At 68.9% G+C, this 57,671-nt stretch carries 50 protein-coding genes and 4 tRNA genes (2 of these 54 cut by a window edge); 23 read left to right on the top strand and 31 right to left on the bottom strand.

From position 1 onward, the window contains the following. Positions 1-22 carry the beginning of a 3-oxoacid CoA-transferase subunit B gene (locus K3888_RS13765; RefSeq protein WP_230930844.1) on the bottom strand. The gene continues 608 nt to the left of window position 1, outside the view, so only the first 22 of its 630 coding nucleotides appear in the window; it begins with the start codon at positions 20-22; the stop codon falls past the left edge of the window. Next, entirely contained in the window at positions 19-786 is a 768-nt protein-coding gene (locus K3888_RS13760; RefSeq protein WP_230930843.1) for a CoA transferase subunit A, read from the bottom strand. Before K3888_RS13760 ends, K3888_RS13765 begins: the two co-directional genes overlap by 4 nt. Before the next feature lie 106 nt (positions 787-892). Between K3888_RS13760 and pcaD the strand changes: the two genes are divergently transcribed. The 3 genes from pcaD to K3888_RS13745 all read left to right on the top strand — a co-directional run bounded on the left by pcaD (position 893) and on the right by K3888_RS13745 (position 3,848). Next, positions 893-1,684, top strand: a complete 792-nt coding sequence (gene pcaD / locus K3888_RS13755; protein ID WP_230930842.1) for a 3-oxoadipate enol-lactonase — start codon at positions 893-895, stop codon at positions 1,682-1,684. Between the two features lie 113 nt (positions 1,685-1,797). After that, positions 1,798-2,538, top strand: a complete 741-nt coding sequence (locus K3888_RS13750) for an IclR family transcriptional regulator (RefSeq protein ID WP_230930855.1) — start codon at positions 1,798-1,800, stop codon at positions 2,536-2,538. A 98-nt stretch (positions 2,539-2,636) separates the two neighbouring features. Then, positions 2,637-3,848 carry an acetyl-CoA C-acetyltransferase gene (locus tag K3888_RS13745; protein ID WP_230930841.1) on the top strand — a complete coding sequence of 404 codons (1,212 nt, stop codon included), beginning with the start codon at positions 2,637-2,639 and terminating at the stop codon, positions 3,846-3,848. Between the two features lie 72 nt (positions 3,849-3,920). On the opposite strand, the gene K3888_RS13740 is transcribed toward K3888_RS13745, so the two are convergent. Further along, positions 3,921-4,385 carry a winged helix-turn-helix transcriptional regulator gene (locus K3888_RS13740; protein ID WP_230930840.1) on the bottom strand — a complete coding sequence of 155 codons (465 nt, stop codon included), beginning with the start codon at positions 4,383-4,385 and terminating at the stop codon, positions 3,921-3,923. A 156-nt stretch (positions 4,386-4,541) separates the two neighbouring features. Between K3888_RS13740 and K3888_RS13735 the strand changes: the two genes are divergently transcribed. Both K3888_RS13735 and K3888_RS13730 read left to right on the top strand, forming a co-directional pair. After that, positions 4,542-4,961: a PaaI family thioesterase gene (locus tag K3888_RS13735; RefSeq protein ID WP_230930839.1), complete on the top strand. Its 420-nt coding sequence runs from the start codon at positions 4,542-4,544 to the stop codon at positions 4,959-4,961. Beyond that, positions 4,958-5,524, top strand: a complete 567-nt coding sequence (locus tag K3888_RS13730; RefSeq protein WP_230930838.1) for a PaaI family thioesterase — start codon at positions 4,958-4,960, stop codon at positions 5,522-5,524. The genes K3888_RS13735 and K3888_RS13730 overlap by 4 nt, the downstream gene beginning before the upstream one ends. Here the strand turns inward: K3888_RS13730 and catC are convergent. The 3 genes from catC to catA all read right to left on the bottom strand — a co-directional run bounded on the left by catC (position 5,521) and on the right by catA (position 7,973). Further along, positions 5,521-5,802 carry a muconolactone Delta-isomerase gene (gene catC, locus K3888_RS13725; protein WP_230930837.1) on the bottom strand — a complete coding sequence of 94 codons (282 nt, stop codon included), beginning with the start codon at positions 5,800-5,802 and terminating at the stop codon, positions 5,521-5,523. The two genes, K3888_RS13730 and catC, sit on opposite strands and share 4 nt — an antisense overlap. 73 nt (positions 5,803-5,875) lie before the next feature. Beyond that, positions 5,876-6,997 (bottom strand): muconate/chloromuconate family cycloisomerase, encoded by a 1,122-nt coding sequence (locus K3888_RS13720; RefSeq protein ID WP_230930836.1) that lies wholly within the window; start codon positions 6,995-6,997, stop codon positions 5,876-5,878. A 109-nt stretch (positions 6,998-7,106) separates the two neighbouring features. Continuing rightward, positions 7,107-7,973, bottom strand: a complete 867-nt coding sequence (catA, locus tag K3888_RS13715; protein WP_230930835.1) for a catechol 1,2-dioxygenase — start codon at positions 7,971-7,973, stop codon at positions 7,107-7,109. A 345-nt stretch (positions 7,974-8,318) separates the two neighbouring features. Here catA and benA point away from each other — a divergent pair, with 345 nt between their 5' ends. From benA to K3888_RS13680, 7 genes are all read left to right on the top strand, one after another. After that, entirely contained in the window at positions 8,319-9,734 is a 1,416-nt protein-coding gene (gene benA / locus K3888_RS13710; RefSeq protein ID WP_230930834.1) for a benzoate 1,2-dioxygenase large subunit, read from the top strand. Positions 9,735-9,766: 32 nt separating this feature from the next. Continuing rightward, positions 9,767-10,276 (top strand): benzoate 1,2-dioxygenase small subunit, encoded by a 510-nt coding sequence (gene benB, locus K3888_RS13705; RefSeq protein WP_230930833.1) that lies wholly within the window; start codon positions 9,767-9,769, stop codon positions 10,274-10,276. A 96-nt stretch (positions 10,277-10,372) separates the two neighbouring features. Next, complete coding sequence (gene benC / locus K3888_RS13700; RefSeq protein ID WP_230930832.1) at positions 10,373-12,358, top strand: benzoate 1,2-dioxygenase electron transfer component BenC; 1,986 nt, start codon at positions 10,373-10,375, stop codon at positions 12,356-12,358. Continuing rightward, positions 12,355-13,188 carry a 1,6-dihydroxycyclohexa-2,4-diene-1-carboxylate dehydrogenase gene (locus K3888_RS13695; protein WP_230930831.1) on the top strand — a complete coding sequence of 278 codons (834 nt, stop codon included), beginning with the start codon at positions 12,355-12,357 and terminating at the stop codon, positions 13,186-13,188. Before benC ends, K3888_RS13695 begins: the two co-directional genes overlap by 4 nt. A 72-nt stretch (positions 13,189-13,260) precedes the next feature. Next, positions 13,261-14,721, top strand: coding sequence for an MFS transporter (locus K3888_RS13690; RefSeq protein WP_230930854.1), 1,461 nt, complete (start codon positions 13,261-13,263; stop codon positions 14,719-14,721). Between the two features lie 4 nt (positions 14,722-14,725). Further along, positions 14,726-17,578: a helix-turn-helix transcriptional regulator gene (locus K3888_RS13685; RefSeq protein WP_230930830.1), complete on the top strand. Its 2,853-nt coding sequence runs from the start codon at positions 14,726-14,728 to the stop codon at positions 17,576-17,578. Continuing rightward, entirely contained in the window at positions 17,575-18,852 is a 1,278-nt protein-coding gene (locus K3888_RS13680; RefSeq protein WP_230930829.1) for a benzoate/H(+) symporter BenE family transporter, read from the top strand. Before K3888_RS13685 ends, K3888_RS13680 begins: the two co-directional genes overlap by 4 nt. Positions 18,853-18,982: 130 nt before the next feature. Here the strand turns inward: K3888_RS13680 and clpX are convergent, their stop codons facing one another. From clpX to K3888_RS13655, 5 genes are all read right to left on the bottom strand, one after another. Next, positions 18,983-20,251 carry an ATP-dependent Clp protease ATP-binding subunit ClpX gene (gene clpX, locus K3888_RS13675; protein WP_230930828.1) on the bottom strand — a complete coding sequence of 423 codons (1,269 nt, stop codon included), beginning with the start codon at positions 20,249-20,251 and terminating at the stop codon, positions 18,983-18,985. 146 nt (positions 20,252-20,397) lie between these two features. Beyond that, positions 20,398-21,033: an ATP-dependent Clp protease proteolytic subunit gene (locus K3888_RS13670; protein WP_230930827.1), complete on the bottom strand. Its 636-nt coding sequence runs from the start codon at positions 21,031-21,033 to the stop codon at positions 20,398-20,400. Between the two features lie 68 nt (positions 21,034-21,101). Beyond that, positions 21,102-21,743 (bottom strand): ATP-dependent Clp protease proteolytic subunit, encoded by a 642-nt coding sequence (locus tag K3888_RS13665; RefSeq protein ID WP_230930826.1) that lies wholly within the window; start codon positions 21,741-21,743, stop codon positions 21,102-21,104. Between the two features lie 261 nt (positions 21,744-22,004). Continuing rightward, entirely contained in the window at positions 22,005-23,393 is a 1,389-nt protein-coding gene (gene tig / locus K3888_RS13660; RefSeq protein ID WP_230930825.1) for a trigger factor, read from the bottom strand. A 49-nt stretch (positions 23,394-23,442) separates the two neighbouring features. Further along, a tRNA-Pro gene (locus tag K3888_RS13655) sits at positions 23,443-23,519 on the bottom strand. Positions 23,520-23,719: 200 nt separating this feature from the next. On the opposite strand from K3888_RS13655, the gene K3888_RS13650 reads away from it, so the two are divergent. Beyond that, positions 23,720-23,793: transfer RNA gene (locus tag K3888_RS13650), tRNA-Gly, on the top strand. Between the two features lie 44 nt (positions 23,794-23,837). Here K3888_RS13650 and K3888_RS13645 read toward each other — a convergent pair. From K3888_RS13645 to K3888_RS13635, 3 genes are all read right to left on the bottom strand, one after another. Beyond that, the gene (locus tag K3888_RS13645; RefSeq protein WP_230930824.1) at positions 23,838-24,689 is read right to left on the bottom strand and encodes an Fpg/Nei family DNA glycosylase; all 852 of its coding nucleotides are present in this window, start codon (positions 24,687-24,689) and stop codon (positions 23,838-23,840) included. A 34-nt stretch (positions 24,690-24,723) separates the two neighbouring features. Beyond that, positions 24,724-25,206, bottom strand: a complete 483-nt coding sequence (locus K3888_RS13640) for a ribose-5-phosphate isomerase (protein ID WP_230930823.1) — start codon at positions 25,204-25,206, stop codon at positions 24,724-24,726. Positions 25,207-25,338: 132 nt separating this feature from the next. Beyond that, positions 25,339-25,965 (bottom strand): mycothiol-dependent nitroreductase Rv2466c family protein, encoded by a 627-nt coding sequence (locus tag K3888_RS13635; protein ID WP_230930822.1) that lies wholly within the window; start codon positions 25,963-25,965, stop codon positions 25,339-25,341. 110 nt (positions 25,966-26,075) lie between these two features. Between K3888_RS13635 and pepN the strand changes: the two genes are divergently transcribed. Further along, positions 26,076-28,673: an aminopeptidase N gene (gene pepN / locus K3888_RS13630; RefSeq protein WP_230930821.1), complete on the top strand. Its 2,598-nt coding sequence runs from the start codon at positions 26,076-26,078 to the stop codon at positions 28,671-28,673. Positions 28,674-28,704: 31 nt separating this feature from the next. On the opposite strand, the gene K3888_RS13625 is transcribed toward pepN, so the two are convergent. Continuing rightward, the gene (locus K3888_RS13625) at positions 28,705-29,343 is read right to left on the bottom strand and encodes an HNH endonuclease (protein ID WP_230930820.1); all 639 of its coding nucleotides are present in this window, start codon (positions 29,341-29,343) and stop codon (positions 28,705-28,707) included. Between the two features lie 204 nt (positions 29,344-29,547). Between K3888_RS13625 and K3888_RS13620 the strand changes: the two genes are divergently transcribed. The 3 genes from K3888_RS13620 to K3888_RS13610 are packed head-to-tail and all read left to right on the top strand — an operon-like array spanning position 29,548 to position 32,293. Further along, entirely contained in the window at positions 29,548-29,943 is a 396-nt protein-coding gene (locus K3888_RS13620; protein WP_230930819.1) for a globin, read from the top strand. Beyond that, positions 29,940-31,529, top strand: a complete 1,590-nt coding sequence (locus K3888_RS13615) for a glycoside hydrolase family 13 protein (RefSeq protein ID WP_372459575.1) — start codon at positions 29,940-29,942, stop codon at positions 31,527-31,529. The genes K3888_RS13620 and K3888_RS13615 overlap by 4 nt, the downstream gene beginning before the upstream one ends. Positions 31,530-31,549: 20 nt before the next feature. After that, a complete protein-coding gene (locus K3888_RS13610; protein ID WP_230930818.1) occupies positions 31,550-32,293 on the top strand; it encodes an SDR family NAD(P)-dependent oxidoreductase in 744 nt (247 codons plus the stop codon). Between the two features lie 6 nt (positions 32,294-32,299). Here K3888_RS13610 and K3888_RS13605 read toward each other — a convergent pair whose 3' ends face one another. From K3888_RS13605 to K3888_RS13570, 8 genes are all read right to left on the bottom strand, one after another. Further along, complete coding sequence (locus K3888_RS13605) at positions 32,300-33,358, bottom strand: site-specific DNA-methyltransferase (protein WP_230930817.1); 1,059 nt, start codon at positions 33,356-33,358, stop codon at positions 32,300-32,302. A gap of 164 nt (positions 33,359-33,522) precedes the next feature. Continuing rightward, a complete protein-coding gene (locus tag K3888_RS13600) occupies positions 33,523-34,206 on the bottom strand; it encodes a DUF8185 domain-containing protein (RefSeq protein WP_230930816.1) in 684 nt (227 codons plus the stop codon). Continuing rightward, positions 34,203-34,688 carry an acyl-CoA thioesterase gene (locus K3888_RS13595; RefSeq protein WP_230930815.1) on the bottom strand — a complete coding sequence of 162 codons (486 nt, stop codon included), beginning with the start codon at positions 34,686-34,688 and terminating at the stop codon, positions 34,203-34,205. Before K3888_RS13595 ends, K3888_RS13600 begins: the two co-directional genes overlap by 4 nt. After that, entirely contained in the window at positions 34,685-35,146 is a 462-nt protein-coding gene (locus K3888_RS13590) for an acyl-CoA thioesterase (RefSeq protein WP_230930814.1), read from the bottom strand. Before K3888_RS13590 ends, K3888_RS13595 begins: the two co-directional genes overlap by 4 nt. Before the next feature lie 9 nt (positions 35,147-35,155). Continuing rightward, entirely contained in the window at positions 35,156-35,623 is a 468-nt protein-coding gene (locus tag K3888_RS13585; protein ID WP_230930813.1) for an acyl-CoA thioesterase, read from the bottom strand. Positions 35,624-35,628: 5 nt separating this feature from the next. Next, positions 35,629-37,302: an energy-dependent translational throttle protein EttA gene (gene ettA / locus K3888_RS13580; RefSeq protein WP_230930812.1), complete on the bottom strand. Its 1,674-nt coding sequence runs from the start codon at positions 37,300-37,302 to the stop codon at positions 35,629-35,631. 102 nt (positions 37,303-37,404) lie between these two features. Further along, complete coding sequence (locus tag K3888_RS13575) at positions 37,405-37,974, bottom strand: single-stranded DNA-binding protein (protein WP_230930811.1); 570 nt, start codon at positions 37,972-37,974, stop codon at positions 37,405-37,407. Positions 37,975-38,142: 168 nt separating this feature from the next. Then, positions 38,143-40,173 (bottom strand): bifunctional copper resistance protein CopD/cytochrome c oxidase assembly protein, encoded by a 2,031-nt coding sequence (locus K3888_RS13570; RefSeq protein ID WP_230930810.1) that lies wholly within the window; start codon positions 40,171-40,173, stop codon positions 38,143-38,145. A 108-nt stretch (positions 40,174-40,281) separates the two neighbouring features. Here K3888_RS13570 and K3888_RS13565 point away from each other — a divergent pair. Beyond that, a tRNA-Arg gene (locus K3888_RS13565) sits at positions 40,282-40,354 on the top strand. Positions 40,355-40,534: 180 nt separating this feature from the next. On the opposite strand, the gene K3888_RS13560 is transcribed toward K3888_RS13565, so the two are convergent. The 4 genes from K3888_RS13560 to K3888_RS13545 form a co-directional block, all read right to left on the bottom strand. After that, positions 40,535-42,334 (bottom strand): acyclic terpene utilization AtuA family protein, encoded by a 1,800-nt coding sequence (locus K3888_RS13560; protein WP_230930809.1) that lies wholly within the window; start codon positions 42,332-42,334, stop codon positions 40,535-40,537. 68 nt (positions 42,335-42,402) lie between these two features. Further along, positions 42,403-43,782 carry a tripartite tricarboxylate transporter permease gene (locus tag K3888_RS13555; protein ID WP_230930808.1) on the bottom strand — a complete coding sequence of 460 codons (1,380 nt, stop codon included), beginning with the start codon at positions 43,780-43,782 and terminating at the stop codon, positions 42,403-42,405. Beyond that, on the bottom strand, positions 43,779-44,312 hold the full coding sequence (locus tag K3888_RS13550) for a hypothetical protein (RefSeq protein ID WP_230930807.1): 534 nt from the start codon (positions 44,310-44,312) through the stop codon (positions 43,779-43,781). Before K3888_RS13550 ends, K3888_RS13555 begins: the two co-directional genes overlap by 4 nt. Then, positions 44,302-45,588: a hydroxymethylglutaryl-CoA reductase, degradative gene (locus K3888_RS13545; protein ID WP_308282000.1), complete on the bottom strand. Its 1,287-nt coding sequence runs from the start codon at positions 45,586-45,588 to the stop codon at positions 44,302-44,304. The genes K3888_RS13550 and K3888_RS13545 overlap by 11 nt, the downstream gene beginning before the upstream one ends. A gap of 192 nt (positions 45,589-45,780) precedes the next feature. On the opposite strand from K3888_RS13545, the gene K3888_RS13540 reads away from it, so the two are divergent. Then, positions 45,781-47,760 carry a helix-turn-helix domain-containing protein gene (locus K3888_RS13540; protein WP_230930805.1) on the top strand — a complete coding sequence of 660 codons (1,980 nt, stop codon included), beginning with the start codon at positions 45,781-45,783 and terminating at the stop codon, positions 47,758-47,760. 94 nt (positions 47,761-47,854) lie between these two features. Here K3888_RS13540 and K3888_RS13535 read toward each other — a convergent pair whose 3' ends face one another. After that, on the bottom strand, positions 47,855-48,847 hold the full coding sequence (locus K3888_RS13535; RefSeq protein WP_230930804.1) for a TIGR03557 family F420-dependent LLM class oxidoreductase: 993 nt from the start codon (positions 48,845-48,847) through the stop codon (positions 47,855-47,857). Between the two features lie 138 nt (positions 48,848-48,985). Here K3888_RS13535 and K3888_RS13530 point away from each other — a divergent pair, with 138 nt between their 5' ends. After that, positions 48,986-49,690, top strand: coding sequence for an HAD family hydrolase (locus K3888_RS13530; RefSeq protein ID WP_230930803.1), 705 nt, complete (start codon positions 48,986-48,988; stop codon positions 49,688-49,690). Between the two features lie 46 nt (positions 49,691-49,736). On the opposite strand, the gene K3888_RS13525 is transcribed toward K3888_RS13530, so the two are convergent. Continuing rightward, positions 49,737-51,047 (bottom strand): MFS transporter, encoded by a 1,311-nt coding sequence (locus K3888_RS13525; RefSeq protein ID WP_230930852.1) that lies wholly within the window; start codon positions 51,045-51,047, stop codon positions 49,737-49,739. 198 nt (positions 51,048-51,245) lie between these two features. Here K3888_RS13525 and cmrA point away from each other — a divergent pair, with 198 nt between their 5' ends. From cmrA to K3888_RS13510, 3 genes are all read left to right on the top strand, one after another. After that, positions 51,246-52,064 carry a mycolate reductase gene (gene cmrA / locus K3888_RS13520; protein WP_230930802.1) on the top strand — a complete coding sequence of 273 codons (819 nt, stop codon included), beginning with the start codon at positions 51,246-51,248 and terminating at the stop codon, positions 52,062-52,064. A gap of 90 nt (positions 52,065-52,154) precedes the next feature. Beyond that, on the top strand, positions 52,155-52,823 hold the full coding sequence (gene orn, locus K3888_RS13515; protein ID WP_269075182.1) for an oligoribonuclease: 669 nt from the start codon (positions 52,155-52,157) through the stop codon (positions 52,821-52,823). A gap of 74 nt (positions 52,824-52,897) precedes the next feature. Beyond that, positions 52,898-52,973: transfer RNA gene (locus K3888_RS13510), tRNA-His, on the top strand. A 169-nt stretch (positions 52,974-53,142) separates the two neighbouring features. Here K3888_RS13510 and K3888_RS13505 read toward each other — a convergent pair. Together K3888_RS13505 and K3888_RS13500 are read right to left on the bottom strand one after the other, a co-directional pair. Next, positions 53,143-55,335 carry a YhgE/Pip domain-containing protein gene (locus K3888_RS13505; protein WP_295649282.1) on the bottom strand — a complete coding sequence of 731 codons (2,193 nt, stop codon included), beginning with the start codon at positions 55,333-55,335 and terminating at the stop codon, positions 53,143-53,145. Next, positions 55,332-57,671: the 3' portion of a YhgE/Pip domain-containing protein gene (locus K3888_RS13500; RefSeq protein ID WP_230930800.1), read on the bottom strand. Its footprint extends 237 nt past the window's final position; 2,340 of the gene's 2,577 nt are visible here — the last part of the coding sequence; its start codon lies off the right edge, out of view — the gene reads right to left on this strand; its stop codon occupies positions 55,332-55,334. The genes K3888_RS13505 and K3888_RS13500 overlap by 4 nt, the downstream gene beginning before the upstream one ends.

The raw sequence follows: 57,671 nt of genomic DNA, 5'->3' as shown, positions 1-57,671 counted from the left end.
TCTGCTCATGGGTCCAGCTCATGACCGGTCCTCTCCCTTACTGCTGAGCTTCTCGATCTCGACACCGGTCTCCTGGCGACCGACCTCGACGAGACGCTGGACGAAGATGCCGGGCAGGTGTACGTCGGCCGGGTTGATCTCGCCGGCGGAGACGATCTCCTCCGCCTGGACGATGGTGACGCGACCCGACATGGCGGCATCCGGGTTGAAGTTGCGGGCGGTGCCGTAGAACTGCACGTTGCCGGCCGTGTCCGCCCTGCGTGCGTGCACCAGTGCGAAGTCGGTGACGATGGAGTGCTCGAGTACGTAGGGCACACCGTCGAACTCGCGGACCTCCTTGGGCTCGGAGGCCACGGCCACCCCGCCCTGGCCGTCGTAGCGCAGCGGAAGGCCACCGTCGGCGACCATCGTGCCGACACCGGCCGGGGTGTAGAAGGCAGGGATCCCGGCGCCGCCGGCACGCATGCGCTCGGCGAGGGTGCCCTGCGGCGTGAGCTCCACTTCGAGCTCGCCGTTCAGGTACTGACGGGCGAACTCCCTGTTGGCGCCCACGTACGAGGCGGTGGTCCGGGAGATACGCCGGGCCTCGAGGAGCTTGCCGAGGCCGAATCCGTCCGTGCCGCAGTTGTTACTGACGGTGCGCAGATCGGTTGCACCCTGCTCGAGGAGCGCGTCGATGAGGACGGCGGGAATGCCGACCAGACCGAAACCTCCCACGGCGAGGGAGGCGCCGTCCGGGATATCCGCGACCGCGTCGGCGGCCGAGGCGAAGATCTTGTTGGTCATGTCACGCACCGTAGTCCGTGTTCGCAGATTGCACAAGCGTTCGCAATTCGCACATATTGGACGTATCGTGGTGCCCATCACCGATCGCCCACGAAAGGACGGATGCATGCCCGCCACCCTGTCGTACGAGGTCAGCGGCCCCCGCTCACCGGAGACTCCCGTCGTGGTACTGCTCGGGTCCCTGGGATCCGACCGGCGCATGTGGGACGCGCAGGTGCGAGACCTGCGGGTCGACCACACCGTCGTGGCCGCCGACCATCGCGGTCATGGCGGCTCGGAGATCGTGCCCGGCCCGGCCACCATCGCCGACCTCGCGGGCGACGTACTCGCACTTCTCGACTCGCTGGAGGTGGACCGATTCCACGTGACCGGCCTGTCGCTGGGCGGCGCCGTGGCCCAGTGGCTCGCCGTCAACACGCCGGAGCGGATCCTCTCGGCGGCGCTGCTGTGCACCGCCGCGCGCTTCGGGGAGCCGTCCGCGTGGATCGAACGCGCCGCGGCCGTCCGCGAGGGCGGGACGGAGGCCGTCGCCGACGCGGTGGTCGCCCGGTGGATCACCCCCGCCCGCGCCGAGGCGGAACCCGAACTGGTGGCGCGACTCCGCGAGATGGTCGTGGGGACCGCGGCCGAGGGTTACGCCGCCGCGTGCGACGCGCTGTCCGGCTGGGACAACCGCGCCGACCTGGGCAGGGTCAGCTGCCCGACGCTGGTCCTGGCCGGGGACGAGGACCCCTCCACCCCGCCCGGCGTGCTCCGCGAGATCGCGGACGGCATCCCGGGGTCGAGCTTCGTGACGCTCTCCCCCGCCGCCCACGTCCCCACCGTCGAGATCCCCGACCGGGTCACGGAGGTGCTGCGTGACCACCTCACCGCCGCCTCCGCCCCGGGCCGGGTATGACCGCCTCCAGCACCGAGAGAGCAGGCGCAGTGAGTACCGAACCCGCCGCGACCTCCGAGCCCGCGGACACGTCGACCGTCGAGCGGTCCGCCTCCCCCGACTTCGTCCAGTCCCTGGCGCGCGGTCTCGCCGTGATCACCGCCTTCGACGCGGACCACCCGAGGCAGACCCTCAGCGAGGTGGCCCGCGCTACCGGACTGACCCGCGCCACGGCCCGTCGGTTCCTGCACACCCTCGTCGAGCTCGGCTACGTCGACACCGCCGGCACCAGCTTCTGGCTGACCCCGCGCGTGCTGGACCTGGGCTACAGCTACCTGTCCTCGATGCCGCTGTCCGAACTGGCACAGCCGCACCTGGAGAAGCTCAGCGCCCGCCTCGACGAGTCCTCGTCCGTGGCCGTGCTCGACGGGTCGGACATCGTCTACGTCGGACGCGTCCAGGTCCGGCGCATCATGAACATCGGCATCACCATCGGCACGCGATTCCCGGCGTTCGCTACCTCGATGGGCCGGGTACTGCTGGCCGCGCTGCCGGACGACGAGCTCGACGCCTACCTGGCGGAAACCGATATGCGCGCAATCACCCCGCATGGTCTCACCGACGAGGCCGCACTGCGGGCCGAGCTCGCCGTCATCTCCGCGCGCGGATGGTCACTGGTCGACCAGGAGCTCGAGCCCGGACTCCGCTCACTGGCCGCGCCGGTACGCGACCGTGACGGGCGGGTCGTCGCCGCACTCAACGTCTCGACCCACGCCGCCCGATACTCCCTGGAGCAGCTCCACGACGACCTGGTTCCCGTCATCCTGGACGCCGCGCGCGCCCTGTCCGCCGATCTCGGCACCGTCAACCGCTAGCTCGCCCCGGCCCGGAAGCTGCCGGCCCCGCCGTACCCCGAGCCCCACCCCCAGACCCCGTCCCCGTCCCCGTCCCCGTCCCGACTTCAGGAGAAACCATGCGTGACGTCGTCATCTGTGAACCCCTACGCACCCCGGTCGGCCGCTTCGGCGGCGTGTTCCGCGACCTCGACGCGGGCGTCCTCGCCACCGGACTGCTCACCGCCCTGGTGGAACGCACCGGGCTGACCGGCGCGGACGTCGACGACGTGATCCTGGGTCAGGGCTCGCCGAGTGGCGAGGGGCCCGCGATCGGCCGGATCGCCGCCCTGGACTCGCCGCTCGGCATCGACGTTCCCGGCATGCAGCTCGACCGCCGCTGCGGCTCCGGCCTGCAGGCCGTGATCACCGGCGCCCTGCAGGTCGCCTCCGGGGGCGTCGACCTGGTGGTGGCCGGCGGCGTCGAGTCCATGAGCCAGGTCGAGTTCTACGCCACCCCGTCCCCCCGCTGGGGCATCAAGGGGGACGGCGTCTCGCTCGTGGACCGTCTCGGCCGCGCCCGCACCACAGTGGGCGGCCGTTCGCACGTCATCGAGGGCGGCATGATCGAGACCGCCGAGAACCTCCGCCGCGAGTACGGCATCGGCCGCGAGGAGCAGGACGAGCTGGCCGTGCAGTCGCACAAGCGCGCTGTCGCCGCCCAGGGGTCCGGCGTGTTCGCCGACGAGATCGTGCCGGTGAGCGTTCCGCAGCGCAGGGGCGACGACGTCGTCGTCGACACCGATGAGCACCCCCGCGCCGACAGCACCGTCGAGGCGCTCGCGAGGCTCCGCCCCATGATGGGACACACCGACCCCGATGCCACGGTGACGGCGGGGAACGCGTCCGGACAGAACGACGGCGCGGCGATGTGCATCGTCACCACCGCCGACAACGCGGCCGCGCTGGGCCTGACCCCGCTCGTCCGGCTCGCCTCGTGGGCCGTCGCGGGCGTGGCGCCGGAGACCATGGGAATCGGGCCCGTCCCGGCCACCGCCAAGGCTCTCGGGCGCCTCGGCCTGACGCTCGCCGACATGGGCGTCATCGAGCTCAACGAGGCGTTCGCGGCGCAGGCGCTGTCCGTGATGCGCGAGTGGGACATCGACCCGACCTCGGAGCACCTCAATCCGCACGGTTCCGGAATCTCGCTCGGCCACCCCGTCGGCGCGACCGGCGCCCGCATACTCGCCACACTGTCGCGAGAGATGGTCCGCCGCGACGCGCAGTGGGGCCTGGAGACCATGTGCATCGGCGGCGGGCAGGGCCTGGCTGCGGTGTTCGAGCGCGTCTGACCCCGGCGGGCGGCGTCGAAGGGCTCGTCGACGCCCGGCCCTCCCGCGTGCCCGACGGCGCTCCGCCGCAGCTCATCTCAGACGCGCCCCCGGCCCGGGTGAGACACGGCTCTCCCGCGCGGAATCCAGGACATGACCTGCGGCACAACGGACCTCGACGCGGGCCGGCTCGCCACAGCCGTCGTGCACCACCTCGAGGGGCGGCCCGTCCGAACCTGCCCGATGCTCGTCGCCCCAGTTCAGCAGCGCGATCATCACCGGATACAGGTCGTGTCCGCGGGAGGTGAGCCGGTACTCGTTGCGCGTGCGGGATCCGGGCTCCTGATACGGGACCGCCTCGAGCACCCCCGCCTCGACGAGGCGTCTCAACCGCGCGGAGAGCACCGCGTCCGACACCCCCAGATGATCACGCATCTGGTCGAAACGCCGCACACCGTTGAACGCCTCTCGCAGGATCAGCAGCGACCACCGCTCACCGACCACATCCAGGGTTCGTCGGATCGAGCAGACCGCGGAGTCATAACTGAGCCAGTCCACGTCGGACCTCCTTGCCTGGCACGTACGCCGTCGACGCCCGGGGCGACGCCATTGACGCGCGCCTCAAGCATAGGCTAACTTCGTTTTTAATAGCCAGAAGCGCGCGTCACTTCACACCGACCGCCGCGCGACCCCGTCCCGGAAGGACCACTGCACATGCCCATCCCGAATCCGGTTCCGGACGTCTCGCTCGAGGCCGCCAGCCGCTTCGTAGCCGCCTCCGGTTTCGTCGTCGACGAGGTCACCGCCACCACCCTGAGCGGCCACGCCGACCTCGGCGAGCACCACCTGACGCCATGGGGGGTGGTCCACGGCGGCGTCTACGCCACGATCGTCGAGAGCGCCGGGAGTATCGCGGCCAGCCATGCCGTGGCCGACCGGGGCGAGTTCGCCGTGGGCATCCACAATGCGACAGATTTCCTACGCCCTTCCACCGGCGCGCGGATCGCAGTCGCCGCATCCGCGCTACATCAGGGCCGCACGCAACAGCTGTGGGAGGTCGTCATCACCGACACCGCGACCTCCAAGGCCCTGTCCCGCGGACAGCTCCGACTTCAGAACGTCCCGCTCCCGTGACCGGCGACGAGAAGCTCCGCCACGACCCCCTCCGCACCGGCGGCGAGGCGAAGATCACGGCCACACGCATGAACGCACGCGAAGCCACCGTGCGATGGGTCGACCCGGCCGTGGGGTTGGCCGAGCTACCGCGTCTCGACGGACTCGACTTCCTCCGCCGCATGGCTGCGGGCGAGGTGCCGCAGGCCCCCATCGCCTCCCACGTCGCCATGGAGCTCATCGCGGCCGACCCCGGCACCGTGACCTTCCGCTGCCACCCCGACGAGTCGCACTACAACCCGATCGGGATGGTCCACGGTGGGCTCGTCTCCACCCTGCTCGACTCCGCCCTGGGCTGCGCAGCGCACACGACGCTGCCGGCGGGGACCGGGTACACCTCGATCGAGTACAAGGTGAACTATCTCCGTCCGGTCCCCGCCGGCAGCGGGCCGATGCTGTGCACCGGCACGGTGGTCAAGCCCGGCCGGCGCGTCGTGTTCGCCGAGGGCGAGGTCATGGATGCGGCCGGGAAGGTCGTCGCTACCGCGTCCGGGAGTCTCCTGGTCTTCCCACTCGAGACCTAGTCGACCCGCGACGGGTGCCGGGTCAGTGCCATGACCTCCATGTCCATGTACGGGAACAGGGGCAGGCCCTGGAGGATCTCGTGCAGTTCGTCGGCCGACTCCACGTCGAAGATGCTGATGTTGGAGTACTGGCCGACGATGCGCCAGAGCTCGCGCCACGTGCCGGAGCGCTGTAGCTCCTGGCTGTAGGCCTTCTCGCGGGCGACGGTCTCGGCGCGGACCTCGGGGTCCAGATCGTGCGGGATGTTGACGTCCATGCGTACGTGGAACAGTGCCATGTCGTTTCTCTCCTGGGGTTGAGTTGTGATGTCCGTCGGGGGTCACGGCCTGCTCGGCCCGCGGCCCGGGTGATCAGCGGCGGGTGAACTTCTCCACGGCGTCGTGGTCGAGCTCCACGCCCAGGCCCGGTCCCTCCGGCAGGTGCACGCGACCGGCCTCGTAGCGGATCGGGGTGGTCACATACGTCTCGGCCAACAGCAGCGGGCCGAACAGCTCCGAGCCGTAGTTGAAGCCGGGCTCGGCGCATGCCAGGTGCAGCGAGGCCATCGTGCCGATGGGGCCCTCGAGCGAGGTCGCCGCGTGGCACGCCACGCCGGCCGTGCGCGCGATGGCCACGACCTCCTTACTCCGGGTCAGGCCGCCGAGCTTCGTGGTCTTCACCGCGATGACGCCGGCGGCATCGCGTCGGACGATCTCGAGCGCGTCGTGCGGCGACTGCACGGACTCGTCGGCCATGAACTGCACCGGCAGCGTCTGGTTGAGTTCTGCCAGGACCTCGACCTGCTCGGTCGGCGTGGGCTGCTCGATGAGCTCGATACCCGCCTCCACCAGCGCCGGAAGGTGCACGTTGGCAGTGAAGCGGTCCCAGCGGGCGTTGATGTCCACCCGAAGGCCGGCGCGGCCGTCGAGACGCTCGGCGAGAGCGGCGATCCGGGCCACGTCCTCGGCCGGGTCGAGGGCACCCATCTTCAGCTTGAAGGTGCGGTGGCGATCGGACGCCAGGAGCTCGTCGATCTCCTCGACCATCTCGTCCAGCGGCATCGCTCCGAGCGCCCAGGTGCATTCGATCGAGTCGCGGACCGCGCCGCCGAGTAGCGACCGGACCGGGACATCGAGCGTGCGGGCCCAGGCGTCGAACATCGCGATCTCGAGAGCCGCCTTGGCGAACCGGCCGCGCGCGACCACGCCCTCCATCGCCTCGAGCACCGCCGGCACCTCGTCGACCCGACGTCCCACCGCGACCGGGGCGAGGTACTTCTCCACCAGCACCTGCATGGTCTCCGCGGACTCGCCACCCCACCACGGCCCGCCGGGGGTGACGCCCTCGCCGTAACCCACCACGCCGTCGTCGGTGGTCACCGACACGAGCAGGATCGACTGCCTGGTCGCGGTGGTGGTGGCGAACTTGTGCGGCCGGATCAGCGGGACGTCGAGAATGCGGGTCTCGACGGAGCGGATGGTCATATCGGGCATGGATCGGTCCTCGTTTCGCTGCTGGCACCGACGCCCCGACCGCGTGTGGCGGCCGGGGCGGACGGTGGGAGACCCCGTCACAGGGTCGTGGGTAGGGCGCGCGCCCTGATCAGGCGACGTACCGGGCGTCGGAGACCGGGTCGAGGACGAAGTCGTAGGTGACCTCGTCGACACCGGCCGCGTTCGGCTTCGGATCCAGGGTGAGCTCGGGCTTGACGGCGCCGGCGACGTCGTCGTCGACCCACTGACCGCCCTGGAAGTAGAGCTGGGTGGTGATCAGGCGCTTGCCCGGGGCCGTGACCTTGAGGTGCAGGTGCGCGGGACGCCACGGGTGGCCGTCGTAGCTGGCGATGAACTCGCCGGTCGGCCCGTCGTGGGGGATCTGGTACGGCGCGGGCTGGATCGTGGTGATCTCGTAGTTGCCCTCGGCGTCGGTCGAGAAGGTGGCGCGCAGGTTCCACTCAGGGATGCCCATGCCGTCGTCGAACTGCGAGTAGTAACCGTCGGAGTCGGCGTGCCAGAGTTCGACCGTCGCGCCCTCGATGCCGGCGCCGTCCAGGTCGCGGACCTGCCCCTTGAACACCAACGCGGTGCCCTTCTCGTCCTCCCGCATGGGCATGGTGCCCTTCGAGCCGAGGTTCGGGGCGTCCGGCACGTAGTACGGGCCCTCGATCGAACCCTTGGTGCCGGTGAAGATCCGACTGTTGGAGTCCTCGATGAAATGCTCCAGGAAGACGTCGAGCCACAGCGGCCACTCGCCGCCTTCGCCGATCTCGATGAGCCACTGCTTGAGGACGCGGTACTCGTCGTAGGTGACCTCGTGCTCGAAGATGACCTCGCCGAGCTTGATCAGCACGTCCTTGTAGATCGCAGCTGCGCGCTCCTTCGAGGTGTCCGAGCTGACGCGGTTGCCCTTGAACTTGTCGGTGGCGGCGCTACCGGAGCCGGCGGCGCTGGGGATTGCGGTGGTGGACATGACGCTCCCTGGTGACGTGGGGATGAGGTGGATCGGACCGGAGGGACCTCGCCTGGCCGGCGCTGTTCTCCGTCTGACCGATGCCCACACTGTGCCCCTGCGCATCTGTGTCGTCAATCACTGAATCTACAAAAGTAGAGCGCTCATTGTGCGCATGTCGAACCGTAAAGGATCGTTTCCGCAGGTGGAAGTACGGAGGTTGCGCGCGTGTTCGCCCACCGAACGCCGGATACCTAGGCACGACTAGGCATTGCCCTAGTGTGACCCGACCCACAATTGGGCACTGTTGTGTGAAACCGGCAACAGGCCACCATCGGCCGGCCCCGACCCCGCGAGGAGAATTCGATGTCGGAGCGACTCGATCACCTGCAGCACACCCTCGACACCGCTCTCGAGGACCGCCCCGAAGAGGGCATCGTCCGCGCCAATCGTCGGATCTTCACCGACGAGGAGATCTTCGAACTCGAGATGAAGCACATCTTCGAGGGCAACTGGGTGTACCTGGCCCACGAGAGCCAGCTACCGGAGGTGGGCGACTACTTCACCACCGACATCGGTCGCCAGTCCGTGGTGATCACGCGCGGCAAGGACGGGGAGCTCAACCTCCTCGTCAATGCCTGCTCGCACCGCGGCGCGATGTTGTGCCGCCGCAAGACCGACAACCGCACGACCCTGACCTGCCCGTTCCACGGCTGGACGTTTTCCAACTCGGGTGAACTGCTCAAGGTCAAGGACCCCCGCGACGCCGGCTACCCGGAGCAGTTCAACTCCGGCGGCTCCCACGACCTGCGGCGCGTCGCCAAGTTCGCCAACTACCGCGGCTTCCTGTTCGGCAGCCTCAACCCGGACGTGCTGCCGATCGAGGAGCACCTGGGAGACAGCCGCACGATCATCGACATGATGGTCGACCAGTCACCCGAGGGCCTGGAGGTGCTCCGCGGCTCGTCCACATACACCTTCGACGGCAACTGGAAGCTCCAGGCCGAGAACGGCGCGGACGGCTACCACGTGTCGGCCACGCACTGGAACTACGCCGCCACCACCGCCCGACGGGGCTCGGGCGAGTCCAAGAACGAGACCAAGGCCATGGACGCCGGGACCTGGGGCAAGCAGGGCGGCGGCTACTGGTCCTTCGACCATGGCCACCTCCTGCTGTGGATGTGGTGGGGCAACCCCGAGGACCGTCCCCTGTGGGAGCGGCGTCAGGAGCTGGCCGACCAGATCGGCACCAAGAAGGCCGAGTTCATGGTGGGCGCCTCGCGCAATCTGTGCCTGTACCCGAACGTCTACCTGATGGACCAGTTCTCCAGCCAGATCCGGCACTTCAAGCCGATCTCCGTGGACAAGACCGAGGTCACGATCTACTGCATCGCCCCCAAGGGCGAGAGCGCCGAGGCCCGCGCCGCGCGCATCCGCCAGTACGAGGACTTCTTCAACGCGACCGGCATGGCGACCCCGGACGACCTGGAGGAGTTCCGCTCCTGCCAGAAGACCTACCTCGCCGAGGCCGCCCCGTGGAACGACATGACCCGCGGCAGTACCCACCAGCTGAACGGCCCGGACGAGACCGCCCGCGGGCTCGGCATGAACAACGTGTTGTCCTCCGGCGCCAAGACCGAGGACGAGGGCCTGTACCCGGTCCAGCACGGCTACTGGCTCGAGACCATGCGTCGCGCCGTCGACGCGGAGGAGAAGCTCTCGGCGAAGGCCCCCTCCGCCAACGGCGTGGCCGACCGCCCCGCAGTCACCGCCGACGCCTGATCCCCGCCCACTACAGCGAGAAAGGACTGACCATGTCCGCACCTGCGACGGCGTCGATCACGGTCGACGAGATCTCCGCCTTCCTGTTCCGTGAAGCCCGGCTGCTCGATGACCGGCAGTTCGAGCAGTGGATCGAGTGCTACCGCGAGGACGCGATGTACTGGATGCCCGCCTGGGACGACGACGGTGAGCTCACCACCGATCCGTACTCCGAGATCAGCCTGATCTTCTACCCCAATCGGGCCGGCATCGAGGACCGCGTGTTCCGGATCCGGACCGAGCGATCCTCGGCCACGTCCCTTCCCGAGCCGAGGACGAATCACCTCATCAGCAACATCGAGGTTCTCGAGCGCCGCCCGGGCGAGGTCGACATCCGCTTCAACTGGCTGTCGGCGTACTTCCGGTACAACACCACGGACCAGTACTTCGGCACCTCCTTCTACACGCTCGACGTGACCGGCGAGTCCCCGCTGATCACGTACAAGAAGGTCGTGCTGAAGAACGACTACATCCATCACATCGTCGACGTCTACATGGTGTGACCCACCCCGGCGCCGGCCCGGTCGTCTTCCGGGCCGGCTCCCCGACCAGGGGCCGCACGTCAGCGGCCGATATCGCCAGTGACCAGGAGTGAAACCATGAGCTTTAAGGTGGCCCTGAGCTTCGAGGACGGAGTGACGCGTTTCGTCAACTGCGGCCCGACGGAGACCGTCGCCGACGCCTCGTACAAGGCGCGGATCAACATCCCGCTCGATTGCCGTGACGGAGCCTGCGGCACCTGCAAGTCCCTCTGCGAGTCCGGCGAGTTCGACGGCGGCGACTACATCGACGACGCCCTCACCGAGGACGAGGCCGCGGCAGGCTACTGCCTGCCGTGTCAGATGGTCCCGACCTCCGACCTGGTGGTGCAGATCCCCACCACCTCGGACGTGGCCAAGACGACGGCCGCCGCGCACCCCGCCACGGTCACGGCCGTGGATCGGCTGGCCGAGGGTGCGTTCGCCCTGACCGTGGAGCTCGATGACCGCGCGGCCCTGGCGTTCCTGCCGGGCCAGTACGTGAACATCTCGGTCCCCGGCACCGACCAGACGCGTTCCTACTCGTTCTCCACCGGCGCCGATGCGGCCCGGCTGTCGTTCCTCATCAAGTACGCCGAGGGCGGCGCGATGTCGGAGTACCTCGCGCAGCGGTGCGCGGTCGGCGACCGGCTGGAGCTGACCGGGCCGATGGGCTCGTTCTTCCTCCGCGAGTCGGCCCGACCCCTGCTGCTTCTCGCGGGCGGCACCGGCCTCGCGCCGGTCCTGTCGATCCTGGAGACCCTCGCGACGGCCGGCACCACCGGCCGCCCGATCCACCTCGTCTACGGCACCTCCTTCGACACCGACGTGGTGTACACGGATCTGCTGGACGAGTACACGACCCGCATCCCGGGCATGACGTGGGACCTCGTCGTGGCCGACCCGGAGACCGTGCACCCCAACTCCGGCTATGTGACGGGCCTGATCACTCCCGATCACCTCCACGGCGGCACCGCCGACATCTACCTCTGTGGTCCTCCCCCGATGGTCGAGGCGGTACGCGGCCACCTGGACGCCGAGGGCCTGGAGGTCACGCACTTCTACTACGAGAAGTTCACCCCGGCCAGCGCGCCGGCCGGTGAGCAGGCCGCTCCGGCGAAGGTCGCCGCTTCCGAGACCGGCGTCGTCCCCGCGGACGAAGCCGAGGTGGACGCCGTTCTCGTCGTCGACACCCCGGTCGGCGGGTCCTCCCCCGCGGCGCCGGCGGCTCCCGCCCCGGCCGCCGCACCTGTCACGCCCCTCCCGTCCGCCGGGGCCAGGCTCGTCTCGCGGCTGCCCGGTGACCCGATCCCCTCGATCGAAGCCCGCCCGCGCGGTTACACCCCGCCCGCCCCGGGAACCCACCCGGCCGCCGCCCACACGCCCGACACGCTCGCCGGGATCGCCGCGCGACCCGACGGCCACACCCCGCCCGCTCCCGGCCTGTTCCCCGCCGCGGGTGCTGTCGCCGAGCCCCGTGCGCCCATCGCCGCGCGTCCCGACGGGTACACCCCGCCGCCGGTCATCCTCCCCACCGCGGCGACACAGGCGGCCCCACGCTCGGAGACCATCACGTCCGGGCCCGGCGTCGTCAGCGGCGAGATCCACCCCGCGATCAGCCACTCGGACGCCCAGTTCGACGCCCGCATGGCGCTCGAGCTCGGTGTGGTCGAGTTGACCATGGGGCGCCTCGACCGGGCGCGGCTGTCCGAGTTCCGGATGCTGGCCGAATCCGCCAACCAGTACATCGACGGCGACCGCTTCCTCGACCCGGAGAAGTTCACCGCCGCCAACTCCCAGTTCCACGAGTTCCTGTTCCGCTGCACCGGCAACGACTCGCTGCTGCAGGCCTACCGACTGTTGGAGGTGACGCAGGTGATGAACAGCGTCCTGCCTGACGCGCGCTGGGTGTCGCAGGACATCGTCCCCGAGCATCTCGAGATCGTCGACGCGTTCGAGACGGGCGACCGTGACGCGGCCCGTTACCTGATCCGGCGGCACAGCGCGCACGCCAAGGCCACCATGCGGACCGCCATGGACCGTCAGGGGCTGGGGGCGGCGTCGTGAGCGCGCCCGTCGGCGAGCACGATGCCGTGCCCCCGGTCCTCTCCCCGGGCCGATTCGCCGGCCGGTCGGTCCTCATCACCGGCGCCGTGCAGGGCATCGGCCGCGCGGTCGCAGACCGGGTCGTCCGCGAGGGCGGCGCCGTCACCGTGGTGGACCGCGCCGACCTCATCGCCTCCGTCGCGGACGAGCTGACCACCGTCTCGCCGGAATCGATCCGTGTTACACCTGTGGAGGCCGACCTCGAGACCTTCGAGGGCGCGCGGGCTGCAGCCGACGCCGCGCTGACGGCGCACGGCCGGATCGACGTGCTCATCAACAACGTGGGCGGGACGATCTGGGCGCGCCCGTACCACGAGTACTCCGCCGACCAGATCGAGGCGGAGGTGCGGCGCTCGCTGTTTCCGACACTGTGGATGTGTCGCGCCGTACTGCCGGCCATGGTCGACCGTGGTGTCGGCACGATCGTCAACGTCTCATCCGTGGCCACACGCGGTGTCAATCGCGTGCCGTACGCGGCGTCCAAGGGGGGTGTCAATGGGCTGACCTCGGCACTCGCGCTCGAGGCCGCGCCCCACGGAGTCCGGGTGGTGGCCACCGCCCCCGGCGGCACGCTCGCGCCCGAGCGTCGGGTCTCCCGCGGCGGTGACGCCCGCACCGAGCAGGAGAAGGCCTGGTATTCGCAGATCGTCGACCAGACCGTCGAGTCCACCGCGCTGGGCCGCTACGGAACGCTGCACGAGCAGGCCGCGCCCATCTGCTTCCTCGCCTCGGACGAGGCCTCGTACATCACCGGATCAGTCCTGCCCGTCGCCGGTGGCGACCAGGGCTGACAACTCCTCACCCCGACCCGGGCCGTCGCCCCGCCCTCCCCGTACCCCACCGAACGGAGCTCTTCCGTGTCCATCGCCCCTGCCCAGACAGTGTGGGAGTCCCCCGCGCATCGGCGCACCGTGTACGGCGTGCTCACCGTCGTGGCGCTGTCCATCCTGTTCGACGGTTACGACCTCGTCGTCTACGGTGCCGTGCTGCCGACCCTGATGAACGACCCTTCGCAGATCGGCGCGCTCGGTGCGGCCCAGGCCGGCGCTCTCGGCTCGTACGCGCTGGTCGGCGTGATGATCGGCGCACTCAGCGCCGGTGCGATCGGTGACCGGATCGGCCGACGCAGGATCATGCTCGGTGCGGTCGCCTGGTTCTCGGTCGGTATGGCCGCCACCGCCCTCGCGCGGGATATCACGACGTTCGGCATCCTGCGCCTGCTCACCGGTATCGGGATCGGTGCGATCGTGGCGACCGCCGGCGCGGTGATCGCCGAGTTCGCGCCCGCCGGGCGACGGAACCTGTTCAACGCCGTGGTCTACAGCGGCATCCCCGCCGGTGGTGTGGTCGCCTCGGCGCTGGCGATGATCCTGCGCGACCACATCGGGTGGCGCGGGCTGTTCCTCATCGGCGCGCTTCCGTTGGTTGCGGTGCTGCCCTACGCGTGGTTCGCGCTGCCGGAGTCGCCGCGGTGGTTGGCCTCCCGTGGCCGTGTCGAGCGCGCCCGCACCGTGTGCGACGCCTACGGTCTGCCGCGGGCGATGGCCCTGGTCGAGGCACCGGGCGCCGTGGAGCCGACCGCACCCGGGAGCGACGACGACAACGCTCCCACCCGGGCCCGTTCACGTACCGGCTTCGCCGCCCTGCTGTCCCCCGACTACCGGTTCGGCACGCTTCTGCTGGGGTTCATGAGCTTCGCCGGCCTGCTGCTGACCTACGGACTCAACACGTGGCTACCCACGATCATGGAGACCTACGGTATCAACGCCACGAGCTCGCTCGGCTTCCTGCTGGTCCTCAACGGCGGTGCGATCATCGGCGGACTGGCCGCCTCGTGGCTCGCTGACCGTCACGGCCCGCGCGTGATCGTGGCCTGTTCGTTCGTCCTGGCCACACTGGCATTGGTCGCGATCACCATCTCCCCGCCGTTCGCGCTCATGGTGCTGCTCGTCGCGGCGGCCGGGATGGGCACGATCGGCACCCAGGTGTTGCTGTACGGCTTCGTCTCCAATTACTACGAGACGGGTGCCCGCGCCGCAGGGGTGGCCTGGTGTGCCGGCTTCGGTCGCCTCGGCGGCATCCTGGGGCCGGTCATCGGCGGGCTGCTCGTCGCCGGTGGTCTCCGGGCGGAGACCTCCTTCCTGGTGTTCGGCGGTATCGCGCTGGTCGGCGCCGGCCTGACCCTGGCCGTCCCGCGCTCGCCGGCCACGGAGGAGCCGGCGGCCCCCGCCGAGCCCGAGGCGCCGCTGGTCTTCGAGCCCGGGACCGCCTCGGTCGACTCTGTCGCGACACCGGACTCGCGGTCGGAGTCGACCCTAGGCTGACGGAATGACCACCTCCCTCCCGCGTCACAGCCGCCACCGCGCCGTGGACCGTCTCCGGGCGATCCACGGCGCGGTGGCGCGCTCGACCTCCTCGATCGTCGTGGTGTCCGCCACCGACGGCGGCGGCAAGAGTCATCTCGTCGACTCGGTGCTCGTCCAGCTGACCGGCATCACCTCTGTGCTGGTCCGGGCTCTGCCGTGGGAGAAGGACGCGCGATGGGTGGTGGCGGCCCGCGTCCTGGACCGGCTGCCACGGCCGGAGGCCGATCTGCCGCGTCGGCCCGAGCCCGGCTCCGATCCCCCTGCCACCGAGCAGCCGGAGTCTGTCGCGCCCGGTGACGCACCCGGTGGCGCGCCTGACGGGTTCGCCGTCCTGGTCGACGCCCTGGCGCGCGCTCTCACCACTGCCGGTGCCGGCACGGTCATCGTGATCGACGATGCCGAGTACTGCGACCCCGACTCCCTACGGGTGCTCACCTCGGCACTGGAGGCGGCCGGCCCGACCCCGGTGCTGCTCGTCCTCACCCTCGGAAGCCCCGCCCGCGGCCCGTCTGCGACGCTGTGCGCACAGCTAGCCCGGGAGACGGTGCGGCTGGGCCCACTCGATCAGTCCGAGATCCGCGAACTGGTGGCCACCCGGACAGGCCGGGAGCCCTCCGCCGCCGCGGCCCGTCAACTGCTCGAGTTCACCGGTGGCGAGGCGGGCGCGGTGGCGACGGTGGTCGACGAGGCCCCCGACTCGTGGTGGGGCTCCCCGTTCTCCGTGCCTCCCCTACCCGCCTCCGTCGAGCGGGAGACCGTCGCGCTGCTCGCCGACATGGACCCCGACCAGCGAGCTGTACTGGAGGCCGCCGCGGTGCTCGCGCCCCCGGTCACGCTCACCACCCTGGCCGCCCTCATCACCGCACGGGCGGGGAACGCCCCTGACGAGACCGTGGTCTCGGCCGCGCTCGACGCCGCCCACGAGGCCGGCCTGATGCGGATGGATCTGTCCCCCGGTGCCGCCGGGATCCTCTTCCGATCGCCCCTCCTGCGCACGTCGGTGCTGCGCAGCCTCGCGCCGAGCCTCCTGCTGGAACTACACACTCTGGCAGCCGGCGTGGCCGAACAGCTCCACGACACAGACGCGGCGCTGGACCACCGGGCGTCGGCGTCGACCGGGCCGGACCCGGACCTGTCCGAGAGGCTGCGCATCCGCGCGCTCGAACACGCCCGCGCCGGCCACTGGAGCGACGCCGGTCGGGCCTTCCTCACCGCTGCGGCGCTCAATCCGGATGCCGATGCCGCACGCGAGTTGCACATCGACGGTATCGACGCGCTCATCAACTCCGGGCGGATCAGCGAGGCCCGCGCCCTGTCCCACGCCCTCGAGCGGGTACGCAAGGACGCCCGGCGCGACGCCGTCCTGGGGTCGCTCGCCCTGCATCTCGGCCACGCACGTGAGGCAGAGGCCCAGCTGGGCCGCGCCCTCACCGCGGGTGCTGACACGGACCAGCACGCACCGGCAGAGCCGTCCGTCGCGCTCGCACTCGCGCAGAAGTACGTCGTCCACTCACTGTGCGAATGGCGTCCCGACCGGATCCGGCACTGGGCGGCGGTGGTCATCTCCAGCCCCGCCCGGGACCGCCCCGAGATCGAGGAGGCCCGCGCCGTCGAACTGCTGGGCAGTGCGATCGACGGCGGGACCTACACCGGCCCCGCGATCGACGACCGGCTGGCCGGGCTCGCCCCCGCCGTGGCCCAGCGCTTCGAGATGGCGACAGGTTGGATCGCCCTTGCCCGCGACGATCTCGAGACCGCCCGCCGGCACCTCGGCTCGGCCGTCCCGACCGCCGACGTCTCCGGGTCGGCCCGCATCTCCCTGTTTGCCCAGGCATGGCTCGCCCGGACGCTCACGATCCGCGGGGAATGGGACGACGCCCTGCGGGTGGTCGACACCGCCGCCCGACGGGTAGACGACCTGGAACTGGATCTGCTCGCCCCGGTCATCCACTGGTCCGGGGCCGTCGTCCGCTCGATGCGCGGCGACCACCTCGGGGCCGCCGCTCACCTGCGCAGCCTCACCACCAGCAGCGACGCCTACCCCATGCAGATCATCCCGTCGGCGATGGCCCGCATGCAGGTGGCCGCCGCGAGCGGCGACTACACGTCCGTCCGGCTGGCCGCCGAGCCGATCGTCTCACTGTCCCATGCGATGGACATCGATCAGCCCGGGTTCTGGCCCTGGCACGACCTGTACGCCCACGCCCTCGTGCTGGGCGGCAGGCTGGACGAGGCCGAGGGGCTCATCGGCCCTTCGGAATCCCGGGCCGAGGCCCAGGGGCACCGCTCCACCCTCGCCCGCCTCGGCGCCGTCCGCGCCCGCATCGCCGCGGTGCGCGGGGACGTCGACGAGTGCAACCGGATCTTCCGGCGCAGCCTCGAGCACCTCGACGGCCTGGCGATGCCGTACTACTCGGCGCGCATGCACTTCGGCTACGGGCAGACCCTGCGCCGGGCGGGACGACGTCGTGAGGCGCACCTGGCACTGGGCACCGCCCGCGACATCTACGAGCAGCTCGGCGCCCGCGCCTACGTGGAGCGGTGCGACCGCGAACGCCGCGCCGGTGGCGTGGACGTCACCCGCACCGGCGGCAACAGCACGCTGACCCCTCAGGAGCGGGCCGTGGCGACGCTCGTGGCGGACGGCCGAACCAACGCCCAGGCCGCCGAGGAACTGTTCCTTTCCGTCAAGACCGTGCAGTACCACCTGACGCGCATCTACTCGAAGCTCGGCATCAGCGGCCGGACCGAACTCGCGGTCTACGTCTCGCGCAACGCTGAGCCCTTCAGACCCGACCCCCCGGGAGACCAATGAGTAACAGCCCCGACCTCCGCGCGCCCGGAAGTCCCACCGGTGCACCCGGCGGGGAGAACGACCCGGTCGCCCGGCCCGGCCGGCCCCGCCGGCCCTCGCCCCGTCAGGTCCTCACCGATCTCGGGCCCCGCGAGTTCGCCAACGCCCTCATCGCGCTCATCTTCTCCGCGACCGGGCCCGTGGCGGTCATCCTCACCGCGGGCGCCCAGGGCGGACTCTCCCCCGCGCAGCTGTCGTCGTGGATCTTCGGCGTGTTCTTCGCCAACGGATTACTCACGATCCTCATGAGCTGGGTCTACCGCACCCCGCTCGCGTTCTTCTGGACCATTCCCGGCACCGTGATCGTCGGGAACTCCCTCGGACACCTCGGCTGGTCCGAGGTCCTCGGCGCGTACGTCGTGACGGGACTGCTGATCGTGGCCGTCGGCCTGTCAGGGCTCGCCCGACGGCTCATGGACTGGATCCCCATTCCGATCATCATGGCGATGGTCGCCGGTGTCTTCCTCCAGTTCGGGCTCGGACTGGTCGACGCCGTGTGGACCTCCCTGGCCGTGGCCCTCCCGATGGCGATGGCCTTCGTCTTCGTCGGCGCCGTACCGCGGCTCGCCCGGGTCTTCCCCCCGATCCTCGCGGCGATGGTCGCCGGGATCATCGCCGTGGTTCTGACCGGCGGCCTGTCCCGCGGGGTACTCGACGGAGGCCTCGTGGCCGCCCCCGTGTTCCAGACACCCGAGTTCACCCTCCGCGCGATCACCGAACTGGTGGTCCCGCTCGCCATCACCGTGCTGGTTGTGCAGAACGGCCAGGGCATCGCGGTCCTGCGCGCCCGCGGCCATCACCCGCCGGTGTCCGCGTGTGCCACCGCCTCCGGCGTGTGGTCGCTGCTGGTCGCCTCCATCGGCGCCGTCTCCACATGTCTGACCGGCCCGACCAACGCGTTGCTCGTGTCCTCCGGCGAGCGCGAGCGCCACTACGCGGCCGCGATCGCGAACGGCGCGCTGGCGCTGGTCGTGGGCATCCTCTCGCCGGCGTTCGTCGGGCTGATCCTGGGCACCCCCGCCGCGTTCATCGCGGCCCTCGGCGGGCTGGCGATGCTCGCCCCGCTCCAGGGCGCGTTCGTCACCGCGTTCCGGACCGACCGCGCGCTCGGCCCCCTGGTCTGCTTCCTGGTGACCGTCGCCGACGTCTCACTGATGGGCATCTCGGCGCCGTTCTGGGGCATCGTCCTGGGAATGCTCGTGACCGCGCTGCTCGAACGCCGTTCGATGTCCTGACGGCCCGTCGCGGGACGGGCCGTTCGGAAATGTCGGCCGCCTGCGCTCCCCGGGAGACAACCCGGAAATGACCCGGGCCGCCCCGCGATGCGGGACGGCCCGGGGTCTGAGGTGCGTGACGCGCGGAAGCCTACGCAGACCGCTCGCGCGGCTCCTCGTCGGAGACCGGCACGATCGTGGGCAGGACGTTGTCCCGGACCGTCTCGCCGCTGACCACGACGCGGGCCACATCGTCACGACCGGGGATGTCGTACATCACGGGGAGGAGGACCTCCTCCATGATCGCGCGCAGGCCGCGGGCACCGGTGCCGCGCAGGATCGCCTGATCGGCCACGGCCTCGAGCGCGTCCTGGGTGAACTCGAGCTCCACGCCGTCCATCTCGAAAAGCCGGGCGTACTGCTTGACCAGCGCGTTCTTGGGCTCGGCAAGGATGTTGACGAGCGCCTCGCGGTCCAGGCTGGTGACGGTGGCGACCACCGGCAACCGGCCGATGAACTCGGGGATGAGCCCGAACTTGACCAGGTCCTCCGGCATGACCTCGGAGAAGTTGGCCGTGGTGTCGAGCTCGTTCTTACTCGCGACCTCGGCGCCGAAACCCAGGCCCTTGCGGCCCACACGGTCGCCGACGATCTTCTCCAGCCCCTGGAACGCACCGGCCACGATGAACAACACGTTGGATGTGTCGATCTGGATGAACTCCTGGTGCGGGTGCTTACGACCACCCTGCGGCGGCACCGAGGCCTGCGTGCCCTCGAGGATCTTCAGCAGCGCCTGCTGGACGCCCTCACCGGACACATCACGGGTGATCGACGGGTTCTCGGCCTTGCGGGCGATCTTGTCGACCTCGTCGATGTAGATGATGCCCATCTCGGCGCGCTTGGTGTCGTAGTCCGCGGCCTGGATGAGCTTGAGGAGAATATTCTCGACATCCTCGCCCACGTAGCCGGCCTCCGTCAGCGCGGTGGCGTCGGCGATCGCGAACGGAACGTTGAGCATCTTGGCCAGCGTCTGCGCGAGGTACGTCTTGCCACAACCCGTGGGGCCCAGCATCAGGATGTTGGACTTGGCCAACTCGACGCTGTCCCCGCGGCCGAGGGTCGCCCCCACGCGGATGCGCTTGTAGTGGTTGTAGACGGCCACGGCCAGGTTCCGCTTGGCGGCGTCCTGTCCCACCACGTACTCGTCGAGGAACGAGTGGATCTCCGCCGGCTTGGGCAGCTCCTCCAGGCCGGACTCCTGCGCGTCCTCGACCTCGGATTCGATGATCTCGTTGCACAGCTCGATGCACTCGTCGCAGATGTAGACCCCGGGACCGGCGATCAGCTTCTTGACCTGCTTCTGACTCTTCCCACAGAAGGAGCACTTCAACAGGTCGCCGCTCTCACCCACACGTGCCATGAGTTCTACGTCCTCGCAATCCAGGGGCGCCGATGCACACCCCCAAGTCGACGGTACGCGCAGCAGATCGAAAAGCCGACCCCTGCGCGGTCAGTTCATTGCACCCGACGGCGCGCCGCTACCCGTAGCGGCGCGCCGCCACCGCCTCAGTTGGTCGCCGACAGCTTGCGGTAGTCGAAGACGGTGTCGATGATCCCGTACTCCTTGGCCTCCTCGGCGGTGAGGATCTTGTCGCGATCGGTGTCCTTGCGGACCTGATCGGCATCACGCCCGGTGTGGCGGGCCAGCGTGGTCTCCATGAGACGACGCATGCGCTCGATCTCGGCGGCCTGGATCTCTAGGTCCGAGACCTGGCCCTGCATGCCGCCGGTGGCGGGCTGGTGGATCAGGATGCGCGCGTTCGGCAGGGCGGCGCGCTTGCCCGGCGTGCCGGCGGCGAGCAGGACGGCGGCGGCGGAGGCCGCCTGGCCCAGGCAGACCGTCACGACGTCCGGGCGGACGTACTGCATCGTGTCGTAGATCGCCATCAACGAGGTGAACGAGCCACCCGGCGAGTTGATGTACATCGTGATGTCACGGTCCGGGTCCTGGCCCTCCAGGACCAGCAGCTGGGCCATGATGTCGTTCGCCGAGGCGTCGTCGACCTGGGTGCCCAGGAAGATGATGCGCTCCTCGAAGAGCTTGTTGTACGGGTTGGACTCCTTGACGCCGTAGCTGGAGTGCTCGACGAAGGACGGAAGGATGTACCGGGAGGTCGGCAGTGAGGACGGCATTGAGGTCATCTGGGACTCCGTGGTCGTGGTCTGGAATGGGCGGTCGGCGGGAACGGACCCGCGGGGAGCGGGATCGATCACGACGGGGAGGTTCCGCCGGACTGCGACGCACGCGCGATGACGTGGTCGACGAAGCCGTACTCCTTGGCCTCCCGCGCTGTGAACCAACGGTCGCGATCGGAGTCCTCGGTGACCTGCTCGAAGGTCTGGCCCGTGTGCTGAGCGATGAGCTCGGCCATCTCCCGCTTGGTGGCGGCGAACTGCTCGGCCTGGATCGCGATGTCGGCCGCGGAGCCACCGACACCGGCGGAGGGCTGGTGCATCATGATCTTGGCGTGCGGCAGCGCGTAGCGCTTGCCCTTGGCGCCGGCGGCGAGCAGGAACTGGCCCATCGAGGCGGCGAGGCCCATGCCGTACGTGGCGACGTCGCACTCGACGAACTGCATCGTGTCGTAGATCGCCATGCCGGCCGTGACCGAGCCACCCGGCGAGTTGATGTACATCGCGATGTCGCGGGTGGGATCCTCGGCGGCCAGCAGGAGGATCTGCGCGCACAGCCGGTTGGCGATGTCGTCATCCACCTGGGAGCCGAGGAAGATGATCCGCTCCTGCAGGAGGCGCTCGTACACCGAGTCGCCGAGGGTGAGCCCGTGCGAACCCGGGGAGTTGAGGGCGGGCTGCGTCGAACTGGGCGTAGCCGCTGAACCGTTCTGTGCCACGGGGAACCTACCTTCGCTCATCGTCTTCGCCGCTACCGCGGCGCCCGGCCGACCGGTGGCCGGGAAACCGTTACGTCAAACACTAACCAACTACACCGACGGAACCGTCCCGCCGGGGCGGGTGTTCGCTCTCAGCGTCGACCCGAACCGGCCACCCTCCCCCGCGGACCCGACCAAATAGCCGACGGCCGGCCACCGTCTCACGGTGGCCGGCCGTCGGCACGGGACGGGCCCCGATCACTCGGGCCCGTCCGGCGGATGTCAGTCCTCGGAGGCCTGCTCGTCGGTGGCCTCGGCGGCAGCCTCGGCCGACTCGCCCTCGGCGTCCTCGCCGGTGCCGAAGAACTCGCTGGTGTCGACGGCGTTGCCCTCGGTGTCCTTGACCGTGACCTTCTCGATCACGTCGGCCAGGGCCTTGGAACGACGCACGTCGGCGAACAGCGAGCCGAGCTGGCCGGCCTGCTGGATCTGCTGGACGAACTGGTTCGGGTCCATGCCGTAGCGCTGCGCCTGGAACAGGATGTGCTGGGTGAGCTCCTCCTGCGAAACCTCGGTCGAGGCCTCCTCGGCCACCGCGTCCAGCAGGAGCTGGCTGCGGATCGCGCGGGCGGCACCCTCGCGGGTCTCGGACTCGAAGGTCTCGCGGTCGGTGCCCTCGGCGGCCAGAGCCTGGTCGAGGATCGCGGTGTCGCCACCGAACTGGTCGACGAGCTGGTGCATCTGGGCGTGGGCCTCGGCGTCGACGACGGCGTCGGGGGTCGGGACCTCGGTGGCCTCGATCAGGGCGTCGAGCACCTTGTCGCGGATCTCGCCGGCCAGACCGGCCTTGGCCTGCTGGGCGACCTTCTCCACCAGGTCGGCGCGCAGCTCCTCGAGGGTGTCGAACTCGCTCGCCATCTGGGCGAACTCGTCGTCGGCCTCGGGCAGCTCGCGCTCCTTGACAGACTGCACGGTGACGGTGATGAGTGCCTCCTTGCCGGCGAACTCACCGGCGACGAGCGAGGAGGGGAACTCCTTGGACTCGCCGGCCTTGAGGCCCTTCGCCGCGTCGTCGAGTCCCTCGACGAGCGTGCCGGAACCGAGCTCATAGGACAGCCCCTCGGTGGAGGCCTCCTCGACGGCCTCGCCGTCGACGGTGGCGGCCAGGTCGACCGACAGGAAATCACCCTCCGCGGCGCCACGCTCGACACCCTTGAGGGTGCCGAACCGGGCGCGCAGGTTGTCCAGCTCGGTGTCGACCGCGCTGTCGTCGGCCGCGGGTGCCTCGACGGTGACCTCGAGCTCCTCGTACTTCGGCAGGGTGATCTCCGGGCGGACGTCGACATCGGCCGTGAACTCCACGACGTCGTTGTCCTCGAGCTTGGTGACCTCGATCTCCGGCTGTGCCAGGACCTTGAGGTCGTGCTCCTCGATGGCCGCCGAGTAGCGGGCGGGGATCATGTCGTTGATGACCTGCTCGAGGACGGCCGGGCGGCCGATCCGCGACTCCAGGAGCTTGGCCGGGGCCTTGCCCTTACGGAAACCGGGGATGTTGACCTGACCGGCGAGCGCCTTGTACGCCTTGTCGAAGTCCGGCTCGAGCTCCGCGAACGGCACCTCGACGGTGACCTTGACCCGGGTCGGGTTCAGCTGCTCGACAGTGCTCTTCACGGTGATGTTCTCCTAGAAAGTCTTTGGGGATTCGTACGTCGTTCTCCGCTGGTCGGGATGACAGGATTCGAACCTGCGACCCTCCGCTCCCAAAGCGGATGCGCTACCAAGCTGCGCCACATCCCGGTGAGTCGCGCGGCCGGCCACCCCACGTCGCGCGCGGGAAACCTGCCGGGCCGTTAAACCAACTCTCCCAGTGTACGACAGGCCCGACGTGGCGCCGATTCCGAGTTCGCGGCCCGGAAGTTGGGGGCTTCGCGACCGTCCGGTAGTGTTGGCGGAGCACGCGCGGGACCGGGGATGAAACACCAGGTCACGCCGCCGATGCGGGTGTAGCTTAATGGTAAAGCCTCTGCCTTCCAAGCAGAATACGCGGGTTCGATTCCCGTCACCCGCTCCACACGATGCCCCGCCCGGTCGATCGCCGACCGCGCGGGGCATCCGTCATCTGGACGCGCTCCCCCGCCCCGCCTGACAGGTGGGGCACCAGAACAGCGTGCGGGCCTCCATCGTCTGCAGCGCGATCTCCGTCCCGCAGACCCGGCACTCCCAGCCGTCGCGTTGGTAGACGTAGTTCCGTGGCCTGTCGGCGCCGCGCCGCGGGAGGTCACCGTGGTCGTGCGCCGGCCGGATCGTGTGGATCGCCCCGGTGTCGACACCGACGGCCATCAGCGCAACCAGGTCGTTCCAGATCGCACGGAAATCGTCCTCGCGCACCCGGTTCCCCGGTGTGAATGGATCGAGTCCCGCCCGGAACAACACCTCGGCGCGGTAGACGTTGCCCACGCCCGCGAGCACCTTCTGGTCCATCAGCAGCGCGCCGATCGGGCGAGAGCTGCGGCGGATCCGCGCCCACGCCCGCTCCGGGTCGGCGTCGGGGTCGAGCGGGTCGGGGCCCAGCCGGTCGCGGACGTCGGCGACGCCGTCGTCGTCGACCACCTCACACCTCGTGGGGCCCCGCAGGTCCACGACGTGGGCGGGCCCGCCCCTGGCTGCCTCCCCCGACCGACCGACGCGCATCCGCACCTGTCCGACAGGCGCGGGCGGTTCGGCGCCGTCCTCGACGAGGTGGGTGTCGAAGAAGCCGTAGAGGCCCAGGTGGACGTGTACCGCCAGGCCCCCCTCGTAGTGGTGGAAGAGGTGCTTGCCCGTCGCCGTGGCGTGGTCGAAGTACCGTCCGTCGACGACGACATGGTCGACGAACCGCCCCTGTGGGCTGGACACACGGACGGGCCCGCCTGCGAAGTACCGGGTGTGCAGGCGGGCCAGTCGGTGGAGGGTATGACCCTCTGGCACGGCGTATCGGGTTCCGGTTCTCGGTCTCCGGGCCTCAGGCTCCAGGCGCGGACGGGACCTCGGGAGCGACCCCGGTGCGCTCGTACTCGGCGAGGATATCGATGCGGCGCTGGTGGCGCTCGACCCCGGACCACCCCTGGTCGAGGAACGCATCGACGATCGCGAGCGCCTCCTCGCGGGAGTGCATGCGGCCGCCGAGTCCGATCAGCTGCGCGTTGTTGTGCTCGCGGGCCAGTCGAGCGGTCTCGACGCTCCAGGCCAGAGCGCAGCGGGCGCCGGGCACCTTGTTCGCGGCGATCTGCTCGCCGTTGCCGGAGCCGCCCAGCACGATGCCGAGGCTGCCGGGGTCGGCGACGACCTTGGCGGCGGCGTCGATGCAGAAGGCCGGGTAGTCATCCTCGGCGTCGTAGATGTGGGCGCCACAGTCGATCACCTCGTGCCCGGAGGCCTTCAGATGCTCGGCGATGGCGTTCTTGGTCTCGAAGCCGGCGTGGTCCGCTCCCAGGTAGATGCGCATGCGGGAGATTCTGCCACGTGCTGCCGCGCCGGGAACGCGCGGTGGAGGCGACGCCCGGTGCGCTCAGGGGCGGAGGCCGATAACCGGTATCCCCGGCGAGCAGGTCCTTCCCCGCGGTCCCGGCGTGCCCGGTCAGTCGAACCGCGGGTCCTCGGTGCGGCTGCGCTTGAGCTCGAAGAAGTACGGGAAGTCGGCGAGCAGCGCGGCGCCGTCGAAGACCCGGCCGGCCTCCTCGCCACGCGGGATTCGCGTGAGCACCGGGCCGAAGAAGGCCGTTCCGTCCACGTGCAGGACCGGGGTACCGACCTCGTCGCCGACCGGGTCCATGCCCCGGTGGTGCGAGGCGCGCAGCTCGTCGTCGTACTCGTCGGTCCCCGCTGCGGCGGCGAGGTCGGCGTCCAGGCCGGCCGCCTCGAGTGCCTCGGCGATCACGGCCGGGTCCGCGATCCCCCGGCCCTGGTCGTGGATGCGGGTGCCGAGCTCGGTGTACAGCGTGCCGAGCACCCCCTGGCCGTGCCGCTGCGCGGCGGCGATCGCCACCCGCACCGGGCCCCAGCCGAGCTTCATCTTCTCCAGGTAGTCCTCGGGCAGGTCGCGCCCGTCGTTGAGGACGGACAGGCTCATCACGTTCCAGGTCAGCGTGATGTCGCGGACCTTCTCCACCTCGAGGATCCACCGACTGGTCACCCAGGCGAAGGGGCACAACGGGTCGAACCAGAAGTCGACGGAGACGGGCGCGGACTGCGTGCTGGTGGTCATGACCCCATCTTCCCCGTCCACCCCGGTCGCCGCCACCACCGGTTTCGTTCGGGGGCGAGTGGTAGACCTGATGCCGTAGCCGTCTTCCGAAGGAACCGAGGATCCCCACCATGCGCTCGCTCAACCTCACCCGCGCCGACGCCGCCGCCCGCTCGGAGCTGCTCTCCGTCGAGTCGTACGAGGTGGAGGTCGACCTGACCGACGGCCGCGGCGGACCGGGATCGGACCGGTTCCGTTCCCGCACCGTGGTGCGGTTCTCCTGCAACCGCCCGGGCGCAGAGACCTTCATCGACCTGCGCTCCGCGGTGATCCGGTCGGCGGTACTGAACGGCCGGGAACTGTTCCCGGCCGGGGAGGGGAACAACTACGACGACGAGGTGGGCCTCACGCTCCCGGACCTGCAGTCGGACAACGAGCTCGTCGTGGACGCGGAGCTGACGTATACGACCACCGGCGAAGGCCTGCACCGGATGGTCGACCCGGCCGACGGGGAGGTCTACCTCTACTCGCAGTTCGAGACAGCCGATGCCAAGCGGGTCTTCGCCTGCTTCGACCAGCCGGACCTCAAGGCCCGCTACACGCTGACGGTGACCGCGCCCGAGAACTGGGTCGTCGTGACCAACACCGCGGCCGAGCAGTCGCCGGCCGACGGCGGCGGCGTCGTGCACCGCTTCGCGCCCACCGAGATCATGTCGACCTATCTGGTGGCGCTCATCGCGGGCCCCTATCACGTGGTGGAGGACTCCTACCGCGACGAGCACGGAACCATCCCTCTACGGCTGCTGTGCCGGGCGTCGCTGGCCGAACACCTCGACTCCGACCGACTGTTCGCGGAGACCAAGGAGGGCTTCGGCTTCTATCACCGCGAGTTCGGACTGCCGTACGCGTTCGGCAAGTACGACCAGATCTTCGTGCCCGAGTTCAACGCCGGCGCCATGGAGAACTCCGGCGCGGTGACGTTCCTCGAGGATTACGTTTTCCGGTCCCGGGTCACCGGCTACCGCTACGAACGCCGCAACGAGACACTGCTGCACGAGATGGCCCACATGTGGTTCGGCAATCTCGTGACCATGCGCTGGTGGGACGACCTGTGGCTCAACGAGTCGTTCGCGACCTTCGCCTCGGTGCTCGCCCAGGTCGACGCCACGCAGTACACGGACGCCTGGACCACCTTCGCCAACGTCGAGAAGTCGTGGGCGTACCGTCAGGACCAGCTGCCGTCCACCCACCCGGTGGCCGCGGACATGACGGACCTGGAGACGGTCGAGGCCAACTTCGACGGCATCACCTATGCCAAGGGCGCCTCGGTACTCAAGCAGCTGGTGGCGTACGTGGGCCGCGAGCCGTTCCTCACCGGCATCCGCGCGTACTTCACCGAACACGCCTTCGGTAACGCCCGGTTCGACGACCTCCTGTCGGCGCTCGAGAAGTCCTCCGGCCGCGACCTGTCCGGCTGGGCCGACCAGTGGCTGCGCACCACCGGCATCAACCCGATCTCGGTGGAGGTCGCCCACTCCGACAGCGCCATCACCGAGCTCGCCGTGATCCAGGGCCCGGCCGCCCCCGGCGCCGGGGAGCTGCGCACACACCGGCTGGGCGTCGGCCTCTACAGCCGTAACGACTCCGGCGAGTTGATTCGCACCGCCCGCGCCGAGCTGGATATCCACGACGAGCGGACGATCGTGGCCGACCTCGCCGGCGAGCCCGTCCCCGACCTGATCCTGCCCAACGACGACGACCTCACTTACTGCTCCGTCCGCCTCGACGATCGCTCGGTGGCCACCGTCCTCGACTCGCTGGAAGACATCTCCGATTCCCTGGCCCGCACGCTGTGCTGGTCGTCGCTGTGGGAGATGACCCGCGAGGCACGACTGCCGGCGCGCAGGTTCGTCGAGGTGGTCTCCCGTGCCGCACCGCGCGAACCTCACATCGGCGTGGTGCAGCGGGTGCTCACGCAGGCGCAGACCGCATTGGCGCGCTACGCCGACCCCGACTTGGCCGCGGCCACCGGCTGGAAGACCTTCTCCCACGCTATGCTCGAGGCCGCCCGGGCCGCCGAGCCGGGGTCAGACCATCAGCTCGCGTTCCTCACCGCACTGTGCGCCTGTCCCATCGGGGCCGACCAGTGCCGGGCTCTGGAGACGCTCCTCGACGCCGGTGCCGATGAGGCAGGACTGCCCGGTCTCGTTGTGGACACCGACCTGCGGTGGACCGCGCTCACCGCGCTGGTGGCCGCGGGAGCAGAGGACTCCGAGCGGATCGATGCGGAACTCACGGCCGATGACACCGCAGGCGGCGCCCGGCGGGCCGCCACCGCGCGCGCCGCCCGGCCCACGGTCGGGGCCAAGGAGGAGGCCGAGCAGCTGCTGCTGGCGACCGGCGTCGACGCTCCGAGTAACGCGATCGTGCGCGCGACGCTGCTCGGCATCGACCTACCCGGGCACGAGCACCTGTTGTCCGGGCTGTGCGAGCGCTATCTCGAGGACGTGACCGCACTGTGGGCCGCACGCCCGGGTGATCTCGCGCAGACCGTCGCCGAGGGGATCTTCCCGTCGTGGGCCGTGGACACCCAGACCGTCGCACGGTTCGAATCGGTGATCACCGATGAGACGAAGCCGGCCGCGTTACGCCGCATCATCGCCGAGCAGACCGCCGACATGACCCGGGCCCTGGCAGCGCGCACGGTCGACACCGCCGAGTCCGACTGATCCGGCCCGGGGCCGTCGGACGCCGCGGGGGTCAGGCGGCGTCGAGGTAGAGGTAGTCCTCCCAGTGGGGGCCGATCTCCCGCAACTGGGACACCAGTCGCCAGGTACGACCGCGGGGTGCGACCAGCGGCGCCCGCAGGTCCCAGCCGAGTTCCGAGAGCAGTTTGTCGGCCTTGCGGTGGTTGCACGGCGCACACGAGGCCACGCAGTTCTCCCAGCCGTGTGCCCCGCCCCGACTACGCGGGATCACATGGTCGATCGTGGTGGCGCGGGCGTTGCAGTACCCGCAGCGGTGTGAGTCCCGGTGCATGAGCGCCGCGCGCGTCATGGGGATCTGCGAGTGGTACGGGATCCGGACATACTCGCGAAGCCGGATCACCGAGGGCACCTTCACCGACGTCTCCACGGACCGGACCACGACCTCGGTCGGGTGATCATGGACCACATCGGCCTTGCCACCGATCAGCATCACGACCGCGCGACGGGCCGGCAGCGCGGTGAGCGCCTCGTAGCTCGCGTTCAGCAGGAGGACGCGAGGGGCTGCCGCAAGCGTGACCGGCCGGGCGCGCGCAGAGGGTTCGGAGCGGGCATCGGGCACGGGTTCGAGCCGGCCGGGGCGTCGTGACACCCGTTGTCGGTACTCCGAGTTCTCGCGCACTGCAGTGCCCATGTGTGGTCTCCGCTCGTCTCTTCGAGCCCAGTGCATCATGGTCGACCGGGCCCGCGATGAACCTCGCCTGCAACGATGATGCACCTTCGGTGAACTCTTCGTACGACTAATGCGCCGGAGTTCCGCAGTAGCCCGCCCCCGGACACTTCCCACCCGGGACGGGCGTCCGACCCCGTTCCGCTCCCGATCTGGACAATGGAGCCCATGAGCAGCAGCACGTTCTATGACGAGGTCGGCGGCGCGGAGACCTTCCGCAAGTTGGTCCACGAGTTCTACCGGGGCGTGGGAGAAGATCCGGCGTTCCGGGCGATGTACCCGGAAGAGGATCTCGGACCCGCCGAGGACCGACTCCGGATGTTCCTCGAGCAGTATTGGGGCGGGCCCACCACCTACTCCGAGCAGCGCGGACACCCACGGCTACGGATGCGGCACCACCCATACGTGATCGACCGGACCGCGCACGACACCTGGCTGAAGCACATGATGGCCGCGGTCGACACCATCGACAGCGAGACGCTGGATGACGAGCACCGCGCGGCGCTGGTCGACTACCTCACGCGGGCCGCCGCAATGCTGGTCAACAGCCCCGACATCGCATGAATCACGTGCCCCACGCGCCGCGTCTTTGGGAAGAGATGGTTCTCTACCAGATCTACCCACGGTCATTCGCCGACTCGGATGGCGACGGGGTCGGCGACCTGCAGGGCGTCATCGACCACATCGGCCACCTCGAGTCCCTGGGCGTGGACGGCGTGTGGTTCTCGCCGATCATGCGCTCCCCCGGCGTCGACCACGGCTACGACGTCTCCGATCCCCGTGACGTCGACCCGTTGTTCGGCGACGTCGACACTCTGCGCCGCCTCGTCGATGCCCTGCACTACAGGCGGATGGTCCTCATCATGGACCTGGTACCGAACCACACCAGCTCCGAGCACCCCTGGTTCATCGAGGCGCTCGCCGCCGGACCGGGCAGCCCCGAGCGGGCCCGCTACATCTTCCGCGACGGCCGAGGAGAGGACGGCACACAGCCGCCCAACAACTGGCCGTCAGTCTTCGGCGGACCGGCCTGGACCCGCGTGACCGAACCGGATGGCACGCCCGGGCAGTGGTACCTCCACCTTTTCGCCCCGCAGCAGCCGGATCTGGACTGGTCGAGCTCGGAGGTCGCCGACGACCTCGAGCGCACTCTGCGGTTCTGGCTGGATCTGGGGGTGGACGGGTTCCGGATCGATGTGGCCCACGGACTCGCCAAACCGGCGGAACTCGCGGACCTGCCCGACGATCTGGAGATCGCCCAGCTCGTCGTCGACGCCCGTGACGCCCGCTGGGACCGCTCCGGCGTCCACGACGTGCACCGCCACATCCGTCGCGTCCTCGACGAGTACCCCGGCACCGCCGCGTTCGGCGAGGTGTGGGTCGGCCCAGTCGAGAGGTTCGCCCGCTACCTCCGGTCCGACGAACTGCACTTCGCCTTCCACTTCGCCCTCACCGACGCGCCGTTCGAGGCCGATGCCATCCGCACGGCTATCGACTCCGGCCTCGAGGCCGCGCGTGCTTCCGGGGCGGCCCCGACGTGGGCGCTCTCCAACCACGATGTCGTGCGCGAGGTGACCCGCTACGGCAACGGCGAGGTGGGACTCTCCCGGGCCCGCGCGATGCTGTTGGTCACGCTGGCACTGCCCGGCATCGCGTTCGTCTACAACGGTGCCGAACTCGGGTTGCCCAGCGACTTCTCGATCCCGCACGACCGCCTCACCGACCCGACCTGGGAACGCACCGGCCACGCCGAGCTGGGACGCGATCACTGCCGCGTGCCACTGCCCTGGGCCGGGCTGCGTCCGCCCTACGGTTTCTCCGCCGCCGACGAGACGTGGCTGCCGATGCCCGAGACCTGGGCGGGTCTCACCGTCGCGGCCCAGGACGCCGACCCCGACTCGACGCTGGCGCTGTACCGGCAGGCGATCCGGATCCGACATTCCTGGGCCGCCTCGACCACAGCCGTTGTGCACTGGACCAGCAAACTTGACGGGTGTCTGGAATTCCGGCGCGAAGACGGCCCGATCGTGTGCATGATCAACACATCCCGTCGATCGGTGCCGCTTCCGACCGGCGATGTGGTCCTGTCCTCGGGACCGCTCGACGGGGACCACCTGCCACCGGACACCGCCGTGTGGCTCCGGAACTGAGACGAAGAAGGAATCGAGAGATGCGACTTTCGGGCAAGACCGCCATCGTGACCGGCGGGGCCGGCGGGATCGGCCGCGGCATCACCCGCGCGTTCGTCAAGGAGGGCGCCTCCGTCCTCGCTGTGGACATCAACGACGACGCCGGCGCGGCGCTCGCCGACGAGCTCGGCGAGAAGGTCCGCTTCCTGAGTGTCGACATCTCGGTCGAGGCGAACGCCGAGAAGATCGTCACCGCCGCGGTCGAGGCGTTCGGTGGGGTCGACATCCTGGTCAACAACGCGCACGCCTCTCAGCAGGCCCCGCTGTTGGAGACGACCCAGGACATGCTCGATCTGTCATTCAACACCGGCTTCTACCCCACGTTCTGGTTGATGAAGGCAGCTCACGCCCAGCTGGCGGAGCGTGGTGGATCGGTGATCAACTTCGCTTCCGGCGCCGGGATCAACGGCCATCCCACCCAGGGCTCGTACGCAGCGGCCAAGGAGGCGATCCGTGCCATCAGCCGCGTCGCGGCGAACGAGTGGGCGCGGGACGGGATCAACGTCAACGTGATCTCGCCGCTGGCGCTCACCGAAGGCGTGGAGAGCTACATCGAGGCCAACCCGGGCATCGAGAAGAAGCTCCTCGCCGGCACCCCCATGCGCCGGTTCGGTGACCCGGAGGGCGACATCGGCCGGGTGGCCGTCTTCCTCGCATCCGAGGATGCCGCCTACATGACGGGGCAGACCATGATGGTGGACGGTGGCAGCGTCATGCTCCGCTGAGCCCGGTCATGAGCCTGTGAGGCCGAGCCTCGGCAGGACGACGTCGCGGACCGTGTCCGGATTACGTTCGACCACGACCCAGCGCCTGCCGAGGTCCCGGGCGGCGACCGCGGTCGTGCCCGATCCGGCGAACAGGTCCACCACCAGGTCATCGGGCCCGGTCGACAGTTCGATGATGCGCCGCATCAGCGCCTCGGGCTTGGGGGTGCGGAAGCCATCGACGCCGGCCGCGCGCAACTCGGCGCGGGCGGTGTCCGTCGAGCCCACCTCCTGGGACAGCCAGATGGTCTTGAGCTTCTTGATCCGACCCACCTCGTGCCGATCCCGCTGATAGATGTCGATGCGTGTGCCCGAGCGGCCTCGCACCGTCCGGCACACCAGCTCGTCCACGCGCTCGACGGCGCGATCCCGGGACCAACGCCACACCGCCGGTGTGAGGTCGCCGAACACCGGCAGGATCTCGACCTTTCCGGGCCCGGGGTCCACCGCGACGGCGCCGGTCTCCGGATCCCCGTAGAGCGGGTACGTCATGGTGGGGGTGGTCAGCGGGTTGAAGCGCTTATTGGTGTTTCGTAGCGGCAACAGCCGGAAGTTCACCCCGTCGGAATCCACGTGCGGAAAGTCCGCCGGGTTGACCGCGGCGGCGATCCCCCCGTCCAGTACCACCTTCTCCGGGTTCCGCGCGTACACCATCAGGCGGTCGTGGGAGCCGGCGAAGAATCGATCGAGTTGGCGGCCCTTCGGGTTGCTCTCCACCGTGAGGTCGGCGATGAACGCCTCGACACCGAACACCTCATCGAGCAGGCATCTCACCCGATGCGCCTCCGCGTCGTCGAGGTGCACCCAGATGGTCCCGGTCTCGGCGAGGAGTTCTCGCGCCACGACAAGGCGTTCCTCGATGTAGGCGAGCCACTCGTGCCGGGGCATGTTGTCGTCATAACCGTTGAAGCTGCCGCCGCGGTTATAGGGCGGGTCGAGATATGCCAGCTGCGTGGTGCCCACCGGCCCCAGCCCGAGCTCCTGTAGTTCACCGGCGGCCTCGGCGAGCCGAGCACCGTCGCCCACGAGCACGGCCCCTCGAGCCGGTGCAGCGGATAGTTCGGCAGAACGGCCCGTCGGGCCGTCTACCTGCGCCGGGAGGGCAGCACGAAGGCGCGGGGCGGGCCCGTGCGCGCCCGGTGGCGACGGCTCACCCCGGCCCGGCCAGGAGACCGAGAACCCCTGCGGAGTCACCTCAGCGGTTCGAGAGTGAGTGAGTCGGTGCGGCGGTACACCGTGCCGTAGCGCGCGTCGATGCGCAGCCACGCCCCGCGTTCGCTGACCCTGACCGGCTCGCCCTCCGGCGCACGGCCACCTCGCTCGGGGACGAAGCCACACATGACCAGGGAGAACACGGTTCGCATGTCGATGCCCAGAGGAGTACTGCCGTCCGAGCGAACCGTGAGCGCCTCCTGGTCGAGCAAAGACGGCGGCAGCCCGGCGGGCCCGGCGTTCTCCTGCGCCACGGTGCGGCCCGACTCGGTGAGGTCCAGCAATACCTGGGCGGGTACGTCCTCGACCAACTGGAACCCGTCCGTCGGAGGCAGCAGCCCCTGCCAGGCGGACAGCAACGGCATACCGGGGTCGACCCGGCCTTCGCTGTCCCCACGGGGCAGGAGGTCCAGCTCGGTGAGAAGGTGGTCGGCGCCGCACACCACGTCACCACCGGGACATTCCCCACCGAGTACACGCACGACCAGCGGCCCGAACGGAGTGCGCGCCCACACGCGCATCCGTCCGTCCCCGGCTGTGGTGAGCCGGACGACCGCCGCCTCGTCCAGTCTCAGCACCCGTCGCAGCAGGGTACGCAGGTCGTCGCGGTCCGCGGGCGCGGGAACACGGATCATGCCGTCTCGCAGGCCGGCCTCCGTCACGAGGGATCCTTGTGATGGAACCGCAGTAGGTGTTCGCGCTCGGCCGGGGTGAACCGCCGGGGCCGCTGGGTCTGCAGGTCGAACGCGGCGATCCTCGCCGTGCAGTCCACCTCCGGGGGCTCGGAGTCGGGTGTGTGACGTCCGCGCACCTCATGGCGTGCCACGAACAGGGCTCCCCCGACCTTCTCGCACCACATGCGCACGCGGATCGGTCCGTCGGCGTGCTTGATCTGCCCGCGGTATTTCACCGCGAGATCGGTCATCACCGCTCCCGCGGCGAGAGTCGACGTGGGGGTGCCCTCCTCGAAGAGCCACGGAATGCGCGCTTCTTCGATGAGCGTGATCATCCGTGCGTGGTTGACATGGTGATAGAGATCCTGGTCCGACCACCGGACGGGCATCGCGGCGGTGTAGACCATGCGGCCGGGCTCGCCCGAGACGCCCAGCGGTCCGCCGGTGTCGAAGACGAGCTGTTCGCTCATCCGGCCGACTCCTTCTCGGTGATCGCGGCCCGCTGCCGGGCCGCTTCGAGCACGTTGCGCACCGTGGCCGGGATCTCGACGGACGACGACGAGGCGACGTCGTAGGCGACCATCACCACGTGCAACGTGCAACACACGTCGCCCGCGGCATCCAGGATCGTCTGCCGGAGCTGGTACGAGGAGGTCCCGACGTGCACGACCTCGATCTCCACGTCCACCGTGGCGGAGTCCCGGAGCACCGGGCGCAGATGGTCGATCTCGGTCCGGCGCACCACCTGGGCGAGGTTGCCCAGCCCGAACGGGCTGAAGCGGCTGCGCGAGAACAGGATCCGCGCCTCCTGCGCGTACTCGATGTACTTGACGTTGTTGACGTGACCGAACTGATCGAAGTCAGCCCACCGCACCTGCAGGGTGCAGCGGAACACCCCGTTGTCGGTCGCCTCGTCGCCGGTACTCATACCCGCCTCCTAGCCTGCCCCCAGGAGCGCACGACGCTCCTCGGGGGTGATCTCCATTGTCGTGACCTCGTCGGCGGCCGCGACCACGAGAACCGTGTCGACGATCGCGCACGGCTCGGACCCGGTGTACTCCGAGCCGATCGCAGTCCGCATGGTGAACGAGGTCCGGCCCACCCGCAGCACCTGGACGTCCACCCACACCTCCGGGACGCCCATGCCGATGACGCGCCGGAAGTCGATCTCCATCCACCGGGCCAACGCGATCGGCACGCGCGAACCGGGGACGTCGAACTTCTCGCGGAACCACATGAGCCGGGCGTCCTGCGAGAACTCCTGGAAACGCACGTTGTTCACGTGCATCCCCACAAAATCCGAGATCCGCAACGGGATCCGGACCCGGTGCACAGGGCCCGACGTCCCGTCCGGGGCGTCGGCTGTGTTAGTTCCGTCCGCGTCGGCCGCGGTGGGGGCACTCATCGCGCTCAGTCCCGGGTGAGCTTGCGGTGGGTGACGCGGCTCGGGCGTGCGGCGTCCGCGCCGAGACGCTCGACCTTGTTCTTCTCGTAACCCTCGAAGTTGCCCTCGAACCAGTACCACTGGCCCTCTTCGACGTTGCCCTCCCACGCGAGGATGTGGGTACAGGTGCGGTCCAGGAACCAGCGGTCGTGCGAGATCACGACGGCGCAGCCGGGGAAGTCCTCGAGCGCGTTCTCGAGACTGCCGAGCGTCTCGGTGTCCAGGTCGTTCGTCGGCTCATCCAGGAGGATCAGGTTGCCGCCGACCTTGAGGGTCAGAGCCAGGTTGAGGCGGTTCCGCTCACCACCGGACAGGACGCCGGACTTCTTCTGCTGGTCCGGGCCCTTGAAACCGAAGGCGCTCACGTACGCACGCGACGGCATCTCGTTCTGGCCGACCTCGATGAAGTCGTTACCCTCGGAGACGACCTCCCACACCGACTTCTCCGGGTCGATGTTGGCGCGGTTCTGGTCGACGTAGCTGAGCTTGACCGTGTCGCCGATGCGCACGGTGCCGGCGTCCGGCTCCTCGAGGCCCACGATGGTCTTGAACAGCGTGGTCTTACCGACACCGTTCGGGCCGATGACGCCGACGATGCCGTTGCGCGGCAACGTGAAGGTGAGGTCCTTGATCAGGACTCGGTCGTCGAAGCCCTTCTGCAGGTCGTTGACCTCGACCACGACGTTGCCCAGGCGCGGCGGCGTGGGGATCTGGATCTCCTCGAAGTCCAGCTTCCTGTGCTTCTCCGCCTCCGCGGCCATCTCCTCGTACTTGGCCAGACGGGCCTTGGACTTGGTCTGCCGGGCCTTGGCGCCGGAGCGCACCCACTCGAGCTCGGCCTTGAGGCGCTTCTGCAGCTTCTGGTCCTTCTTGCCCTGGACCTCGAGACGCTCGGCCTTCTTCTCCAGGTAGGTGGAGTAGTTGCCCTCATAGGGGTGCAGCTTGCCGCGGTCGACCTCACAGATCCACTGCGCGACGTGGTCGAGGAAGTAGCGGTCGTGTGTGACGGCCATGACGGCGCCCGGGTAGGAGGCCAGGTGCTGCTCCAGCCAGAGGACGGACTCGGCGTCCAGGTGGTTGGTCGGCTCGTCGAGCAGCAGCAGGTCGGGCTTGCTCAGCAGGAGCTTGCACAGCGCCACGCGGCGCATCTCGCCACCGGAGAGGTTGGTGACCGGCGAGTCCCCGGGCGGGCAGCGCAGGGCGTCCATGGCCTGCTCGATCTGCGAGTCGACCTCCCAGGCGTCGACGGCGTCCAGGAACTCCTGGAGCTGGCCCATCTCCTCCATGAGCTCGTCGGTATAGTTGGTCGCCATCTCCTCGGCGACCTCGTTGTACCGGCGCAGCTTGACCATCGTCTCGCCGAGCCCGTCCTCGACGTTCTCCTTGACGGTCTTGGACTCGTCGAGAACCGGCTCCTGCATGAGGATGCCGACGGTGGCCTCCGGATCGAGGAACGCCTCACCGTTGGACGGCTGGTCGAGCCCCGCCATGATCTTGAGGATGGAGGATTTACCGGCGCCGTTCGGCCCCACGACGCCGATCTTCGCACCGGGATAGAAGGCCATCGTGACGTCGTCGAGGATCACCTTGTCCCCGTGCGCCTTGCGGACCTTCTTCATGGTGTAAATAAACTCGGCCATTCTACCCTCTCACCTGCGAAAACAGTTCTCATCGCCGCGGGTGGGCCGCGGGCACGACCCCCATGTTACGTGGCTGCCCGCGGCCCGGCTCGCACAGCGGAGTCAGGCGGGTGTGGCTACCGCCAACTCGTTCATGTCGGACCGCTCACCCAGGAGGTCCGAATCGGTACCGTCCAGCCCGCGCAGGCCGTCGACCTCCGCATCACCGGACGACTCACCGTCCACTTCGTCACTCGACACCGACCCGATCGACATCGCATCCGCCCCGGTCTCGCCACCATCCCGGGGACCACCGGCCCCGGGTTCGACCGGATCGAACCGGATCCGCCGGGCCGAGACGTCCATGCGCGACATGTCCGGCCCGATCGCACTGACCCGCATCTCCAGGTCCCGCTGCACACGTCCCTCGCGCTCGTACTCGTTGGTCAGCAGCCGCCCGTGGACGAGCACCGCGTCCCCCTTGAACAGCCGCCCCGCGGTGCGTTGCGCGAGCTTGCCCCAGCAGTTCGCGGAGAAGTACAGCGTGCCGCCGGTCTTCCACTCCCCCGAGTTACGGTCCTGGTAGCGGGTGTTGCTGGCGACGCGGAAGGTGAACACCTCGTCGTCGCCCACGCGCCGGGTGACGGGGTCGGTGATGATGGTGCCGCGGACGGTCGTCTGGGTCTCGTTCATGGGGACTCTCCTGTGTCGTCGGGACCGACCGGGCGCCGGCCACCTGTCCGCAACAGTGCACGACGTCGTCGTCGTCATCCCTTGCCCTCACCGCTCGCTGTGACGTCCCTGTGGACAGGGACGACGGGTGTGGAAGAACGGACCCCGACGACGACGAGGAGCGCGTCCTCAGTGCCGGCGGTCCGCCTTGGCCATCTGCGCCAGCATCTCGTTATAGGCCTTGAGCTCGGCGTCGTCGTCGCGCTCGGCCTGCCGCTCCGAGCGCCGCGCCTCGCGCATATCGCTCTGGTACCACTGCCAGGCGAGCGCGATCATGACGATGAACAGGGGTATCTCCCCCATCGCCCAGGCCACGCCGCCGCCGACCCGTTGACTCTGCAGGAGGTCCGGGATCCAGGGCAGTCCGATGCCGGAGTACCAGCCCTCGGCCAGGACCGTCGGGTAGTTCATGAGCAGGATGCCGAAGAAGGCGTGGAACGGCAGCGAGGACAGCAAAACCATCATCATGTACATCGACGTGAACTGCCGCGGCGCCGCGTCGACCCCGATGATCACCCAGTAGAACAGGTAGCCACTGATCAGGAAGTGCACGTTCATGAACATATGACCCAGATGCTCGGAGGCCAGCGTCTCGTAGAACCCACCGAAGTAGATGAGGTAGAAGCCGGCCACGAACTGGATCGACGCCACGATCGGGTGGGTGAGGAAGCGCGAGAGCGGATTGTTGATGAACTCGACGATCCACTCGCGCGGGCCCGGCGGATTGCCGCGACCGGCGGCCGGGAGCGCGCGAAGCGCCAGGGTCAGCGGACCACCGAGGGCGAGCAGGACCGGAACCAGCATCGAGATGAGCATGTGGCCCACCATGTGGCTGGCGAAGTCGGCCATCATGAACATCCCCAGGCCGGAGCTGGTGGTGATGAACAGCGTCACGCAGCCCGCCACCCAGAAGAACGTCCGGCCCGCGGGCCACGAGTCCCCGCGCCTGCGCAGGTGGATCACGCCCCACAGGTACAGGCCGAGCAGCACCACGGACACCAGGCCCAGGACGAGGTCGAAGCGCCAGAGTCCGAAGACCGTCTCGAACGAGAACGGACCCGGCAACTCGAAGCCGAGTAGCGCCTCCTGACGGGTGGGCACGTACAACGGCGCGGGCGGCGGGGTGCGGCCCAACGACACCGACAGGCCGATGGTTCCCGCCATCACGGCCGATTCGACCAGGACGATCCGCAGAAGCGTGCCGCGGTCGACCGGCGCATTGGCATTCGTCGACTCGATCTTGGCGATGATGCGACGCCGGATCGCGAGCCCGAACAGGGCCAGCAAGCACAGCAACAGCGCCTTGGCCACCACCAGCAGGCCGTAGGTGGAGGAGAACAGGTCGGCCGGGTGCAGGCGGACCATCGCGTTGATCACACCGGTGAACGCCAGAGCGGCGATCGCCACGGTCGCGACCACCGAGTACCGGCGCAGGGCCAACGCCACCCGGGTGCCGCCGCGCATGGTGTGGATGATCACCGCCACGAGACCGCCGACATAGAACGCGGCGCTGAACAGGTGGATGATCAGCGAGTTGGTGGCGATGTCGTGGGCCGTGCTGCCGGAGGCATGGCCGGTGGCGGCCACCGGGAGCAGAGACAGCACAGTGACGGCCAACCAGATCGTCGACCAGCGCCAACTCAGCGTGAGTCGCTGGCCGATGGCGGCGACCACCGCGATCACGGCGGCCCAGCGCCAGGAGGACGCGACGTCGATCTGATTGATCGCCACCAGCCACTGGTCCGGCGGCAGGGACTGGACGAAGGTCCGACCTGAGACATCGGACAGGGTCAGCGGGATGAGAAGCGCCGCCGCGACCGCCCAGGCGATGTTCGCCCACGACGAGATGTGCTGCATGCGGTACCCGTCGACGTCGAGCGTCTTGTCCTTCTGCGGCGGGGTGAAGAACGCCGCGAACAACGCGGTGCCCACCGCGACGGACGCGAGCAACTCACCGATCGCGCGGATCGCCGGCAGCCCGGCGGTGGTCAGCACCCCGGGGTCGGGCACGCCGATCAACTCCAGCGCCACGTCGGTGGACATGGCCGACAGCGGAACGACCACCGCCGCGGCGACGGCCGCGAGGAGCAGCACCAGCAGAACCGCACCGCGGGCTCCCAGCCGACCGAGAATGGCGGGAGCGGACTTCGACGACGTCATGACCTCCATCGTAGGAAGCCCGATGCCTCGACGGCGATTCGCTCCTTCTCGGCGGTCCCCCTGCATCGGCTACCATTCTTCCGGCGACGCCTGCTGCAGGCGCCGCATGCCTCCGTAGCTCAGTGGATAGAGCATCCGGTTTCTACCCGGCTGGTCAGGGGTTCGAATCCTCTCGGGGGCGCCCAGCTCAGGGCGTGTTTTCGGCATGGCGACCGCACCTCAACCGGTCGCCGTGCACACATTTTGCCCACATTCCCCTTGCCGACGTTCACCGAGAGCGTCAGCGACCGTGCCAACGACAAGAGGACCCCGCACACCTCCGCTCGGGAAATGTGCGGGGCACCCTTCTCGATAGTGCGTATCAACGTGACCCGATGCTGTGCAGCACCGCCTGCGGCACCTGCAGGTGCCGGGCCCGCAAGAACTCACCGAGGCCCTTGGCCTGGGTGTCCAGGGCGACGTTGCTCGCGGTGCCGAGGCCGAGCCAGCCGGTGACGGTCACGCCGAGCGCACGCAGGCTCGGAATGGCCCACAGCCTCAGTCCTGAGTACTCCTCGGGCGGCAGCAGACCGGCCACGTTCTCCTGCGTCCACCAGTCGGAGAGGAACGCGTACGCCTCGTCCGACAAGGCCCAGATTCCCACCGTGGCGTTACCGCCCTTGTCGCCGGAGCGACTGCCGGCGATCCTGCCGAGCGGTACGGAGACCAGGTCGGAGTTCCCGGCCGAGGAGGCGTCGTTGTCGTCACCCCTCGTCGCGGCGCCGGCCCCCACCTCCGGCAGCGGTGTCTGCTCGGCGGGAGCGGCCACGGCGGCGCGATCGACCTCCCATGTCCGACCCTCGAATGTCACCCGCTCGGGCACCTTCCGCGCGTCGAGCAGCGTGGGCCAGAACAGCTGCCGCTGACGCGCCCGGCTCGGCGGCGAGGTGAGCGCCATGCCGGGGAAGCCGCCGAGCAGGATCTCCACGAGCGCGCGTGGAAAGCGGTTGACCAGGGCGCGGTCGGCGTCCGCCACCGCGATCCGCAGAATGCTGGTGCCCTGGTCGAGGGTGGCCGGGTTCTCGACCTCCTCGCCGATGAGATTGACCACCACATCCTCGAACGTCTCGCGCCCCTGAGGGAACTCAGCCCACAGCTGCCGAAGGCAGTAGTCGGCCTTGGCGCGGCGCCGGTCGCCGGTGACGAGCACCATCATCTCGGCCGACCAGCCGTAGTCGGCCACGATGCCTGCCTTGAGCGTGGCGGGCACGACCTCGCCGAACGCACCGGTCACGCGGACGCGGTCGGGGCCCTGCTGCTCCACCTCGAGGCGATCGAAGCGGGCCAGGACGTCGGGATTGGCGTAGTCGGGACCGTTGATCTCGTACAGCAACTGCGCGATCACGCTCTCACGCGTCACCGCGCCGCCGGTGCCGGGGTTCTTGGTGATGACACAGGAGCCGTCGGCCTCGATCTCCGCTACGGGGAAGCCCGGGTGCTCGGGTTGGTCGATCTCGGTGAAGAACGAGTAGTTGCCGCCGGTGACCTGGGCGCTGCACTCGATGAGGTGCCCGGCCACCACGGCGCCCGCGATCTGGTCCAGGTCGCCCGGGGTCCAGCCGTGGTGGGCGGCTGCCGCGGCCACGATCGGCGAAGCGTCGGACACGCGGCCGGTGATCACCACGTCGGCGCCGGCCCTGATGGCCTCGACGATCCCCCACGCGCCCAGGTAGACGTTGACCACCGCGGGGGTCAACCCGGTCTCGGCAAAGGATATGCCGGTATCGAGGTGCTCGGCGGTCCAGCCGTCGGCCTGCAGTTCATCGACGCGGCCCACCACGTCGTCACCGTCGACCACGGCGATCTGCACGTCGACGCCGCGCTCGGCTGCTGCGGCGGCCACCGCGGCGGCGCACCCGTGCGGATTGACGCCGCCGGCGTTGGCGAGAACCTTCACACCCTTCTCACGGCACAGCGCGAGCACGTCGGAGATCTGGTCCACGAACGAGGTGGGGAACCCCGCCTCGGTGTCGCGGCTGCGCTGCTTGGCGAGGATGCTCATAGTGAGCTCGGCCAGCCAGTCGCCGGTGAGGTAGTCGACCGGGCCGCCCTCCAGCATCTCGCGGGGGCCGGTCCGGCGGTCGCCGAGGAAGCCGCTGCAGTTGGCGATACGCACAGTCATGGGTCGAGTCCTTCCTAGAAGAGCGCGCCCGGGGTCCCGACGTGCGAGTCCCCGGGCGCGATTGTGGATCAGAACAGGGCGAAGATCGCCGGGACGGTGAGCAGGGCCACGTAGAAGGCCATGAACTGCACACCCGCGTGGAGCTTGAAGGCGCGGGAGAGCAGTCCGCCGACCAGTCCGACGGTGATGACCACGAGGACGCCGTAGATTCCGCCCTCCCACACCGCCACCATGAGGATGAGCGCGGTGAACGCGGCGACCACGGCCTCGTGGCTGACCTTGCGCATGACGAACGACGCTGCGGGCGCGGCGAATTTCATCGCCAACGGGTAAACGACGACCGCCGCGACCAGCACGCCGACCAGACCAAAGACGAGGAACTCCCAGCTGGTCATGAACGTGTGGAGGTTGGTCACCTCACCCGTCTCGGTGTCGACGGTGAACCGCGGCGGGGCGTTGAACAGCGGCGCCGCCGGGCCCACGGACATGGGGCTCAGTGGCAGGCCGAACGCGACAAGCGGGATGAGGGTCTCGCCCAGGTAGGTCGACTCCGTAGTGCCGTTCTTCACGGCCATGCGGGTGGTGAGGCGGTGGTAGGCGTTCTTGGGGAAGCGACGGATCGCCTCGCCGACCATCACCGTCATGGCGACGGGGCTGAACACGAACGTGCTCGACGAGACCGCCGACGCCGCCGCGGTGAGGCCCACCTGGCGCTTGTCGAGGATCTTGAGTGGGTTGGGGAAGTACGACGACGACGAGGTCTGCGACACCGACATGTGACGCGTCTCCACCTGGTCCCGACGCGCCTCGCGTCGACCGGCCGGCGACGAGACCAGCAGCAGGTCCAGGATGAGCGGCCCGGCCGCGATGCCGAGGAAGAAGCTCACGGTGAGGGTCTGCCCTCCGAAGTCGGCGCCGATCGCGCGCAGACCCAGCACGAGCATGACGAACGGGATGATCACGAGCACACCGGCAATGCGTGCCGGCGAGAAGTACGCGATGAGCACTGTTGCGGCGAGGAATATCCACGGCGCGGCGGAGGTGACGGCGTCGGCGAACGGGCTGAGCAGACCGGCGATACCCACGGAGACCGGGACGGAGATGAGGGCGGCGATGATGCCGCCGCTGATCGCCTTGCGCAGCGCGATGTGCGGCACGCCGAGCCTGCGCAGGAAGTTGGCCTCCTCGAGCAAGGGGATGGCCATGGTGTCGCCGGGGATCCCCAACATGGTGGTGGGGATGGCGTGGGTGAGGTGTTTGGAGACCACCGCCGCGATGAAGAAGGCGAAGATCCCCACCGGCGGGACGCCGAGGAGCACCACGAGCAGGGTGATGGGTGTGATGGTGGCGGTCTCGTCGGTACCGGAGACCAGGCCGAGGGCACCGAAAACGACGGCGGCGATGAGCGCCCACAGCAGCGCGGTGGGCAGATCCTGGATGAGCATCATCGGGCATCACCCTCCCCTGCGGTGCGGTCGGCGCCGGCCGTACCCGCACCGGTCGCCCCGGCGCGTTCAGCGGCAACACGCTTCTCGGCGCGCACGAACGCGTCGTACAGTCCGAGCTCGCGCATCTCCTGGCGGACCTCCTCGGGCACGGCGGAGGTGTCGCCCAGGCCTGCGGGCTCGTCGGCGAGTTCGCGAAGGGTCTCCTCGAAGGTGGTGCTCTCGCCGGGCTCCTCAGTAGTGACGATTCGCTGGGGCTTGAACAGACGGGCATTGATCACGGCGGTGGTCACCACGATCGCCAGGCCGATGAGCAGGGAGTAGGTCTTGGCGATATCCGCGTCGGCCATCACACGCGAGAGCAGGTTCTCGGCCACGAGCAAGCCGATCAGCGTCGCCGGGACGCTGATGAGAAGGGAGTAGCCGAGGTTGCGCGTCTTGACGGTCTCGTTCCAGACGCTGACCAGTTCCGGGTCGCCGTCGGGTACGACCGCACCCGCGTGCGAGCCGGGAGTCTCAGGGTTACTTGCCATCACCGCGCACCTCTTCCAGGATCTCGGCGGCACGCTCGGCGCGCACGGCCTTCTCGGACACCATCTTCTCGGCCACGGCGGTGATCTCCTCCGGTGTGCTGGCCCCGGCCGCCACGGCGACGTTCCGGGCGTGTAGCGACATGTGGCCGCGCTGGACGCCCTCGGTGGCCAGCACGCGCAGACCGGCGACATTCTGGGCCAGGCCCACGGCCACGATCACCTCGGCGAGTTCAGACGCGGTGGATACGTCGAGCATCTTGACGGCCTTCTGCGCGCCTGGGTGCACCTTGGTCGCGCCGCCCACCAGGCCGACGGCCATAGGGATCTCGAGCGAGGCCACGAGGTCGCCGCCGGCGTCCTTCTCGAACCGGGTCAGCGCGGTGTAGCGGCCCTCACGCACGGCGTGGGAGTGGATGCCCGCCTCGACGGCGCGGGTGTCGTTACCGGTGGCCAGGACCACGGCGACGATGCCGTTGGTGGCGCCCTTGTTATGGGTTGCGGCCCTGTACGGGTCGGCGTTCGCCAGGGCGGCGGCGTGGACGATGTCGTCGACGATCTCCTCCCCGCCCAGCTGCTCGGCGGAGAACACGGCGCGGGCGCGGGCCACGCGCAGGTCGGCCTTGTTGGACAGAATACGCAGGACCGGGCGACCCTGGGCCAGTTCGCCCACGCGGGCGGCTATGGCCTCGGCCATGGTGTTGACCGCGTTGGCACCCATTGCGTCACGGACGTCCACGATGAGGTGAAGGACCACGTAGGTCTGGTTCGCGGCCTCGACGAGTTGCACGTCGATGTCGCGCACACCGCCGCCGAGGCTGACGAGCATGGGGTCCTGGGCGTTGGCTGCAGCGATGAGCTCGTCACGGGCTTCGAACAGACGAAGGCGAGCAGCCTGCGGGTCGGCCACATCCACAACCTGCACCTGGGCGCGCATGATCGGCGCGGAGGAGCTGGTGGTGAAGCCGCCGGAGGCCCGGGCGATGCGGGCGGCGTTGGAGGCCGCGGCCACCACGGAGGGCTCCTCGGTGGCCATGGGTACCAGGACATCGCGGCCGTTGATGGTGAAGTTGGCGGCGAAGCCGATCGGGATCGGCAGTACCCCCACCACGTTCTCGATCATGTGGTCGGCCTGCTCTAGCGTCAGCGCCGTGGCGGGGTCCCACGCGGCGAAGTCGTCCGCGCTGAGCGGGGAGTTCGTGGCGACGATCTCGCGCCGCTCGTCAAGAGTCAGGTCTTTGAGCCCGGGAATCCGGCTGTTCACCATGTCGTCAGTCACACCTTCGCTGTTGTACGGGGTCGCGCCCGAGACCCCGCATTGAGGTCCCGACGCTCGTAGTCGCGACCTTATGACCGTCATCACAGGTAGACAATGTGCTGAGGCCACTCCCGTAGACTAAAAAATGTGATCTCTACACACAGCGATGCTGGTGCTGTTCACCCATCCGCCATCGCCAGTTTGCTCTCGGGCGTGGTCGAGATAAGCCCCACCGAGGAGTTCGACGCGCGCCTGCGGGCAGTCGAGGCCGGGCTGGACGCGAAGATGGCTGCGCGGATCCGGGCCGCCGCGCACGCCGCGCGGGCGACGGCCCGGGCGGAACGGCGACGGGTCGCGCGGCTGTTCGAGGTGATCGAGTCCACAGGCGAGTTGGTGGCCGTCCACAATGTCGACGCGGTGCTCAGGGAGATCACCTCCCGAGCTCGCCGCCTGCTGGACTGCGATTACGTGTACCTCAACACCCCCGAGCCGGCGGGAGACACGGCACCGGGCGGACGCGGTTCGCCGGCCGGCGCCGGAGTCACCTCAAGCGTGCCCGCCGCCGAGCCGGTCTCCTACGCGATTCGGGCGTGGAGCGGTGACCTCGCCCCGGAGTTCCTCGGCATCCCTGTCTCCCCCGGTCTCGGGGTGGGCGGCGTGGTCCTGCAGACCGGCCAGCCGTACCAGGTGGCGGACTACGCCACGACCCGCCCGGCGGACACCCCGGCCGACTACGCCGAACTGCTTGCCCGCCAACAGATCTCCACCCTCCTGGCCACTCCCCTCGTGGTGGGCGGCCGGATCACCGGCCTCCTGTTCGCCGCCCGCACCCATGAGGAGAAGTTCTCCGACGACGAGGTGTTCCTCCTCTCCGCGCTCGCCCGCCACGCGGCGATCGCCCTACAGAACGCCGAGCTGGATGAACGCCGCGAACGAGCACTGCGCGAAGTGTCGGTGGCCGCGGAACAGAGCGAGGCCAAGCGAGCCGAGGAGGAGCGCCAGTCCCGCCTTCATGCCCGCCTCAACGCGGTGGTCCTGGACGGTGCCGGTGTCTCCGAGGTCCTCGCCGCCGTAGGCGAGGAGGCCGGAACCGACGTCGCCTATGTCGACCGGACCACCGGCACCGCCGTGGTCGCGAGCACCCCGCTCACCCCGACGACCGCCGCCTCCTGGACCCTGCCCGAGCCGTCCGTTCTGGCCACCCCGCGCGGCGAACTGCCCCGCCCGGAACTTCGCGAGGTGCAGGTCGGCCGCCGCCGGTGGGCCGTGATCGACGTCGTGGCCTACAACCGCGCGGTCGGCCACCTCGTCACCCGCACGCAGGCCCTTGAGGACCCCGCCACGGCCCGGCTGCTCCAGTGGACCTCGCAGGCGGTCGCCCTGTGCCAGCTGTCCACACAGGCCCTCGCGGACGCCGAGCGGCGCACTGCCACTGAAGTGGTGCGGAAATTGGTCTCGTCGTCATCACCCGAACTGCGTCGTAAATTGCAACGATCCGGCATCGGGCTCGACGGGCTGCGGATCCTGTTGTGCGATTCCGGCGATCCGTCACGGGAGCGGCGGCTGACGCGGTGGACGGAGCAGCACAACGGGATGGCAGCCGTCGTGGACGAGGTCGCGGTGGTTCTCGCCCCCGCCGAATCCGGCGGGCCGCTCGCGACGCTGGCCACCGAGTTGTCCGGAGAGCTGGGCGAGATCGTGGTGCTCAGCCGCGCAGTGGTGGACCTTGAACTCATCCGCCCCGAATTCACGCACACGCTTCGCTCGCTTCACCTCGCCCACGCCCTCGGCTACACCGGCGAGGTAGTGCGCGTCGAGCAGTTCGGCGTGTTCTCCATGTTGTTCACCGACCCCACCGCTGAGGACCTCGACGACTTCATCCGCGCCCAGGCGGGCCCCCTGCTCGACAGCGATGACCGCCACGGCACCGCTCTGGCCGCCACCGCGTTGGCGCTGCTTGACCACGCCGGGGGGGTCCGCGCCGCGGCCGCCGACCTCGACGTGCACCCCAACACCATCACCCAACGCGCCGGCCGGATCTCGCGACTCCTCGGTCCGGGCTGGCGCGACCAGCCGCGGGCGTTCGAGGTGCACGCCGGTCTCAAGCTCCATCGTCTGCGGTCGCAGGCGGGACGACGGGGCCAGCCCGGCGGTCGCGTGTTCAGCGCGGCGCCCCCGGACCGAGGGCGGTGAGGCGCCGACTCAGGCGCGCCCGGTCTCGGCCAGGCCAGAGCACCTCGCCCCTGCCGTCGGTGGCCCGTGGGTCTCGCGCACCGCGTCGGCCCGCCTAGGTCGGCGACGCCTCCCGTAACCGCGCGAGCAGAGGCTCCGCCGCCTCGGCCAGGAACCGGTCCAGCGTCGAGTCCCCGATCTGGATCAGCGCGATATCGGTGTACCCGGCCTCCCAGTACGGCCGCACCTTCTCCACGATCGCATCGAGGTCCGGTCCGCAGGCCAGCTGATCCGCAACGTCCTCGGGCCGCACGAACTTCGTCGCCGCGGCGAACCCGGCAGTCGTGGGCAGATCCGCGTTGGCCGCCCACCCGCCGGCGAACCACCGGAACTGGTCGTGCGCTCGCTCGACCGCCGCCTTCTCGGAGTCCGGATCCCAGCTGATCGGGATCTGGGCGATCGCCCGTGCGCCGTCCCCGATATTCGGCCGCTCCTCCATCGCGTTCCATCCCTCGATGTACGCGGCCTCGGGTTCGGTGGCGATGAGGTGGTCAGCCAGAGGCGCCAACCGTTCGAGCGCCTTCTCCCCGCCCGCGGCTACCCCGATCGGCACACGCTTCTCGGGAAGGTCCCACAGGCGGGCCGAATCGACGCGGTAGTGCTCGCCCGAGTAGGTGACGAGACCGCCGTCGAACAGTTCGCGGATGATCTCCAACGCCTCGACGGTCATCTCGTGCCGCTCATCCAGCGCAGGCCACCCCTGCCCCACCACATGTTCGTTGAGGTTCTCGCCGGAGCCGATCCCGAGCATGAACCGTCCGTCGGCGAGGATCTGCACGGTCGCGGCCTTCTGCGCCACCACGGCCGGGTGGTATCGCAGGATCGGGCACGTCACGTAGGTGCACAGGTCCACGCGCTCGGTCACGTGCGCGACTGCCCCGAGCACGCTCCAGACGTACGGAGCGTGTCCTTGCGAGGACAGCCACGGAAAGTAATGGTCGGACGCCACCTCGAAATCGAATCCCGCCTGTTCGGCGGCCGCGGCATAGCGCACGAGCTCCTTGGGGCCGGACTGTTCGGTCATGAGGGTGTAGCCGAAACGTGTCATGCCCCGAGCGTGCGCGCGCCGCCGGTCCCCTGCCACCGGTCGGCCCTGATCCAGCTCGGCTGCCGCTCGCGGCAACGTCGCCGCCGAACCAGTCCTCCACCGGTTGCCGCCGGCCCCGCGCGAAGGCACGGTCGTGACATGTCAGAGTCAGCGCCCACTGTGTCCCGAGGTGCGCGTCACCGCGCTCTCCTCCTGGACGTCGACGGCACCCTGGTCGACTCCACATATGTGCACGTGTCGACGTGGCACCGCGCCCTCGACGAAGCGGGCGCGACGGTGCCCCACGTGGAGGTCCACCGCCGCGTGGGTAAGGACGGTGGCACGCTCGTCGCCGAGCTACTCGAGCTGGCGGGGGTCGACGACGACGAGGAACGCGACCGCATAGCGAGCCGGGCCAAGGATCTGCACAGCCGGTATTACGCCGAGGCCGCCGAATCGTTGCGACTGCTGCCGGGGGCCCGCGATCTCGTGCGCGAGGCCAGGGAAAGCGGATGGATCACTGTGCTGGCCACGTCCGCTCCGCCGTCGGAGTTCGAGTCCGCCCGGACATTGCTGGACGTGGACGAGTTCGTGGACGCCGTGACCACGGGCGAGGACGTGGACCAGGCCAAGCCGGATCCGACCATCGTGGCGATCGCGTTGGAGCGCTCGGGCGTCGACGCCTCAGATGCGGTCATGGTCGGCGACGCCACCTGGGACGCTATCGCGGCCACCAAGCTCGGCATTCGCTCGATCGCGGTGCGCACCGGTGGGATCGGCGACGACGAACTCCGCGCAGCGGGCTTCTCCGACATCGTCGACGACGCCGCGGCTGTCCTCGCCCGCCTCGACGACCTCGGCTGACATTCGCTGGCCCTGGCAGCGGCAGGCCAGACGAGGCGGCGCACTGTCAGACCGACGGCGTCGAGGGGTCCTCGGCCCAGTGCTCCGAGGTCTCGACACTGGTCGGGGTGCGTACCGGCAGCAGCAGGAGCAGGCCGACCAGAAGGACGAGCGCGATCCCCGCGATGCCCGCCCGGTCGGCGCTGAACGCCCAGGTGAACAGCCCGAACAGCGCCGGCGCGAGGAACGAGACGGCGCGCCCCGTCGTGGCGTAGAGCCCGAACATCTGGCCGTCGCTCTCAGGCGGGACCAGTCGCGCGAGGAACGAGCGCGACGCCGACTGCGCCGGCCCCACGAACAGGCACATGAGCAGGCCGAAGATCCAGAACATGGCGGCGCCGTCGACGAACACCAGCACGGTCATGGTCACCAGCATCGCCACCAGCGAGCCGACGATCACGGCCTTGGGCCCGACCCGGTCGTCGAGGTAACCGGCCGCCACCGCCCCGAGCGCCGCCACCACGTTAGCCGCCACTCCGAAGATCAGCACATCCCCTGGGGCCAGCCCGTACACGGTCACCGCGAGGATCGCCCCGAAGGTGAACACACCCGCGAGCCCGTCCCGGAAGATCGCGCTGGCGATGAGGAACTTCACCGTCCGTGGATCGCGCGCCCACAGCGTCTTCAGATCGGCCCAGAGGATGCGATACGACTCGAGGAAGCCGGCGTTGGCGTCGTTGTCGTCGTCGTTCTTCTCTTTGGGCCGGTTCTCGGGGACCCTGAACAGCACCGGCAGCGCGAACACCGCGAACCACACGGCGGCGATCAGACACACCATCCGCACATTGAGGCCACCGTCGACGGGGATGCCGAGCAGGCCGCGCTCGTCGCCCTCGCCGGAGATGAAGCCGAGAAACGCGGCCAGCAGGAGGAAGATGCCGCCGAAGTAGCCCATCGCCCAGCCGAAGCCCGACACGCGCCCGACAGTGGTCGGTGTGGACACCTGCCGCAGCATGGCGAAGTACGAGACCTCGGCGAACTCGAAGGTGATGGATCCGACCGCCAGCAGCACCAGTCCCACCCAGAACCACGGATGGGGCGAGCCCGAGTCGACGAGGAACATCAGCGCGGTGAGCGCGATCGTCAGGTACGTCCACAGGGCCAACGACCGGCGTCGACGCCCGCCGCGGTCGGCACGCTGCCCCATCACCGGCGCGGTGAGTGCGATGACCAGGCCCGCCAGCGCGATGGCGATCGACAGCCACGTCGCGGCCGAGAACGGCTCCGCCAGGTCCTTTCCGACCGAATCGGTGAGGTAGACCGAGAACACGAAGGTGACGATCACCGCGTTGAACGCGGCCGAACCCCAGTCCCACATCGCCCAGGCTAAGACCTGACCGCGCGTCGCGGCGTGGGGGCGAGTCGACGACGACGAGGCAGCGGCGGAGTGCGCGGTCACCGGCGACGATCCTGCGGGCTTCGATTGATTCACAGGGGCCACGCTATCCGGCGGGACGGGGCATTGGCGGTACGCTCGGGCACTGCCCCGCACATTCCCGAGAACCGAGGACGCACCATGTCGCTGCCCCTGCCCACCGCGTCGAACCGCGCCGTCGTGACCGGCGCCTCCTCCGGAATCGGCATGGCGCTGGCCACCGAACTCGCCCGCCGCGGACATTCGCTCATCGTGGTAGCGCGTCGCGGCGAAGTGCTCGAAGAACTCAAGACCCGGCTCGAGGCCGAGTTCACCGTGTCCGTCGAGGTGCGCTCCTGCGACCTCGCCGACCCCGCCGCGCGGCAGCCGCTGCTCGACGAGCTGGCCGAGCGCGAGATCTCGATCCTGTGCAACAACGCCGGCATCGCCACGTTCGGGCCCATCGCCTCGCTCGACCCGCAGTACGAGAAGCACCAGGTCCAGGTCAACGCCGTGGCCTGCCACGACCTCGTGCTCGCGGTGCTGCCGGGGATGGTCGCGCGGCGCTCCGGTGCCATCCTCAACGTCGGCTCGGCCGCGGGCAACATGCCTGTCCCCAACAATGCCACCTACGCGGCCAGCAAGGCATTCCTCAACACCTTCTCCGAATCGCTGCGAGGCGAGCTCAAGGGCTCCGGCGTCAACGTCACGCTGCTGGCGCCCGGGCCGGTGCGCACGGAGGAGATCGTCGAGGAGGACAAGACCTTCGTCGACCGCCTGGTCCCCGACCGCCTCTGGGTCGACACCGCATACACGGCCCGGCTCTCGCTCGACGCCCTCGCGCGCAACAAGATGCGTGTCGTACCGGGGCCGCTCGGGCAGGTCATGTCCGTGGCCGGCAACTACACCCCGCGCGGGATCATGGCGCCCGTCGTGGGCCGTTTCTACGCCAAGCTGGGCGAGGGCCAGGCCGAGGCCTGATCGGTCCCTGGGCACCCGATTCACCTGCCGGCTGACGATCGGCCTGTTGCACGACGAGGGACGTCCGTGGTCGGCGGATATAGTCGAATAATGCCAGAACCGACCTCTTCCCAGCCGTCAAGTCCGTCGTCCGCGGCCACGCCCCACCAGGAGTCCAAGAACGACCGGATCGTCTGGATCGACTGTGAGATGACCGGCCTGGACACCGGCTCCGACGCGCTGGTGGAGATCGCTGCGCTGGTCACCGATTCCGAGCTCAACGTCCTGGGCGAGGGCGTGGACATCGTCATCCACGCCTCTGACACCAAGCTCGACGCGATGCTTCCCGTGGTCCGCGATATGCACGCCTCCTCCGGCCTGACCGAGGAGATCCGCGAATCCACCGTGACGCTGGCCGAGGCCGAGAAGGCGGTGCTGGACTACGTACGCCAGTGGGTGCCCGTGGGCGGCTCCGCTCCCCTGGCCGGCAACTCGATCGCTACTGACCGCGGGTTCATCGCCCGGGACATGCCGGAGCTCAACAGCTACCTCCACTACCGGATGATCGACGTCAGCTCCATCAAGGAACTGTGCAAGCGCTGGTACCCGCGAATCTACTTCGGCCAGCCCGAGAAGGGCATGTCGCACCGCGCACTGGCGGACATCAAGGAATCGATCCGCGAGTTGCAGTACTACCGCTCGACTGCTTTCGTGTCCCAGCCCGGACCCACCACCGACGAGGTCAAGCAGGCGGCGGCCGGGCTGTCCCCGGCCGACTGACGCCCACCAGCCGATTTCCCGACTCGACCCCCCGCAGGGTAAGGTCGATGACGCTGTCCGCGAGGACGGCGATGGTGGCTGTAGTTCAGCTGGTAGAGCACCAGATTGTGATTCTGGATGTCGCGGGTTCGAGCCCCGTCAGCCACCCCACCCGGGTCAGGTGGAAACTTCAGGCCGAGGGTCAGCCCTTGGAGGAAGTTCCCACCTGACCCTTCTTTTTTCCGCCGACACCCGATCGCGGGTGCCGGCCTGAAACACGAGATCAGCCGCCCCGAATGAGGCGGCTGATCTCGTCAGTTGATACCAGTGCGGAATTCGATCACACGCTCATGAGCTTGGTGCCCTCCAGTGAGGAGTTCAGGTCGTCGTTGAACTTCCTCACCGCCAGGCGCAACACGAGTCCGATGAACAGGAACGGCACAGTGAACAGGAGCAACCAGCCCAGAGCCTTCCAATAATCGGCCTCGTAGATCCCGCCGATGGCCGCGCGAACCGCGGTCGTCGCATGCGACACCGGGACGAACGGACTGATGCTCTGGAACCACTGTGGCAGGACCGACAACGGATATGCTCCACCGCCAGCGGAGATCTGCACGACCAGAAGAAGGACGCCGATCGCCTTGCCCGCCTCACCGAACGTCAACACGAGCGTGTAGGTGATCAACGAGAAGACGAACGACATCACCCAACCGGCCAGTATCAGCAGGAACGGATGTGCCGGTCGCACCCCGACGAAGCCGATGAGGCCCACGAACAGGATGGTGCTCTGCAGGAACGCGAGCCCACCGAAGATCGCGTAATGCCCGAAGTACTCCTGCCACGGCTTCAGCGGGCGTGCGAGCGACGGGAGCGCGTCACGATCGATCTCCGTGCGGATGAGCACTGCGAGCAGCAGTGCCCCCACCCACAGGCCGAGCACCGTGTACAGCGGCGCCATCTGGGAGCCGAAGTTGTCGACCTTGAACACGGGGATCGTCTTGAGACTGACCGGGGAGGCGAGCTCCGTGGCGAACGTCGCCGGATTCGAGCCGATGATCTCCTGCACCTTGCTCAGATCGCCGGTGTTCGCGGCGCTACCTAGGGCTGTCTCGAGCTCTGCAAAGGTGTCAGCGGAGTCGCGAAGGTCACTCGCGAGCAACCGGACGGCGGTCTCGCCGTCCGCCAGGCCGGCACTCAACGAACCCGAGCCGTCGGCCAATGACTGTTCTGCCGCGCGCAGGTCCTGACCGATCCCGGCGAAATTACCCTGCACCGACGCCAGGTCTGCCGCCAGGCTCTCGAGCTTCGGGCGCAGGCTATTGGTGTACTGGTCACGTGCACCGAGGATCGCCGCCTGGGCCGCATCCACGTCCTGCAGGATCGCATCTCGCGTCGCCCCGCGGTCGACCGTGCCCTGGACAGCGGGCGACGCAGCCGCGTCGAGTCGCTGCTTGAGGGCTTCCTGGCGCGCGATCACTCCATCGACCTGGTCCGCCAGTAGGTTCACCGCATTCCTGGTCACCGGGTCGAGGCCCGGCGTCGCCGCCTGGTCACGCAACTGATCGCGGAGCTGCGTGTACGCCGCGACCTGTCGGTCCACCATTCCGGAGGCCTGCGAGAGACCGGCCCCGGACGGCGCAGTAGCGGTGTTGCCGAAGATCCGATTGATCTCGGCGCGGAGCGTCTCGTAGCTCTCGGCATTCATCGCGAACACCGTGGACAGTCGCTCCGCGGCCTGCGCGAGCACGTCCTGTGCCGAGTTCACGGCTCCGGCACCCTGGCCGATCGCACCGGCGGTGTCGCGCAGGGCGTCGGATGAGGACGAGGCGAGCGAGCCCGCACTCGACAGGAGTGTCTCACCGGACGAGAGCAATCCCGCAAAGACCTCTGCGGTGTCCGCTCCCGAGTCCAACTGCACCGAGATCCGACCGACCGCCGACTCGAGACTTGTGATGGTCTCCTGCGCATCGGAGTCCTCGAGATGCGTGGCCAGGGACGACACCAGCGCAAGTCCGACCTCGTCGAGGGTCTGCGTGAAGCTAGTGTTGATCTGGGTCGAGACGTCCGAGGCTGCCTCACCTGTGATCAGTGAGTTGAGTGCGTTCTTCTTCTCGTTCACGTAGAGGTCGATCTCCACCGGCGTGGCGCCGGGCGAGAGGAAGGTCATCATCTTCTGACTGAAGTCCGGAGGCAGCACGATCGCCGCGTAGTACTCCTCGGACTTGGTGCCCTCGATGGCCTCGTCCTGGGAAACGAACTGCCAGTCGATGTCGCTGTTGGCCCGCAGCTGGGATACCACCTGCTCGCCGACATTCAATCGCATCGGGAATAGGTTGCTCTCGAACCCCTCGTCGGCGCTGGCAACCGCGACCTTGAGGTTGTCGACGTTGTCGAACGGCTTCCAGCTCGAGAGCACGTTGAACCATGCGAAGAAGGAGGGGATCAATACGACCCCCACCAGCACCATCGCCGAGATCGTATTGCGGGTGGCTTGTCTGAAATCATGACGAATCAGGGTGCCGATGTTGTTCACGCGTTCTGCCCCCGCATCTCCAGCTGATCAAGTCGGGCATCCGACCGGATCGCAGCCTCTTCCTCCGCCAGCGCTCGCTTCAGCTCATCGTCGGGGAGGTCGCTGACCTCGGTACCATAGACAATGCTCTGATTGATGTACTCGACCACCACGATCGCGGCCATCACGAGGAGGCAGAGCAGCCCCCACAGGCCGAGAACCGTGGCCTTGGCGTCCGGGAAGATGCTCCCCACGACGAAGAGCACCACGGTCCCGATCGCTCCGAGGACCAGAGCGGCACGCTTAGCGTTGACGCGATTCATCTCCATCCACCGTCGGCGCCGGGCGTTGTCCGCACGGAACTTCTCCCGGTCGGTCAGCGCACGCACAAGCTGGGTCAGACGGCGACGCGAACCCAGAATCTGCACGTCCTCGCTCAGGAACAAGCCGGTATCGGCCAATTTCTTGTTGAACAGGCGAGCAAAGTTCCCGAGACGTTGACGCAAGAAGATGCCGAGGGCAAAAGCCAGCGCGGCAAAGAGAGCGAGAACCGCCATATAGCGGAGATAGTTCAGGCCGTAGAAACCGCCGATGGTCTCGCGCATCGCGTCGATGCCGTATGTGAAGGGGAAGAACGGGAACAGCGACCGGAAGAAGTCCGGCATCATCTCGATCGGGTAGATGCCGGAAGCACCGGGGATCTGCATGATCACCAACAGAACGGCGATACCCTTGCCGATATAGCCGAACGAGACGGCGAGGGCATAAATGATCGACATGTATACGAGTCCGATGAATACACTCGTCGCCACGTAGATGACCGGGTTGACCGTCTGGACACCGATCACCACGTTACCGATGCTCACCAGCAGCGCCTGGATGAGGTTCATCACCGCGAACAGCAGCCATCGGCCGAAGTACGCCTGCCGCACTGTCAACCCCTCGACATCCTCGGTGTCGACCTCCAACTTGAACAGCACCATGAGCACGAACCCGGCGATCCACAGGGACAGGTTGGTGAACAACGGCGCCATAGACGAGCCGTACGCCGGCACGGGAAACAGATCGTTCTCGTGCACAGTCACCGGGCCGGTCATGAACCCGGCGATCGAATCGGGGTCGAGCGATGTCAGCGCGCTCACCTGGTCCCAGATGTCTGCGGCGGTGATCGCATTGAGGTCGGTCTGCAACGTTTGAAGGTCTGACTGCACGTCCTGGAGATTGCCGTCCAGAGAGGCCACGGCGGTGCCGGTCTCACCGAGCAGCGATTCGAGTTCGGTGAGCATGTCCACGGCCTCACCGACGAGCACTCGCTGCGAATCGAGCGCCGAGGAGAAGGCACCTACGCTGGCGGACAGCGACGACATGGACTGGTTGAGGCCCGGGAACGTACCGGTCATCACGCCGTGCAGGGCAGCGGACGATCTCCCGACCGCGCTCATCGCCTCCGACGCCGCAGCCGCCTGATCGGTCACCGTTGACGCAGTGGTCTGCGCGGCCCTCAGCGTCCCCAGAAGCTCCTGATCACGGACGGTCTGAGCCTCGAGCTGGCCGATCACCTGCTCCATCTGGCCCTTGAGTGGCGCTCCGGGGGGGAATGCGGCCGCGAGGGGACGGAGCGCACCGAGCAGCGCCTGGTTGGCGTCGATCACAGCCTGCACATCACGCTGGGCCGTGGTGAGCGCGGACCGGGCTGTATCGGCACCGCCGGAGACCTGCCCGATGCTCTCCTGCAGGCGGGAGGTGGCGCCCGTCAGGTTCGCCGCGCCGGAGACGTAGGCGCCGGTCAACGTCTCGGAGAAGCCGACAAGGTCCCGCTGGACCTCGTTGACGAGCCCCTGGGCGTCATCGACCGCATCGGTGACGTCGCCGATCGTGGCGTCCACCCGCTCGAGAGCTCGCCTGGCATCAGCGACGGCCGACACTCCGGGGCCGATCGCGCTGTCCAGTTCCGTCATGCTCATGCGTGCTGACTGAACCGTGGCGAGGGCCTGGTCCAACGCCGACAACGTCTCACTGCGAGAGTTGATCATCCGATCTCCCGCATCGACCCCCGCTTGCTCGGCGTCCTCGGCGATCGTCTTTGCAACGGTGGCGACGAAGTTCGAGTTGATCTGCGTGTCCAGCGTCGACGCGCCCACCTCGGTGATCTTCGGGGCGATCGCGTTCGCCTTCTCGTTGGTGTAGTACTCGAGCTCCGGCTGCACGAAGTCACCGGTCGTGATGGTCAGGAGGTCACGGCTGAAATCCGGCGGCATGACGATAGCGGCATAGCTCGCCCCGGACCTGACCGATTCCATGGCTTCGTCGTGATCCATGAACTGCCAGCCGAGCTGATCGTTCGTCTTCAGCTGCTC

Source organism: Dietzia aurantiaca, assembly GCF_021033825.1.
In the GTDB taxonomy this organism is placed as follows: Bacteria; Actinomycetota; Actinomycetes; order Mycobacteriales; family Mycobacteriaceae; genus Dietzia; species Dietzia aurantiaca.
Note: the sequence above shows the minus strand (reverse complement) of the source record. Positions and strands in the feature narration are given on the sequence as shown.

Bases quoted from the DNA above. Each gene is read 5' to 3' on its own strand.
- K3888_RS13735 (WP_230930839.1), top strand. From the start codon at position 4,542: ATGCCCATCCCGAATCCGGTTCCGGACGTCTCGCTCGAGGCCGCCAGC.
- benA (WP_230930834.1), top strand. From the start codon at position 8,319: ATGTCGGAGCGACTCGATCACCTGCAGCACACCCTCGACACCGCTCTC.
- pcaD (WP_230930842.1), top strand. From the start codon at position 893: ATGCCCGCCACCCTGTCGTACGAGGTCAGCGGCCCCCGCTCACCGGAG.
- benC (WP_230930832.1), top strand. From the start codon at position 10,373: ATGAGCTTTAAGGTGGCCCTGAGCTTCGAGGACGGAGTGACGCGTTTC.
- clpX (WP_230930828.1), bottom strand. From the start codon at position 20,251: ATGGCACGTGTGGGTGAGAGCGGCGACCTGTTGAAGTGCTCCTTCTGT.
- K3888_RS13575 (WP_230930811.1), bottom strand. From the start codon at position 37,974: ATGAACGAGACCCAGACGACCGTCCGCGGCACCATCATCACCGACCCC.
- K3888_RS13680 (WP_230930829.1), top strand. From the start codon at position 17,575: ATGAGTAACAGCCCCGACCTCCGCGCGCCCGGAAGTCCCACCGGTGCA.
- K3888_RS13615 (WP_372459575.1), top strand. From the start codon at position 29,940: ATGAATCACGTGCCCCACGCGCCGCGTCTTTGGGAAGAGATGGTTCTC.
- K3888_RS13555 (WP_230930808.1), bottom strand. From the start codon at position 43,782: ATGATGCTCATCCAGGATCTGCCCACCGCGCTGCTGTGGGCGCTCATC.
- catA (WP_230930835.1), bottom strand. From the start codon at position 7,973: ATGTCCACCACCGCAATCCCCAGCGCCGCCGGCTCCGGTAGCGCCGCC.
- orn (WP_269075182.1), top strand. From the start codon at position 52,155: ATGCCAGAACCGACCTCTTCCCAGCCGTCAAGTCCGTCGTCCGCGGCC.
- K3888_RS13550 (WP_230930807.1), bottom strand. From the start codon at position 44,312: ATGGCAAGTAACCCTGAGACTCCCGGCTCGCACGCGGGTGCGGTCGTA.
- ettA (WP_230930812.1), bottom strand. From the start codon at position 37,302: ATGGCCGAGTTTATTTACACCATGAAGAAGGTCCGCAAGGCGCACGGG.
- K3888_RS13685 (WP_230930830.1), top strand. From the start codon at position 14,726: ATGACCACCTCCCTCCCGCGTCACAGCCGCCACCGCGCCGTGGACCGT.
- K3888_RS13560 (WP_230930809.1), bottom strand. From the start codon at position 42,334: ATGACTGTGCGTATCGCCAACTGCAGCGGCTTCCTCGGCGACCGCCGG.
- K3888_RS13720 (WP_230930836.1), bottom strand. From the start codon at position 6,997: ATGCCCGATATGACCATCCGCTCCGTCGAGACCCGCATTCTCGACGTC.
- K3888_RS13595 (WP_230930815.1), bottom strand. From the start codon at position 34,688: ATGAGCGAACAGCTCGTCTTCGACACCGGCGGACCGCTGGGCGTCTCG.
- K3888_RS13530 (WP_230930803.1), top strand. From the start codon at position 48,986: ATGTCAGAGTCAGCGCCCACTGTGTCCCGAGGTGCGCGTCACCGCGCT.
- catC (WP_230930837.1), bottom strand. From the start codon at position 5,802: ATGGCACTGTTCCACGTACGCATGGACGTCAACATCCCGCACGATCTG.
- K3888_RS13525 (WP_230930852.1), bottom strand. From the start codon at position 51,047: ATGTGGGACTGGGGTTCGGCCGCGTTCAACGCGGTGATCGTCACCTTC.
- benB (WP_230930833.1), top strand. From the start codon at position 9,767: ATGTCCGCACCTGCGACGGCGTCGATCACGGTCGACGAGATCTCCGCC.
- K3888_RS13570 (WP_230930810.1), bottom strand. From the start codon at position 40,173: ATGACGTCGTCGAAGTCCGCTCCCGCCATTCTCGGTCGGCTGGGAGCC.
- K3888_RS13760 (WP_230930843.1), bottom strand. From the start codon at position 786: ATGACCAACAAGATCTTCGCCTCGGCCGCCGACGCGGTCGCGGATATC.
- pepN (WP_230930821.1), top strand. From the start codon at position 26,076: ATGCGCTCGCTCAACCTCACCCGCGCCGACGCCGCCGCCCGCTCGGAG.
- K3888_RS13535 (WP_230930804.1), bottom strand. From the start codon at position 48,847: ATGACACGTTTCGGCTACACCCTCATGACCGAACAGTCCGGCCCCAAG.
- K3888_RS13585 (WP_230930813.1), bottom strand. From the start codon at position 35,623: ATGAGTGCCCCCACCGCGGCCGACGCGGACGGAACTAACACAGCCGAC.
- K3888_RS13625 (WP_230930820.1), bottom strand. From the start codon at position 29,343: ATGGGCACTGCAGTGCGCGAGAACTCGGAGTACCGACAACGGGTGTCA.
- K3888_RS13640 (WP_230930823.1), bottom strand. From the start codon at position 25,206: ATGCGCATCTACCTGGGAGCGGACCACGCCGGCTTCGAGACCAAGAAC.
- K3888_RS13635 (WP_230930822.1), bottom strand. From the start codon at position 25,965: ATGACCACCAGCACGCAGTCCGCGCCCGTCTCCGTCGACTTCTGGTTC.
- K3888_RS13610 (WP_230930818.1), top strand. From the start codon at position 31,550: ATGCGACTTTCGGGCAAGACCGCCATCGTGACCGGCGGGGCCGGCGGG.
- K3888_RS13670 (WP_230930827.1), bottom strand. From the start codon at position 21,033: ATGACCTCAATGCCGTCCTCACTGCCGACCTCCCGGTACATCCTTCCG.
- K3888_RS13620 (WP_230930819.1), top strand. From the start codon at position 29,548: ATGAGCAGCAGCACGTTCTATGACGAGGTCGGCGGCGCGGAGACCTTC.
- K3888_RS13590 (WP_230930814.1), bottom strand. From the start codon at position 35,146: ATGAGTACCGGCGACGAGGCGACCGACAACGGGGTGTTCCGCTGCACC.
- K3888_RS13745 (WP_230930841.1), top strand. From the start codon at position 2,637: ATGCGTGACGTCGTCATCTGTGAACCCCTACGCACCCCGGTCGGCCGC.
- cmrA (WP_230930802.1), top strand. From the start codon at position 51,246: ATGTCGCTGCCCCTGCCCACCGCGTCGAACCGCGCCGTCGTGACCGGC.